53 protein-coding genes and 1 pseudogene are annotated in these 48,812 nt (G+C 69.7%); 24 read left to right on the forward strand and 30 right to left on the reverse strand.

Annotation, left to right across the window (positions count from 1 at the left end):
* Positions 1–335 precede the first annotated feature (335 nt).
* Complete coding sequence (locus AC0685_RS40260; RefSeq protein ID WP_478230302.1) at positions 336–1,313, forward strand: hypothetical protein; 978 nt, start codon at positions 336–338, stop codon at positions 1,311–1,313.
* A 65-nt stretch (positions 1,314–1,378) separates the two neighbouring features.
* On the opposite strand, the gene AC0685_RS40265 is transcribed toward AC0685_RS40260, so the two are convergent.
* A complete protein-coding gene (locus AC0685_RS40265; RefSeq protein WP_478230303.1) occupies positions 1,379–2,200 on the reverse strand; it encodes a S1 family peptidase in 822 nt (273 codons plus the stop codon).
* A 199-nt stretch (positions 2,201–2,399) separates the two neighbouring features.
* Here AC0685_RS40265 and AC0685_RS40270 point away from each other — a divergent pair, with 199 nt between their 5' ends.
* Positions 2,400–2,804: a ChaB family protein gene (locus AC0685_RS40270; protein WP_478230304.1), complete on the forward strand. Its 405-nt coding sequence runs from the start codon at positions 2,400–2,402 to the stop codon at positions 2,802–2,804.
* A gap of 293 nt (positions 2,805–3,097) precedes the next feature.
* On the opposite strand, the gene AC0685_RS40275 is transcribed toward AC0685_RS40270, so the two are convergent.
* The 3 genes from AC0685_RS40275 to AC0685_RS40285 form a co-directional block, all read right to left on the reverse strand.
* Positions 3,098–4,246 (reverse strand): family 43 glycosylhydrolase, encoded by a 1,149-nt coding sequence (locus AC0685_RS40275; protein ID WP_478230305.1) that lies wholly within the window; start codon positions 4,244–4,246, stop codon positions 3,098–3,100.
* Entirely contained in the window at positions 4,243–5,046 is an 804-nt protein-coding gene (locus tag AC0685_RS40280; protein ID WP_478230306.1) for an endonuclease/exonuclease/phosphatase family protein, read from the reverse strand. The genes AC0685_RS40275 and AC0685_RS40280 overlap by 4 nt, the downstream gene beginning before the upstream one ends.
* A gap of 106 nt (positions 5,047–5,152) precedes the next feature.
* On the reverse strand, positions 5,153–5,506 hold the full coding sequence (locus AC0685_RS40285; RefSeq protein WP_478230307.1) for a VOC family protein: 354 nt from the start codon (positions 5,504–5,506) through the stop codon (positions 5,153–5,155).
* Positions 5,507–5,623: 117 nt separating this feature from the next.
* On the opposite strand from AC0685_RS40285, the gene AC0685_RS40290 reads away from it, so the two are divergent.
* The 3 genes from AC0685_RS40290 to AC0685_RS40300 are packed head-to-tail and all read left to right on the forward strand — an operon-like array spanning position 5,624 to position 7,282.
* Positions 5,624–5,992 (forward strand): hypothetical protein, encoded by a 369-nt coding sequence (locus tag AC0685_RS40290; protein ID WP_478230308.1) that lies wholly within the window; start codon positions 5,624–5,626, stop codon positions 5,990–5,992.
* A gap of 55 nt (positions 5,993–6,047) precedes the next feature.
* Positions 6,048–6,719 (forward strand): DsbA family protein, encoded by a 672-nt coding sequence (locus tag AC0685_RS40295; protein WP_478230309.1) that lies wholly within the window; start codon positions 6,048–6,050, stop codon positions 6,717–6,719.
* A complete protein-coding gene (locus AC0685_RS40300; RefSeq protein ID WP_478230310.1) occupies positions 6,716–7,282 on the forward strand; it encodes a vitamin K epoxide reductase family protein in 567 nt (188 codons plus the stop codon). The genes AC0685_RS40295 and AC0685_RS40300 overlap by 4 nt, the downstream gene beginning before the upstream one ends.
* Here AC0685_RS40300 and AC0685_RS40305 read toward each other — a convergent pair.
* On the reverse strand, positions 7,261–7,497 hold the full coding sequence (locus AC0685_RS40305) for a hypothetical protein (protein ID WP_478230311.1): 237 nt from the start codon (positions 7,495–7,497) through the stop codon (positions 7,261–7,263). The two genes, AC0685_RS40300 and AC0685_RS40305, sit on opposite strands and share 22 nt — an antisense overlap.
* A gap of 74 nt (positions 7,498–7,571) precedes the next feature.
* Here AC0685_RS40305 and AC0685_RS40310 point away from each other — a divergent pair, with 74 nt between their 5' ends.
* On the forward strand, positions 7,572–7,694 hold the full coding sequence (locus AC0685_RS40310; protein ID WP_478230312.1) for a hypothetical protein: 123 nt from the start codon (positions 7,572–7,574) through the stop codon (positions 7,692–7,694).
* Between the two features lie 319 nt (positions 7,695–8,013).
* A complete protein-coding gene (locus tag AC0685_RS40315; RefSeq protein WP_478230313.1) occupies positions 8,014–9,108 on the forward strand; it encodes a S1 family peptidase in 1,095 nt (364 codons plus the stop codon).
* On the opposite strand, the gene AC0685_RS40320 is transcribed toward AC0685_RS40315, so the two are convergent.
* The 5 genes from AC0685_RS40320 to AC0685_RS40340 all read right to left on the reverse strand — a co-directional run bounded on the left by AC0685_RS40320 (position 9,081) and on the right by AC0685_RS40340 (position 12,344).
* Positions 9,081–9,497, reverse strand: coding sequence for a hypothetical protein (locus AC0685_RS40320; RefSeq protein ID WP_478230314.1), 417 nt, complete (start codon positions 9,495–9,497; stop codon positions 9,081–9,083). The genes AC0685_RS40315 and AC0685_RS40320 overlap by 28 nt on opposite strands.
* A 169-nt stretch (positions 9,498–9,666) precedes the next feature.
* Positions 9,667–10,779 carry a VanZ family protein gene (locus AC0685_RS40325; RefSeq protein WP_478230315.1) on the reverse strand — a complete coding sequence of 371 codons (1,113 nt, stop codon included), beginning with the start codon at positions 10,777–10,779 and terminating at the stop codon, positions 9,667–9,669.
* Positions 10,772–11,077: a hypothetical protein gene (locus AC0685_RS40330; RefSeq protein WP_478230316.1), complete on the reverse strand. Its 306-nt coding sequence runs from the start codon at positions 11,075–11,077 to the stop codon at positions 10,772–10,774. Before AC0685_RS40330 ends, AC0685_RS40325 begins: the two co-directional genes overlap by 8 nt.
* 95 nt (positions 11,078–11,172) lie before the next feature.
* A complete protein-coding gene (locus AC0685_RS40335; RefSeq protein WP_240598862.1) occupies positions 11,173–11,337 on the reverse strand; it encodes a hypothetical protein in 165 nt (54 codons plus the stop codon).
* A gap of 80 nt (positions 11,338–11,417) precedes the next feature.
* On the reverse strand, positions 11,418–12,344 hold the full coding sequence (locus AC0685_RS40340; protein ID WP_340682234.1) for a MurR/RpiR family transcriptional regulator: 927 nt from the start codon (positions 12,342–12,344) through the stop codon (positions 11,418–11,420).
* 135 nt (positions 12,345–12,479) lie between these two features.
* Between AC0685_RS40340 and AC0685_RS40345 the strand changes: the two genes are divergently transcribed.
* From AC0685_RS40345 to AC0685_RS40355, 3 genes are read left to right on the forward strand one after another with little or no spacing between them, the layout of a single operon-like run.
* Entirely contained in the window at positions 12,480–13,871 is a 1,392-nt protein-coding gene (locus AC0685_RS40345) for an MFS transporter (protein WP_478230317.1), read from the forward strand.
* Positions 13,868–14,308 carry a GAF domain-containing protein gene (locus AC0685_RS40350; RefSeq protein WP_478230318.1) on the forward strand — a complete coding sequence of 147 codons (441 nt, stop codon included), beginning with the start codon at positions 13,868–13,870 and terminating at the stop codon, positions 14,306–14,308. Before AC0685_RS40345 ends, AC0685_RS40350 begins: the two co-directional genes overlap by 4 nt.
* On the forward strand, positions 14,305–15,519 hold the full coding sequence (locus tag AC0685_RS40355; RefSeq protein ID WP_478230319.1) for a metal-dependent hydrolase family protein: 1,215 nt from the start codon (positions 14,305–14,307) through the stop codon (positions 15,517–15,519). Before AC0685_RS40350 ends, AC0685_RS40355 begins: the two co-directional genes overlap by 4 nt.
* A 145-nt stretch (positions 15,520–15,664) precedes the next feature.
* Here AC0685_RS40355 and AC0685_RS40360 read toward each other — a convergent pair whose 3' ends face one another.
* The 8 genes from AC0685_RS40360 to AC0685_RS40395 form a co-directional block, all read right to left on the reverse strand.
* Positions 15,665–17,035, reverse strand: coding sequence for an aldehyde dehydrogenase (NADP(+)) (locus AC0685_RS40360; RefSeq protein ID WP_478230320.1), 1,371 nt, complete (start codon positions 17,033–17,035; stop codon positions 15,665–15,667).
* A complete protein-coding gene (locus tag AC0685_RS40365) occupies positions 17,032–17,229 on the reverse strand; it encodes a hypothetical protein (RefSeq protein ID WP_478230321.1) in 198 nt (65 codons plus the stop codon). Before AC0685_RS40365 ends, AC0685_RS40360 begins: the two co-directional genes overlap by 4 nt.
* Before the next feature lie 152 nt (positions 17,230–17,381).
* Positions 17,382–18,383, reverse strand: coding sequence for a proline racemase family protein (locus AC0685_RS40370; RefSeq protein ID WP_478230322.1), 1,002 nt, complete (start codon positions 18,381–18,383; stop codon positions 17,382–17,384).
* Positions 18,384–19,295, reverse strand: a complete 912-nt coding sequence (locus tag AC0685_RS40375) for a dihydrodipicolinate synthase family protein (protein WP_478230323.1) — start codon at positions 19,293–19,295, stop codon at positions 18,384–18,386.
* The gene (locus tag AC0685_RS40380; RefSeq protein ID WP_478230324.1) at positions 19,292–20,653 is read right to left on the reverse strand and encodes an FAD/NAD(P)-dependent oxidoreductase; all 1,362 of its coding nucleotides are present in this window, start codon (positions 20,651–20,653) and stop codon (positions 19,292–19,294) included. Before AC0685_RS40380 ends, AC0685_RS40375 begins: the two co-directional genes overlap by 4 nt.
* Complete coding sequence (locus AC0685_RS40385) at positions 20,650–20,958, reverse strand: (2Fe-2S)-binding protein (RefSeq protein WP_478230325.1); 309 nt, start codon at positions 20,956–20,958, stop codon at positions 20,650–20,652. The genes AC0685_RS40380 and AC0685_RS40385 overlap by 4 nt, the downstream gene beginning before the upstream one ends.
* Positions 20,955–22,118, reverse strand: a complete 1,164-nt coding sequence (locus tag AC0685_RS40390; RefSeq protein ID WP_478230326.1) for an NAD(P)/FAD-dependent oxidoreductase — start codon at positions 22,116–22,118, stop codon at positions 20,955–20,957. The genes AC0685_RS40385 and AC0685_RS40390 overlap by 4 nt, the downstream gene beginning before the upstream one ends.
* A gap of 78 nt (positions 22,119–22,196) precedes the next feature.
* The gene (locus AC0685_RS40395; RefSeq protein WP_478230327.1) at positions 22,197–22,796 is read right to left on the reverse strand and encodes a helix-turn-helix domain-containing protein; all 600 of its coding nucleotides are present in this window, start codon (positions 22,794–22,796) and stop codon (positions 22,197–22,199) included.
* 236 nt (positions 22,797–23,032) lie between these two features.
* Here AC0685_RS40395 and AC0685_RS40400 point away from each other — a divergent pair, with 236 nt between their 5' ends.
* Positions 23,033–24,166: a metalloprotease gene (locus AC0685_RS40400; protein ID WP_478230328.1), complete on the forward strand. Its 1,134-nt coding sequence runs from the start codon at positions 23,033–23,035 to the stop codon at positions 24,164–24,166.
* Positions 24,167–24,556: 390 nt separating this feature from the next.
* On the opposite strand, the gene AC0685_RS40405 is transcribed toward AC0685_RS40400, so the two are convergent.
* Positions 24,557–25,972: an aminopeptidase P family protein gene (locus tag AC0685_RS40405; protein ID WP_478230329.1), complete on the reverse strand. Its 1,416-nt coding sequence runs from the start codon at positions 25,970–25,972 to the stop codon at positions 24,557–24,559.
* A gap of 91 nt (positions 25,973–26,063) precedes the next feature.
* Between AC0685_RS40405 and AC0685_RS40410 the strand changes: the two genes are divergently transcribed.
* Together AC0685_RS40410 and AC0685_RS40415 are read left to right on the forward strand one after the other, a co-directional pair.
* Entirely contained in the window at positions 26,064–27,050 is a 987-nt protein-coding gene (locus AC0685_RS40410) for a LysR family transcriptional regulator (RefSeq protein ID WP_478230330.1), read from the forward strand.
* Positions 27,051–27,221: 171 nt separating this feature from the next.
* Positions 27,222–27,434 (forward strand): hypothetical protein, encoded by a 213-nt coding sequence (locus AC0685_RS40415; protein ID WP_478230331.1) that lies wholly within the window; start codon positions 27,222–27,224, stop codon positions 27,432–27,434.
* Between the two features lie 71 nt (positions 27,435–27,505).
* Here AC0685_RS40415 and AC0685_RS40420 read toward each other — a convergent pair whose 3' ends face one another.
* Positions 27,506–27,664 (reverse strand): hypothetical protein, encoded by a 159-nt coding sequence (locus AC0685_RS40420; protein ID WP_478230332.1) that lies wholly within the window; start codon positions 27,662–27,664, stop codon positions 27,506–27,508.
* A gap of 370 nt (positions 27,665–28,034) precedes the next feature.
* Here AC0685_RS40420 and AC0685_RS40425 point away from each other — a divergent pair, with 370 nt between their 5' ends.
* Positions 28,035–28,475 carry an STAS domain-containing protein gene (locus tag AC0685_RS40425; RefSeq protein ID WP_478230333.1) on the forward strand — a complete coding sequence of 147 codons (441 nt, stop codon included), beginning with the start codon at positions 28,035–28,037 and terminating at the stop codon, positions 28,473–28,475.
* Positions 28,476–28,487: 12 nt separating this feature from the next.
* Here the strand turns inward: AC0685_RS40425 and AC0685_RS40430 are convergent, their stop codons facing one another.
* A complete protein-coding gene (locus AC0685_RS40430) occupies positions 28,488–28,838 on the reverse strand; it encodes an STAS domain-containing protein (RefSeq protein ID WP_340682250.1) in 351 nt (116 codons plus the stop codon).
* A 151-nt stretch (positions 28,839–28,989) separates the two neighbouring features.
* On the opposite strand from AC0685_RS40430, the gene AC0685_RS40435 reads away from it, so the two are divergent.
* Positions 28,990–29,406, forward strand: coding sequence for an ATP-binding protein (locus tag AC0685_RS40435; protein WP_340682251.1), 417 nt, complete (start codon positions 28,990–28,992; stop codon positions 29,404–29,406).
* 38 nt (positions 29,407–29,444) lie between these two features.
* On the opposite strand, the gene AC0685_RS40440 is transcribed toward AC0685_RS40435, so the two are convergent.
* From AC0685_RS40440 to AC0685_RS40455, 4 genes are all read right to left on the reverse strand, one after another.
* The gene (locus tag AC0685_RS40440; RefSeq protein WP_478230334.1) at positions 29,445–30,149 is read right to left on the reverse strand and encodes an ABC transporter ATP-binding protein; all 705 of its coding nucleotides are present in this window, start codon (positions 30,147–30,149) and stop codon (positions 29,445–29,447) included.
* Between the two features lie 129 nt (positions 30,150–30,278).
* Positions 30,279–30,854: a dihydrofolate reductase family protein gene (locus AC0685_RS40445; RefSeq protein WP_478230335.1), complete on the reverse strand. Its 576-nt coding sequence runs from the start codon at positions 30,852–30,854 to the stop codon at positions 30,279–30,281.
* Between the two features lie 86 nt (positions 30,855–30,940).
* Positions 30,941–31,612 (reverse strand): response regulator, encoded by a 672-nt coding sequence (locus tag AC0685_RS40450; RefSeq protein WP_478230336.1) that lies wholly within the window; start codon positions 31,610–31,612, stop codon positions 30,941–30,943.
* Positions 31,613–32,797 (reverse strand): sensor histidine kinase, encoded by a 1,185-nt coding sequence (locus AC0685_RS40455; protein WP_478230337.1) that lies wholly within the window; start codon positions 32,795–32,797, stop codon positions 31,613–31,615.
* 158 nt (positions 32,798–32,955) lie between these two features.
* Between AC0685_RS40455 and AC0685_RS40460 the strand changes: the two genes are divergently transcribed.
* Complete coding sequence (locus AC0685_RS40460; protein ID WP_478230338.1) at positions 32,956–33,189, forward strand: hypothetical protein; 234 nt, start codon at positions 32,956–32,958, stop codon at positions 33,187–33,189.
* A gap of 89 nt (positions 33,190–33,278) precedes the next feature.
* A complete protein-coding gene (locus AC0685_RS40465) occupies positions 33,279–35,591 on the forward strand; it encodes a LuxR C-terminal-related transcriptional regulator (RefSeq protein ID WP_478230339.1) in 2,313 nt (770 codons plus the stop codon).
* Positions 35,592–35,594: 3 nt separating this feature from the next.
* On the opposite strand, the gene AC0685_RS40470 is transcribed toward AC0685_RS40465, so the two are convergent.
* The 3 genes and pseudogenes from AC0685_RS40470 to AC0685_RS40480 form a co-directional block, all read right to left on the reverse strand.
* Positions 35,595–36,716, reverse strand: a complete 1,122-nt coding sequence (locus AC0685_RS40470) for a helix-turn-helix domain-containing protein (RefSeq protein ID WP_478230340.1) — start codon at positions 36,714–36,716, stop codon at positions 35,595–35,597.
* Between the two features lie 181 nt (positions 36,717–36,897).
* Positions 36,898–38,576, reverse strand: a pseudogene (gene ilvD, locus AC0685_RS40475) (dihydroxy-acid dehydratase).
* 63 nt (positions 38,577–38,639) lie between these two features.
* Positions 38,640–39,920, reverse strand: coding sequence for a hemolysin family protein (locus AC0685_RS40480; protein WP_478230341.1), 1,281 nt, complete (start codon positions 39,918–39,920; stop codon positions 38,640–38,642).
* 130 nt (positions 39,921–40,050) lie between these two features.
* On the opposite strand from AC0685_RS40480, the gene AC0685_RS40485 reads away from it, so the two are divergent.
* A complete protein-coding gene (locus tag AC0685_RS40485) occupies positions 40,051–41,385 on the forward strand; it encodes a cytochrome P450 (RefSeq protein WP_478230342.1) in 1,335 nt (444 codons plus the stop codon).
* A 14-nt stretch (positions 41,386–41,399) separates the two neighbouring features.
* Here the strand turns inward: AC0685_RS40485 and AC0685_RS40490 are convergent, their stop codons facing one another.
* The gene (locus tag AC0685_RS40490) at positions 41,400–42,572 is read right to left on the reverse strand and encodes an MFS transporter (RefSeq protein ID WP_478230343.1); all 1,173 of its coding nucleotides are present in this window, start codon (positions 42,570–42,572) and stop codon (positions 41,400–41,402) included.
* 72 nt (positions 42,573–42,644) lie between these two features.
* Positions 42,645–43,097 (reverse strand): carboxymuconolactone decarboxylase family protein, encoded by a 453-nt coding sequence (locus tag AC0685_RS40495; protein ID WP_478230344.1) that lies wholly within the window; start codon positions 43,095–43,097, stop codon positions 42,645–42,647.
* A 58-nt stretch (positions 43,098–43,155) separates the two neighbouring features.
* On the opposite strand from AC0685_RS40495, the gene pdxR reads away from it, so the two are divergent.
* The 6 genes from pdxR to AC0685_RS40525 all read left to right on the forward strand — a co-directional run bounded on the left by pdxR (position 43,156) and on the right by AC0685_RS40525 (position 48,652).
* Complete coding sequence (gene pdxR / locus AC0685_RS40500; protein ID WP_478230345.1) at positions 43,156–44,571, forward strand: MocR-like pyridoxine biosynthesis transcription factor PdxR; 1,416 nt, start codon at positions 43,156–43,158, stop codon at positions 44,569–44,571.
* Between the two features lie 143 nt (positions 44,572–44,714).
* Positions 44,715–45,197: a hypothetical protein gene (locus AC0685_RS40505; RefSeq protein ID WP_478230346.1), complete on the forward strand. Its 483-nt coding sequence runs from the start codon at positions 44,715–44,717 to the stop codon at positions 45,195–45,197.
* Positions 45,198–45,259: 62 nt separating this feature from the next.
* Positions 45,260–46,258: an AraC-like ligand-binding domain-containing protein gene (locus tag AC0685_RS40510; RefSeq protein ID WP_478230347.1), complete on the forward strand. Its 999-nt coding sequence runs from the start codon at positions 45,260–45,262 to the stop codon at positions 46,256–46,258.
* 40 nt (positions 46,259–46,298) lie between these two features.
* Positions 46,299–47,066: a MoaF C-terminal domain-containing protein gene (locus AC0685_RS40515; protein ID WP_192744583.1), complete on the forward strand. Its 768-nt coding sequence runs from the start codon at positions 46,299–46,301 to the stop codon at positions 47,064–47,066.
* Between the two features lie 9 nt (positions 47,067–47,075).
* A complete protein-coding gene (locus AC0685_RS40520) occupies positions 47,076–47,477 on the forward strand; it encodes a nuclear transport factor 2 family protein (protein ID WP_478230348.1) in 402 nt (133 codons plus the stop codon).
* Positions 47,474–48,652 (forward strand): ABC transporter substrate-binding protein, encoded by a 1,179-nt coding sequence (locus AC0685_RS40525; protein ID WP_478230349.1) that lies wholly within the window; start codon positions 47,474–47,476, stop codon positions 48,650–48,652. Before AC0685_RS40520 ends, AC0685_RS40525 begins: the two co-directional genes overlap by 4 nt.
* Positions 48,653–48,812 lie beyond the last annotated feature (160 nt).

A 48,812-nucleotide genomic window follows, 5' to 3' on the forward strand; every position in this document is an offset into this window, starting at 1 on the left:
CGCGCGACCGATCGTCTGGATCAGCGACGTGCCACTGCGGAGGAAGCCCTCCTTGTCCGCGTCGAGGATCGCGACCAGCGACACCTCAGGCAGGTTTTCGTCCCCTCATGGTGCGGCTTGGTTCAGCGGCCCCATTTCGTCAGGGCGTGGGCGTCAGTGTCACCGGCGAGACGGACCGGGCACACACCCTTTTCGCCAAGGCGCAAAGGGTGTTGTTGTCCTGCCGCATCAGCACCTCGCGATCATGCGCGCGTGGCGAAGGCACGCAGGGAACCGCGAGCGCTTCCCGCGAGTCCCAGTTGAGAACTGGACGTACAACGACTACAAGGGGATGAATGAAGACCCTGCTCAAGAAGGCGACGATCACTGCCGCGGCGAGCGTGCTGATGCTCGGCCTCACCACGGTGGGCACCGCCTCCGCTGAGGCCGCGGCCATCACCTGCGACACGAAGTCCAGCGGCAAGGACGGCCCCTTCTACCACGGGGAATCGGCCTCCTACGCCTACGACAACCGGTTCAGCAAGAGTCACCCTGTGCCCGCGCTGGCGACCAACATCCCCCAGGGCACGGCGACCTGGTCGAACTGGGACGGGTCGAACGACCTGATCCTGGTCACCTCGTACGAGTCGGGCCACCGCAGCGCGATCATCATCGGGATCGACGCCAAGACCGGCAAGCAGGTCGGCCAGGCGCTGCTCGCTTACTCGCACGTCGGCGGGATCGCCGTATTCGAGAAGCAGGGTTGGGCATTCGTGTCGGGCAAGGGCGACACGATTCGCAAGTACTCGCTGGCGAAGCTGAAGAACGCGATCAAGAAGTCGCTGCCCATTGAGCAGGAAGGCAAGGCGCAGACCGTCTACGCCGCCTCATTCCTTACCAGCCACGGCCCGAGCAACACCCTGTGGGCGGGCAAGTTCGAAGACTCCAAGCGCGGACTGATGCACTCGTACACCGTCGGCGCCGACGGCAAGCTGGGCTACCGGCCGGGGTCGTGGGAGGTGCCGACGAAGACGCAGGGCCTCATCGTCACCAAGGACCTGTTCATCTACAGCACTTCGCACGGCAGGAACAACCGCAGCAACCTCTACGTGGTCCGGCGCGGCGCCGGCGACAAAGACCTGGACACGGCCAAGAAGCACTGCTTCCGCGCGCCGAGCATGTCCGAGGGGCTGACGGTCTACGGCAGCAACGTCTACCTGGCGTTCGAGTCCGGCGCGCACTACTACAGCAAGGCCGCGGACAAGCCGAGGAACATCATCTCGAACCTGCACAAGGCGCAGCTGTCGTCTTTGGAGGCACTCGCGCCCCGGTGAAGCGCCGGCAAGCGGGCGAGGACGGTCAGGTCACCGTCCTCGCCCGCTGCCGAAGCGCAGGAGCGTCAGCGGTGTCCGTGGATGGTGCGGTGGATCCAGCCCTTGTAGGCGGGCACGCTGGTGTAGAGGCCGGGTCCGTTGGCGCAGGGCACGTCGTTGTCACCAGGTCCCGAGGTGACGCCGATCAGCTCCCACCGGCCCCACTTCCCGCGCTGGATCTGCGGGCCACCGGAGTCCCCCATGCACGCCATCGCACCGGGCTTGCGGCTGATCGTGCAGAGCCGGGTCGAGTCCGCGTAGCCGGGCGAGCATTCCGACACCGCTCCCCGGCGAGTGTCGAGCTGCTGGAGTCGTTCGGGGAATACCACTTTGGTGATGTCGGCGGTGTCGACCGTGGTGCCGAAGCCCATCAAGCGGGTCGGTGTGCCGGGGCGGCCGGGGCGGCCGGCGATGCGGATGGGCCGTTCGGAGACGGGCCGGTCCAGGCGCACGAGCGCGATGTCGTTCTTGTTCGGCTGGCCCGGCTGGTAGCCGGGGTGGCGCACCATGCGGTCGATCGTGCGGACGGTGCCGCCGGAGGTCCGTCGCTCGCTGCCGATGCGCACCGTCCCCTCCGGCTGAGCCGGGTTGTTCCCCGGGTCGACACAGTGCGCCGCGGTCACCACCCATCGCGGGTGGATCAGCACGGCCCCGCAGACACCTTTGGCGTTGTTCAGCTCGGGCACGACCTCCGGGATCGACGCCATGAACTCGTAGCGCTCGGTGGAGTCCTTCCCGTTCACCACGGCATCGGCACTGCCGGGTAGGGCGATCGCGCAGAAAGCTCCCACCAGCGCGACACTGGCGGCACGAATCAGGTGGCTGCGCACGGAACCCGCTCTCGTCATACGTTTCCTTCGTTCGGATGCTCGGATCGATCGCGTCCAGCATCGCGGTCCACCTCGTCCTGGGCCATCGGGTCAGCCCGCTGACTTGTCGTGGTGACTGCTGGACACCGCGTGGTAGGGCTCGCCCTACTCACCGTTGGTTTCGGCCGGGACGGGATCGGTTATCCGAGAGCGTGATCCGTGAGGAAGGAGGTCCGTCATGCCAGGACGGGAAGACCTGCCCAGCACGCTCTTGCGTTCGCCGCGCGAGGCCCAGGACACCTGGGTGGCCGCGCATGATTCGGCGCTCGAAACCTACGGGCCCGGCCGCCGCGCCAGCCAGACCGCGTTCGCCGCCGTGAAGCACTCCTTCGAAAAAGTCGGTGACCATTGGGAGCCGAAGGAGCGCCGCGGGCCGTCCGATGAGCAGGCCGCGGGCGGTGCCGGGCAGCGTACGAAGAGCACCCACGGAGGCGTCGACGCGCGAGCCGGAAAGGAACACCTGTATCAGCGGGCCCGCGAGCTCGGGATTCGCGGGCGTTCCCGCATGTCGAAGAGCGAACTGGTCAAGGCGCTCGAGAAAGCCAGCCGCCGCGAGACCGCTCGCGCCCGGCAGAGCCGGTAACGACCGGCACCGAGGTCGTCACGGGGAGAGGCCGGCTCGTCGTAGGAGCCGGCCTCCTTCCCTTGTGAAGACTCACTCCCGGCCGAGCACGATCGTGGGCTCAAGCTCTAGGGCCGTTTCCTCCAGGGCATCGTTCTCGCCGCGTGGTTCCGGCACGGCCACCCGTTCGGCCGATGACTCGGGATCTTCGTATGCGTGTGTCATGGTTCTCAACTCCGTTGGTGTCGCATCCGGCTGGTGGAGGCCGGCACGAGGCGATTACCCGGTGATCCGGAGATCAATCATCCGGCGGGTCACCACCGCACGCTGAATTCGGCCGCTGCCCCACTGCCGGTTTTCACCAACCGAGCGATCCGGCTCCGCCGTTCCGGCGAAGGATCCTCATGCGGAAGCAAGCTCGCGTCGGTGATGTAGTTCCACGAAGCCCACCACGAACCATCGGGCGCCTGGAACGCGTTGAACGCACCAGGACCCCGCTTGTTGCCCGGCAGGTTCTTCTTGCGGTACTTGTCCGGCAGACCGGGCCGGAATCGCGGCTCACCGTCCGGGTCCGGCTGATAGGAGAAATACGCCCGTTGCTCGGCCATCGGGGTGCACCGGTTGTCGGTCAGCGCGGTTCCGCAGTAGGCGACACCGGTCGCATAGCGGTTCGCGTACCAGTTGTTCCCCGAGTAGAAGAGGTACCAGTCACCGTCGATGCGGACGGCGTTGGGATTCTCGATCGTGAGGACGTCGTCGGACGGACTGTTGTGGTGCGTCCACTCGAGATTCGCGTTGTCAATGAGCTTCTTCGCGTCGGCTTCGGCTATCCGCCGCACGTGGCGAGGCCGGTCGAAGTCCAGTTTCGCCGCTCCCAGAGCGGTGACGCGGTCCTGCGTCCACGCGCCGTTGCGCAAGGTCAGCCAGACCTCGCCTTGTCCCCTGCTCACGTCGGCGTCGATCGCCCACCCGCGATCCGGGCAGAACAGCGGATCGGCGTTGGCGACGAAGCCTCCCGTGGCCCGCAACGAGGTGGCGTAGCCGACGCAGTGTTTCGCCTGGCCGGCGGGCTCGGGGCCGGGAAGCGCCGCGCTGTAGAACACGTAGTAGACGACACGGCCGTCCTCCTGGTGCGCGAACAACGCCGGTGTCCACAGTGGAGAGTCGGGTCTCGCCCAGTATCCCGCGGGGAACGTGACGCCGTCCCAGGCGTCGCCATCGACGGCGCCTCGGCGCTGGAACGATCCGCCACCGAACTCGACTTCGGTGTACGGCAACTTCTTGCCGGGAATGCTCGCGCCGACCGCGACATAGGTGTTCGTCTCCGGCACCCGCATCAGATCCGCCGCTGGGAACCGGAAGTCCAGCGACTCGTCGCGCGGCCCGGTTTCGGCTGTCGCGGACGGCACGGCCGTCAGCAGGCCGACGCCGCATACGAGGGCGATCAGGGCGCGTCGCGTCATCGGGTCACCGTCACCCGAACGCGCACCGGACGGTGGTCACTTCCGTAGCCGCCGAGGGCGTCCACCGCGGACCCGGTCGAGTCCTTCTTCGCCCACACGTGGTCGATGGACCTGGTGCCATGGCTCGGAGCGCTGTAGGAATCGGCCACTCGCCGCAGCCCCACCATCAGGTCCGAACCCGGTTCGGCATTGAAGTCACCCATGACGACGGGCTCGGCCGCACGCGAGGAGAACCAGTCCGCGGTAGTGCGGACCTGCAGATTGTGCAGTTCACGATTGAGGGCGAACCGCTGCGCGGACGGGGTCAGGTGCACGACGCCCACGACCCACTCGAAGCCCGCGCCTCCCACCCGTACCCAGTTGACGTACTTCGGTGGCACCCAGCAGCCACAGTCGCCGGGCTCCGCGGGGCCGGTACCGGGTGTGGACGGGTCCACTTTGGACGCGGGTGAGATCTCGTGCGCGCCGTGGCCGGTGACGGTCATATTGCCGCGCACGAGGATGGCGTTGTGCTTGATCGCGCGGCGGTCCGACTCGTAGATGGCGACGTATCCCGTCGCGGCCGCGGCCTCCTTCACCACCGCCTCGCGGTCGGCGACCTCCTGCAGCCCGATGACGGCGGGGCGTTCGGTCTCGATCAGACGGACGAGGTCGGCCTTGAGACCGCCCGCGTCACCCACGTTGTAGGTGACGACCTTGATCGTGCGTTCGGTCGCCGCCTCGGCGCCGGGCACCGCGACGAGCGTGGCGAACGGCACCAGCAGTGCCAGCGCGAGGGTCTTGCGCCTCGAATGCTTCATGGGATTCCCTCCAGTGTCGATGACGGAGGGAATCGGACCATCGGCGGCGCGCCACGGGCAACGCTCCGCGCGATCCCGTCATCTTCCGGAAAGAATTGGCTGCGGCCTACTCCTGCGAAGGGTTCTCCCAGACGAAGGTGACCTTGTTGCCCGACGGATCCGCGATCTCCGTCAGCTTGACGAAGCCGAAGTCCTGGATCGGGCCGCACCCCACGCCGCGCCCCGCGAGGTCGCCGACGGTCTCGTCGATGTCCTCGACGACGAGGACCACGGTGCTCCTGCCCGCGGCTTCCGGGTCGTGGGCGACCTGGAGCCCGGCGTTCCCGGTGATCTGCCATTCCGCGACGCCTTCCATGGGTTCGGTGTCGGGCCGCCGCCCGATCCACTGCTCGTACCAGGCGACGGCGGCGGCATGGTCGGAAACCGGCAGGACCGCGTAGACATCCTTGAACCTCGGCAAGGGGGCGTCCTTCCACTCGGGATCGCCGACCACTGTAGGCCGGTTTGTCCGAGTTCGCCCCGGCTTTACAAGGTCACCTTTACCCTGCACCGCGTGACCGGCAGACGGACTGTGAGGATGACAGCGCGGCTTTTCGCCGTGCTGGCCGCGCTCACCGCTGTCGCCCTCTTGCAGGGTTCCTTGTGCAGTGACGGAGCGGCGGCGGCCGGCTCGCCCTGTGCTCCCCTGTTCGCCGCCGAAGCCACCCACACCACGACCCCGGCCGACGAATGCGAGCCGGCCGCATCCCTGCTGAGCCCGGCGGACCAGCCCCTTCCGGACAACCACCTCGACGACGTCGCGGGCGTCGGTGTGGCGCTGCTTGCCGTGCTCGTCCTGCTCGTCCGGCATCACCGCCCCGGCGGGACGGGCATACCGCCGTCCTCCCCGGCAAGGCGTTCGACGACCACACCACCACTCGTCCAGCTCTGCGTTTCCCGTACCTGATCCGGCACGCCCACGCCGCTTTCAGTTGCCGGAACCGAGCCAAGGACACAACAGAATGACCAAGAACACCAAGGTTTCCCTGACGGTCGTGGCCGTCGTCGTCGCGGTCGTGGCCGCGTTGCTCGTCGTGACCAATCTGGGTGAGGACCCCCCGAGCGGGCAGGCGATCGACGCTCCCCCGGTGGTACCCGCGTCGATCCTCGTCCGGCCGGACAGCCATCGGCTCTCCGACCCGCCGGGCAGCAAGGTGACCGTCGTGGAGTTCCTCGACCTCGAATGCGAGGCGTGCGGCGCCGCGTTTCCCGGCGTCGAACGCCTCCGAGCCGAGTACGGCGACCGTGTCACCTTCGTGATGCGCTACTTCCCCATCCCGAACCATCAGAACGCCGAACTCGCCGCGCAGGCCGTGGAGGCGGCGGGTGGACAGGGCAAGCTCGAACCGATGTACCGCCTGATGTTCGAGAAGCAGCCGGAGTGGGGTGACCAGCAGGTCTCCCACCGCGAGACCTTCCTCGGGTTCGCCCGCGAACTGGGTCTCGACCTGCAGGCCTTCGAAACCGCGCTCGACGACCCGGTCACCCTCGGCCGGGTGCTCGCCGACCGCACCGACGGCGCGAACATCGGCGTCGAGGGCACGCCGACGTTCTTCGTCAACGGCGTCAAGTTCTCGGGTTCACCGTCCTATCAGGGCCTCAAGGCCGTCATCGACCGGGAACTGGCGAAATGACGCCGTTCGCCGTCCGGGTGACACCGTGGGTGCTGCTGGTCGGCGGCGCGATCGGGCTGCTGGCGTCGTTCGTGCTCACCGTCGAGAAGATCGCGCTGCTCAAGGACTTCTCCTACATCCCGACCTGCAGTGTCAACCCGGTGCTCAGCTGCGGGTCGATCATGAAGACGCCGCAGGCCGAGCTGTTCGGGTTCCCCAATCCGTTGCTGGGGATCGCCGGGTTCGGCGTGGTCGTGACGACCGGGGTCGCGTTGCTCGGCGGAGCAAAGCTCCCTCGCTGGTACTGGCTGGGCCTGCAAGCCGGCGCGGCCCTCGGTGTCGTCTTCGTGCACTGGCTGATGCTGCAGAGCCTGTACGTCATCGGCGCGCTGTGCCCGTACTGCATGGTCGTCTGGGCGGTCACCATCGCCGTCTTCTGGTACACGACCCTGCACAACCTCCACAAAGGACCGGAGGTGAAGGCGGCGATCCGGTACCACAGTGTGGTCCTCGTGGTCTGGTACGCCGCCATCACCGTCGCGGTCCTGCAGGCCTTCTGGAGTTACTGGACGACGCTCGTCTGAAGGCGGCTCCGGTCGAGACCACGCAATCCCCAGGCACAGAGCGCGCCGATCACCGTCAGGGCCAGCCACGGGAATTCCGGGTAGCCTGCCCGGCGCGCGAGGTCGAAGACAGTGCCGGTGAAGAGGTTGCCGAGGAGGATGCCCACGCCGACGACCATGTTGTAGAAGCCGTAGTGCGTGGCGACCAGCCGGTCGCCACGCACTACGGTGTCCATTTCGAACGGGAAGCCCAGCTCGCCGCCAACGACGCGACCTTGGCGCTGGACCCGCCGGGCACGGACCGGAGACCGTGCGTTCGGCGCGCCTCCCGGAACGGGTGCGAGCCGTCGCGGGCGGAGCGCTGGCGTTGTTCGCCGCGCCCGTGCTCACGGTCGGCCTGATGTTCACGGCGGGCCTCGTTTCCTGCTGGTGAAAGAAACGCGTTCGTCACCGATGCGGGCGAACGGGTTCAGCGTGGACACCATCAGGTGATCTGCGATTTCCTGCCTGGGAAGCCCCTTTCCCGAACGGGCGTATGAACGTCGCTGAGCGTCGTTCGCCGGTCAGCGGATCGGGGACGGCAAATCGTGCAATCCCCACTCACACGAGTGAGGAGCCGCCATTCCGCTGAGCCGGAAAGGCGAATTCCCAGCGCTACTCAAATGGCGGCATTCGGCCGGTGTCCCCCTGTCGTAACGTCGATCAAGGAACGCTTCTCCCGCAACGAATTCCGTGAACCCATGGAGGTTTTCGTGATCCGACGTCCTCTGCGCACCCTGACCGTCCTGATCGGCGCGGCGGCAGCCGTCACCGCCTTCGCGGCACCGGCTTCCGCCGCGACATCGGTGCTGAACGAAGCGGCGGGCACGGCCACGGTGGCCGCCGCCCAGCAGGATCTCGGCACCTCGCTCGGCGCCGCGTTCGCCGGGTCCTGGCTGGACGCCACGACCGGTGAACTGATCGTCGGTACCACCGACGCGAGCCGGTCTTCCCGAATCCGCGCCGCGGGCGCGATCCCGAAGGTACTGCGGCACAGCGCCGCCGAACTGCGGCAGATCCAGTCCACATTGGACAGCAGAACCGCGGGCCTGCCCCGCTCGGTCGCCGGCTGGTACGTCGACGTGCCGTCGAACGACGTCGTGGTCAGTGTGGTGGGCGGCGATCCCGCCGGACTGGCGTGGGCCACCTCCGCCGGGGTCCCGGTCCGGGTGGAACACGTGAAGAGCGCGCCGCGGCCGTTGTGGAGCGTGGTCGGCGGGCAAGGCCTGTACTTCAGCGGCGGTGCCTGTTCGGTCGGGTTCACCGCGTACGACGACGACGATCATTACGTGATCACCGCGGGCCACTGCACCGAACTCGGCGGCACCGTGCGCGGCGCCGGGGGCACGATCGGCAAGGTCGCGAGGTCTTCCTTCCCCGGCAACGACTACGGGACGGTCAAGGTGACACACTCCGACGTCTCGACCCCGCCGCGGGTCGACCGGTACGAGGACGGGTCCGACGTGCGGATCGAGGGCGCCGACGTGGTCGGCGTCGGCGGCCGGGTCTGCCGGTCCGGGATCACCACCCACTGGCACTGCGGGCGGGTCGAAGCGCTGGACCAGACGGTGAACTACGGCAACGGGAACATCGTGCGGGGCCTCACCCAGACCGACGCCTGCGCCGAACCGGGCGACTCCGGTGGCTCGTTCGTCAGCCGCCCCTCGTCGGGCTCCGGCACGAAACTCGTGCAGGCGCAGGGCATGACCTCGGGCGGTTCCGGTGACTGCGCCGAGGGCGGCACCACGTTCTTCCAGCCCGTCAAGGAGGTGCTCGACCGCTACGACCTGACGCTCGAAAAGGACTGATCTCCCGTGGCGAGGGGCGGCCGTCCCTTGATCAGGACGGCGAGTTCACCCGCCTCGACGACCAGGGTCTCGATCTCGGCCCAGCGGCGGCGGACTCGCTCGTGATCGGGCACCAACGTGCCGGAAACCATGCCCAGGAACAGGTTAGCGTCCGTTCCGACCTCCGCCAGCCGCAGGAAGGGACGGCGGTCTTCTTCGGTTCCCGCCCCGTGCTCCGCGGCCCACTCACGGGCTCGCATCCCGGCGTCGTGGCAGGCGTCGACGAGGAGGGTCCGGATCTCCTCCGGCCGGTTCCCCGGGCTCGCGGGCGGTTTCCCCATCAGCGGGAAGATGTTCCAGGCCACCGACAGCAGGCAGTCGGCCACTTCGTCCATCGACTCCACGTCCACCGGGCGAGTGTTCCGGCCCGTGCGTCCTGCCAGGCGCAATGACGCGCACGACGGGCAGGGTCGACCCGATCGGGTGGAACTCACCGGCCGGGCCTGGCCGGAGGGTTGCGAAAGTGGCTTTCGCAACCCAGCCCCCTCCAAAACCCAAGGCCCGAATCCACGGAAGCACCTAAGACTCCTTACCGCTCATGAGGCTCGGTTCGGCCGGCTCGTCGAGTTCGCGCACGTCGGTCATCCGCAGACCGGCGATCAGCCCGGACAGTCCCTGGTGACCTTCGGGCCGGAAGGCGAGGATTCCGCTGGCGAAGAACAACAGGTTCGCCAGCGGCTCGAACCCGCCGTTGGCCACCGACGCCAAGGTGAGCAGCGTGAAATAGCCGCCGGAGCCGGCCAGGAACCGCACGACCATCCGCCACAGCGCGGGCTTCCCGCCGTCCGGGCCGGCGGGGCGCAGCAACACGACCCGCTGGCCGAAGCTGGCACCGTTGCCCACGACCGGGATGACGAACAGCAGGAGCAGCGCGGGCAGGAAGGTGCCGATCAGCGCGGTGACCACGGTGTTCGGTTCACCCACGAGCAGGGTCGTCACGATTCCGACCGTGGTGCCGAGCAGGACGACCGACACGACGTCGACGGCCATCCCGAGGAGGCGGCGGCGCGCGGTGACCGGCCGCGGCGTTCCCGGCGGCGCGGACGGCTCGTTGCCCGGCAGCAGCCGCAACAGCGGGGCGAGGCCGAAGCCGACGGCGGCACCGAGGGTGTTGGTCAGCAGGTCGTCGACGTCGGCCAGCCGGTACGGGCACTCGAACAGGAACCAGACCCCGGTCAGCTGGGTGCACTCGATGAACAACGAGACCGCGAAGCCGATCGCGACGGTGGCCGCGAAGCCGCGCCGGAAGAGGTGCCGTACGAACATCCCCAGCGGCACGAACAAGGCGACATTGAACACCGCCTGCTGGACGGCGGGATTGCGCAGGAACGCCCGCAGGCCGGCCCCGGTCTGTTCGCGACGGATGTCGGCGACGAACTGGAACGGGCGCAGTTGCAGGTGACTGGACGCGTGCTCGGCACACCACGCCGCCGTCGTCTCCGGGATGGGGAGCAACGTGTACGTCCACAGGGACATGGCGTAGACCAGGAACCCGAACACCAGCAGGACCCGCCAGAGCCCGAGCTCCCCGCGGCGCCGGTAACTCGCGGCGATGTACGGGACGGCCAGGAGGCCCGCGAGCACGAAACCCGCGAACACCGCGATGACCGCGGAGATGGTCGGATCAGTCACTCGCGGAAGCTAACAACGCGCGCCCCGGCGCACCCGTCACACCACCTGGCCGGGTGACGGAGTCGGCCGGGGCGAGGGTGCGCTGATGCGCGAGCGCGGCGATGGCGAAGGTCAGATGGACGACGACCCAGTTGCGGTCTTCGCGATGGACCCGCTGCAGCAGGTCGAGAGAAGCGTCGCCCGGCGTACGTCCCTGACGGCAGGCGTCGATGAACGCCTGGGTCAGTTCGTCGACGTTCCTCCGGAACTCCGCGAAGGTGTCGGAGGGCTGGGCGTTGGTGCAGAAATCCACGGTCACGTCACAGAGCGTTCCATAGCGCGACACAAAGTTACGAATTGGCGCAGCCCGAATCACTCACGCGAGGTAGGCCTCGCGCGAATCTGTGCTCTGCGTCACGCCGAAGCGAGCCCGGCGGGCATCCGGCGTTCCCGTTCGGCCGCCTTCGCCCGGCGGGTGACCGGGAAGCGCTGATCGAGTTCGACCAGCAGCGGGGTCGCCGCCATCAGTGCCAGAAGGGCGAGCCCGGCGTATGCGCCCAGAGTCGCGATGATCGTCATTTCGGCCTCCTCGGTCCCCGTGCCGCCTGTTCCGGCGGCCTGGAACCAGGATCGCCTCCCCGCCGGGGGCGGCGGATCGGTCATCCGGCGGAGACGCCTCGACCGGTCGGCCTTTTCGGCACTGTCCGATCGGCCGATCCCGGGCGACGGTGCAGCAGGTCGAACCGCGACCACATGGCCTCGGCCGCCTCGATGGACTCGCCGGTGCGGACGGGATCGACGGCGGCGAGTTGCGCGACGATCGCCTGCACCAGGCTCATCCCCGCGGTCAGCGACGGGAAGAAGGTCACGCCCTCGGCGGGCACCATCAGCACCTGTTCGACCGCGGCCGCCAGCGCGGGACTGGCCGCGTCGGTGATGGCGAAGGCACGCGCTCCCCTGGCCTTGGCCTCGTTCGCGGCGAGCACCGTGCTCTCGTACAGCCGCCAGAAGCTGATCGCGATGAGGACGTCTTCGGAAGTCAGTTTCGCCGTGGCGTTGGCGAGTTCGGCGTCGCCCGCCGTGATCGCGTGGACGTCGTATCCGGCGAGCCGGGCGTTGTGCGCGAACGCGATCCCGACCGCGGCGTAGCTGCCGTCGGCGATCACGACCGTGCGGCGCGCCCCGGCGACGGCCTCCGCGACGTTGCGGATCTCGTCCTCGGCGACGCGCCGGTTGAGCAGAGCGAGGCTGTCGAGGTCGCGGCGCAGCGACGCCGAACCCGGCGAGTCGACGTCCCGGTGTTCCTCGGCCACCTGCGGCGCGCTCAGCGACGACATGTACCGCGCCCGCAACTCCTGTTGCAGTGCCGGCCAGCCGGCGAAACCCAGCGCCTGCGCCGTACGGGTGACGGTGGCGACGTTGACCCCGGCGAGCTGGGCGAGCTCGGCCGTCGAGCCGAACGACGCCCGGCGCGGTTGCGAGACCAGCACTTCGAGCACGGCGGCCGCCTTCGGCCGCAGGCCGCGCTCCGGTGCGCGGTCCCGAAGCCACGCCTCGAAACCGTCGTCGGTTCCCGTCCCTGTCACGCGCACCCTCCCTCGACGGCGTCACGGTAACGCATCGTGCCCGGCGAACCACTTGCAACAACCATTGCAGTTTTGCCGAAACGCAGTATACGTTGTCCGCACTCCTCGTCGCCCGAACCACGGAAGGCGTTCCCCATGACGCTTCTGGCACGACTGGACCGGCTCCCGCTCAGCCGTCCCCATTACAAACTCCTGCTCATCGGCGGGCTCGGTTACACCTTCGACGGAATGGACTCCGCCGTCGTCGCCTTCCTCCTTCCGAGCGCGAAAGCCGCCTGGGGCCTCGACAACGGCCAGCTCGGGTTGATCGGTTCGGCGACGCCGTTCGGCTTCCTCTTCGGCGCGATCGCCGCCGGGCTGCTGGGCGACCGCATCGGCCGCAAGAAGGTCATGATGTACGCGCTGGCCTTCTACGCGGTGTTCTCGGTGGTCGCCGCCTTCTCCCCCAACTACGAGGTCTTCCTGGGCGCCCGGGTGCTGGCCGGGGCAGGCGCGGGAGCCGAAAGCGCCATCATCGCGCCGTTCCTGTCGGAGTTCGTCCCCGCCAAACGCCGCGGCTGGTTCGTCGGCGCGCTGGCCGGGTTCTTCTCGTTCGGGTTCGTCGCCGCCGCGCTGATCGGGCGGTTCGTCGTCCCGACGGTGCCGGAGGGCTGGCGGGTCGCGCAGCTGATCACCGCGCTGCCGATCGTCATGCTGCTGTGGTGGCGCCGTTCGCTGCCGGAATCACCGAGGTTCCTGGTCGCGAACGGGCGTCATGCCGAGGCCGAGAAGATCGTCTCGAAGCTGGAGCGGGACGTCGAAAAGGCGACGGGGCAAGCACTTCCCGCCGTCGCGGAGGCCGAGGCCCAGCCCGCGACGGAGACCCCCAAGGTCAATCTCCTCAGCGCGCTGAAGTTCTTGTGGAGCCCGGCGATGGCGCGCCGCACCGCGGTGATCTGGACCGTGTGGTTCGTGATCACGTTCTCCTACTACGGCTTCTTCTCCTGGATCCCGACACTGCTCGTCGAGCGCGGCATCACGGTGACCAAGAGCTTCGAGTTCTCGATCATCATCTACCTGGCGCAGATCCCCGGATACTTCTCCGCCGCGTGGCTGTCGGAACGGCTCGACCGCAAGCACACCATCGCGTTGTACCTCGCGGGCTCCGCGGTGAGCGCGTTCTGGCTGAGCCAGATGGACGCGCCGTGGTCGATCACCCTCGCCGGGGCGGTGCTGTCGTTCTTCCTCAACGGCACCTACGCCGGCGTCTACTCCTACACCCCCGAGGTGTTCCCGACCTGGATCCGCGCCAGCGGGACCGGGCTGTCCAGCGCGTTCGGCCGGGTGGGCAGCATCCTCGCCCCGACGATCATCGGCCTGTCCGCGGCGAGCCTCGGCTTCGCCGGCGTCTTCGGCCTCACCACCGCCGTCCTGGCGGCCGGGGTGGTGTGCGTGGTCGTGTTCGGCCTGTCCACCGCCGGCCGTTCCCTGGAAGAACTGACCGAACACGGCGCGCCCGTGAAGACCGCCAAGGAGATGACCAAGTGACCGTGTCACTGTCCACTGTGGAGGACAAGACCCGAGCCACGATCGGCGTACGGCTGTTCACCGTACTGGCGTGGGTGCCCGAACGGCGGGCACTGCGACGGGTGCACAGCAGCCACCCCGTCGAGTACCCGATCGGCGGCGAGAAGACCGTCGAGGTAGCGGCCGGGTGGCTGGATCGGTGCATCACGGGACAGGAGCCCTACTTCGGACCGGACAGCGCGGCGGTGCGGGAGATCTTCGCCGACCACGAACTCATCGACCGGCTCGGCTGCGGCGCGGTGATCAACGTGCCGGTGGTGGACGGCGGCCGCACGCTCGGCGTCCTCAACCTCCTCGACGCAGAAGGCAGCTACGACGACGATTCCGTCGCGGCGGCCCGTTCACTGGCACCGTTGGCGGTCCCGGCCCTGCGCGAACTCCTGGAGGAGAACCGATGAACGGATCGCTGCTGCTGCGCGACGCCCGCCTGCTCGACCCGGTCAAGGGCGAGTACACCGAGGGAGACCTCCGGTGCGCCGACGGCCGGATCGTCGAGATCGGTGACGGGCTCACCGCGGACGACGCGCGGACCGAGGACCTGCGCGGTGCGTTCGTGCTGCCCGGACTGATCGACGCCCACGTGCACGTCACCGCGTCGACCGCGGATCTGGGGTCGCTGCCCGCGTCGTCACCGTCGTACGTGGCCGCGCACAGTGCCCGCACCATGAGCCGCATGCTGGACCGGGGCTTCACGACGGTCCGTGACGCCTCCGGCGCCGACTACGGCCTCGCCGACGCGCAGGCCGAGGGCCTGTTCCGCGGCCCGCGCCTGCTGTTCTGCGGACGCGCGCTGAGCCAGACCGGCGGGCACGGCGACAGCCGGACGCGCGGCGCCAACGCCAGCGACGATCACCCGTGCTGCGCCGGCCTCGGCCGGGTCGCCGACGGGGTCGACGCGGTCCGCGCCGCGGCGCGCGACGAGCTGCGCAAGGGGGCGCACCACATCAAGGTGATGGCCTCCGGCGGTGTCGCCTCCCCCACCGACCGGATCGACTCGACGCAGTACTCCGCCGAGGAGCTGCGCGCCATCGTCGAAGAGGCGGAGGCGGCCAACCGTTACGTCGCCGCGCACGCCTATACCGCCCGCGCGGTGAACCGCGCGCTGGAACTGGGCGTGCGGTCGATCGAGCACGGCAACCTGATCGACGACCTCAGTGTCGAACTGTTCCTCCGGCACGACGCGTATCTCGTGCCCACCCTGGTCACCTACTGGGCACTGAAGGAGGAAGGGCGCGAGCACGGGCTGCCGGAATCCAGCTGGCGCAAGGTCGACGAGGTGCTCGGCGCGGGCATGGCCGCCCTCGAGCGGGCGGCCAGGGGCGGCGTGAAACTCGTGTACGGCAGCGACCTCCTCGGCGGGATGCACCGGCACCAGAACCACGAGTTCCGGCTGCGCGGCGAGGTCCAGTCCGCGCTGGAGGTGGTCCGCTCCGCGACGTCGACGGCGGCCGACCTGCTGAACCTGACCGGCGAGATCGGCACGCTGGCTCCAGGCGCGCACGCGGACCTGCTCGTCGTCGACCGGGATCCGCTGGAGGACATCGGCGTCCTGGCCGAGCCGGAGAAATTCCGGCACGTCGTGCAGGGCGGGACCGTCGTCTCCCCCTGACTCGTGAGTGGAGTGGCCGGTTCCCTTTGAGGGGTAAGGCGAGGTGGCGGGTTGCGAAAGCCGGCCCAGGCGGTAGTGAAGGCCTCCTTACCTACTCTGAAGGTAGGGAAGGAGGCCTTCGCTACCCCCGGCGCCCACTCACGAGTCACGAGAAGCGCTGCGGGACGTCCCACGGGTTGTCGTCCCGCAGCGGTTCCGGCAGGAGGTGCGACGGCCAGTCCTGATAGGACACCGGCCGGAGGAAGCGTTCCACCGCCGCCGTCCCGACGGACGTCGAGGCCGGTGACGTCGTCGCCGGGAACGGTCCGCCGTGCTGCATCGCCGAGGTCACCGCGACCCCGGTCGGCCAGCCGCCCCACAGGATCCGCCCGCTGCGGTCGGCCAGTACCGGGCGCAGTGCCTCGACGTCGGGGGCCTCTTCGGGGAGGGCGTGCACGGTCGTCGTGAGCTGACCGGGCAGAGCCGCCAGCACCGGCTGGACGTCGGAAAGTCGCGAGTATCGCACCACCACGCCCAGCGGGCCGAAGCACTCTTCAGCCGCTTCCGGTACGAAGTCCTCCAGCGCGACTTCGAGCAGTCGGGCGCCTGGTCCCCGGACGACCTCACGCATCCCGGGGATGGCGGCCAGCCGTGCCGCGCCGGTAGGGAAACCCGACGCGATGCGGTCGTTCAGGAACGGCGCGGCCGGGACCTCGCGCAACCGTTCGGCGACGAGATCCCCGAACGGGCTTTCCGACGGCACGAACACCAGACCGGGATTCGTGCAGAACTGGCCGTTGCCCAGCGTCAGCGAACCGGCGTAGCCCGCCGCCAGTTCCTCCGCCCGCGAGCGTGCCGCGCCGGGCAGGACGATCACCGGGTTGACGCTGCCGAGTTCGCCGTGGAACGGGATCGGGACCGGCCGCTCGGCCGCGATCCGCGCCAGCGCGAGCCCACCCGACACCGACCCGGTGAACGCGGCGGCCGCGATCGCCGGATGACGCAGTGCCTCCACGCCCGCGGCTTCTCCTTCGACAAGGCCCAGGAGCGCACCCCGGCGGCCGAGGGCTTCCACGACGACCGAAGCCGTCCTGCGGGACAACTCCGGATGGCCGGGGTGGCCCTTGACCACCACCGGGCATCCGGCCACCCACGCCGACGCGGTGTCCCCGCCCGCCACGCTGAACGCGAACGGGAAGTTGCTCGCGGCGAACACCAGGACCGGACCGACAGCGGTGCGATACCGGCGCAGCTCCGGCCGGGGTCCTGGCGGCCACGACGGGTCGGCTCGGTCGATCCGGACGTCGTAGTACGAGCCGCTTTCGGCCGCGAGCAGTCGCAGCTGGAACGTCGTGCGGGCCAGCTCGCCGGTCAGCCGTTTCGTCCCCAGCCGGGTCTCGGCGTCGGCTATCTCGATCAAGGACGGACCGGCCTCGTCCAGGGCGTCGGCCACGCCGGTGAGCACCGCCGTGCGCGTCTTCGGGTCGGTCGCGGCCCATTCAGCGGCGATCTCCGCCGCCCTCTCGATCTGCTTCATGCTTCCTTCCTCTCCGGGTTCTCCACCGAGTTCCGGAATCCGAACACGGCGTACACCACCAGTCCGAGCACCATCCAGGCCGAGGTCAGCGCGTCCAGGTTCGCGATCAGCGGCACGGACGGGACCCACGGAGTGCGCAACGACCGCGGCAGATCCGGCCTGGTGCGCCGCAGCACCACCACCGCGATCGACACGACAAAGCCACTTTCGCGACACGGGGGCCGCAGCTACGGCTTCCGAACCGTCTCGATGTCGCCAGGGACCACGCCGCCGGGTGGTGAAGGGCCCCTTCGCTACTCTCAGGGTAGGCAAGGAGGCCTTCACGGACCGGCGCGCGCCGCCAACCTCAGAGGACGAAGCCCGCGGGGAACGGGTCGTCCGGGTCGAGCAGATAGGTGGCGTTGCCGGTGATCCAGGCACGGCCGGAGAACTCCGGCACCACGGCGGGAACGCCGCCGACGGTGGTCTCGGCGACGAGTTCCCCGGTGAAGGTGGTGCCGATGAACGAGCTGTTCTCGAACGGCGTGTGCAGCGGCAGTTCGCCGCGAGCGTGAAGCTGGGCCATCCGCGCCGAAGTGCCGGTGCCGCAAGGCGACCGGTCGAACCAGCCCGGGTGGATCGCCATCGCGTTCCGCGAAGCGCGAGCATCCGACCCCGGCGCGAGGAACTGGACGTGCTTGCAGCCGCCGATCAGCGGATCGGCGGGATGCTTCGGCGGACGCTGGTCATTGATCGCCGCCATGATGTCCAGCCCGGCGGCGAGGATCCGGTCCTTCGCCGCCCGGTCGAACGGGATGTCCAGTTGGGACAGTTCGAGGATGGCATAGAAGTTGCCGCCGTAGGCGAGGTCGTAACGCACCTCGCCGAGGCCGGGCACTTCGACCACGGCGTCTCGCTCGGCGAGGAAGGACGCGATGTTGCGGAGCTTGACGCGGACCGTGCGGCCGTCCCGGACTTCGACCTCGGCGTGCACGAGCCCGGCCGGGGTGTCCAGCCGTACCACGGTCTTCGGTTCGGTCACCTCGACCATGCCGGTCTCCACCAGCACGGTCGCCACGCCGATCGTGCCGTGCCCGCACATCGGCAGGCAGCCGGACACCTCGATGTACACCACGCCCCAGTCTGCGTCCGGCCTGGCGGGCGGCTGCAGGATCGCGCCGCTCATCGCCGAGTGACCGCGCGGCTCGTTCATCAGGAACTGCCGCAGGTGGTCCAGGTGCTCCATGAAGTACCGGCGGCGTTCGGCCATCGTGTCGCCGGGGATGACGCCGACCCCACCGGTCACCACCCGGGTCGGCATGCCCTCGGTATGCGAGTCGACGGCGGTGATCGACCGGATCGACCGCACCTACTCCACCCCCAGCGAGGCGAGCGCGCGGCGCATGTCGGCGGTGACCTGCTCGCGGTGTTCCTCGGTCAGCGGCCCCCGCGGCGGACGGCACGGCCCACCGTAACGGCCGACGAGGTCCATTCCGAGTTTGATGGCCTGGACGAACTCGGTGCGCGAGTCCCAGCGGAAGGCGGCCACCAGCGGCTCGTAAAGCGCCCTGGCCTCTTCGAGTTTTCCGGACCGCGCCAGGTCGAACAGGCGCACCGACTCGGCGGGGAACACGTTGGGGAACCCGGCGAACCAGCCTGTCGCGCCCATCAGCAGGCTTTCCAGCACGACGTCGTCGGCGCCGCTGATCACGTCCAGTCCCGGTGCCCGCTCGCGGATCTCCAGCACCCGCCGGACGTCGCCGGAGAACTCCTTGACCGCGACCACGTTGTCGATCCGCGCGATCTCGGCGAGCAGGGCGGGCGTGAGGTCGACCTTGGTGTCGATGGGGTTGTTGTAGACCATCACCGGCAGCCCGACCGACGCCACCGCTTCGAAATGCGCGAGCACCTCGCCGCGGTTCGCGCGGTACATCGTGGGCGGCAGGCACAGCAGGCCGTCGGCACCGTCCTCGGCGGCGACCTCGGCCCAGTACTTGGCCTGGTGCGCTCCGGGGCCGTGCACGCCGACGACGACGATCCCGTCCTCACCGACGGTTTCGATCGCGGTGCGGGCGACGCGACGGCGTTCCTCGTCGGTCAGCGACGAGTATTCGCCGAGCGAGCCGTTCGGGCCGACGCCCCGGCAGCCGTTGTCGACCAGCCACCGGCAGTGCGCGGCGTAGGCGTCGTAGTCCACGGCCAGCCCGGCGGGGGCCGACGCGTCCGCCCGGTACGGGAGGGCGGTCGCGACGACGACGCCGCCGAGGTCGGGGGTGCTCATTCAGGTTCTCCTTCGGTTCGGGCGGCGAGTTCGCCCAGCCGGATCGGCTGGACGATCGGGCGGTGGTGCCGTTCGATGCCACCGCGGAGTTCGGACACGGTCGGACCACAGATGCGGCCCTGGCATGGGCCGAGGCCGGCCCGGGTGCCGAGTTTCAGTGCGTGCGGGCCGGAGCAGACCGTGTCTTCGGCCGCGCGCGTCAGTTCGCCGTACGTCGTTTCCTCACAGCGGCAGACGATCGTGTCTTCGCGCAGCCAGCTTCGCCAGGCCGCACCGATCGGGTGAGCCGTGGCGAGGCGTTCGGCGAACGCGAGGGCCCGGTCGCGGGCGCGGATCAGCTCCGGCGACGGCTCGCCCCCGGCGGCGACGCACCCGGCCACCGCTCCCTCGGCCGCGGCGGTGACCGCGCCGCCGATCCCGGTGATCTCTCCCGCGGCGAAGACATCGTCCACTGTGGTCCGTTGCGCGGCGTCGACCCGCACGAACCCGTCAACCAGGGCACAGCCGGCGGCGACGGCCAGTTCCGGCTGCGGGACGAAGCCGTGGCCGACGCAGACCGCGTCGACCGCGTAGGTCCGCTCGGTGCCGGGGACGATCGACCAGTCGGCGCGGACCCGCGCGGTCACGACCTCGCGGACGCGGTCCACGCCGCGAGCCTCGATCACGGCCCGCCCCAGCCGGTACGGGACCCGGTGCCGGGCCAGCGTCGCGGCGTATCGAGCCAACTCGCCGGCCTTCCCGGCGTGGGCGGCCAGGCGCCACGGACGGGACGCCCATCCTTTCCGGACGGTCGAGAACGGGTTCGCCTCCAGCACCGCGACCACCTCGGCCCCGACGCCCAGCAACGATTCCGCGACCGGCAGCAGGAACGGCCCGGCCCCGGCGACGAGGACCCGCTCGCCGATCGCGACCCGCTCCCCCTTCGCCAACGCCTGTGCCGCGCCCGCGGTGTACACGCCGGGCAGTTCCCAGCCGGGGAACGGCAGGGTGCGGTCGTGCGCGCCGGTCGCCAGGATCAGCGCGTCCGGGACGAGGGTCAGCCGCCGCCGTCCACCTCCGTCGGACTGTCCCCGCAGGACGTGCACCGTCTTCTCCGCGCGGTCGAACGCCCAGACGGTGGAGCCGGGCCACCAGTGACATCGCGGATGCGCGAGTACCCGGCGGCGCCGGTCGAATTCCGCCCGCCCGTGCTGGACCCGCTCCGGGTACCGCGCCGCGTACGCCTCGGGGAGCATCCGGTGGTACTGGCCGCCGGGAGTGTCCGCCTGGTCCAGCACCGTGACCTGGGCACCGGCCCGCAGCGCGTGCTCGGCCGCCGCGAGCCCGGCGGGCCCGGCGCCGACGATCACCACGTTCACGCGTTCTCCTCCCGGGACTGGGTGCGGATTTCGTCCCCGTCGGCCGCCGGGCGGCGGCACGCGCGGACGTCGGGCACGTCGTTCACCGTGAGCAGGCAGTCGAAACACGCGCCGATACCGCAGAACACACCGCGCGGAGCCCCGGAACGCGTTCTCCGCCAGGAGGTCCATCCCGCGGCGAGCAGCATCCCCGCCACGCTCTGGCCCGCGATCCCGGTCACGGGTTCGCCGTCGACGGTGATCCGGATCGGCCGGTCGGTCCGGCCCACCGGGTCGCGGTCGCGCGGCAGGAGCCACCCGCTCATGCCGCCACCACGGCCGGACGGTCCACAGTGAACTCCTCGACCGGCATCGCCGGCTCCGCTCCGGTGAGCAGTTCGCGCAGCAACCGCGCGGTGCCGACGCTCAGCCCGATCCCGGCGCCCTCGTGCCCGGTGGCGTGCCAGAGATTCCCCAGCCGCGGATCCTCGCCGAGCACCGGGAGGTGATCATCGACGTAGGGCCGGAATCCGCCGTACGCGCGCATGATCGCGACGTCGGCGAGCGCCGGGAACAGGCGCAGTGCCTTGACCGCGATGGCACTCAGCACGTCCGGGCGGATCGCGTCGTCGAAATCCACCCGGCGGCGTGACGAGCCGATCAGCACGGTGCCGCCCCAGGTCGACTCGACGACGGCGGAGGTCTGCAACTCACTCGAATCGGCACCGACCGCGCCGACGTAATCGGCGTCGTAGACCTTGTGCCGGACGACGCCGGGCATCGGAGTGGTCACCAGTACCTCGCCCCGGCGAGGGCGGACCGCGATCGCGGCGCCGAGACGCGCCGACACCTGACCGGCCCAGGGGCCCGCGGCGTTCACGACGACGTCCGCCTCGACGACCTCACCGGGCACGCGCACGCCGGTGATCCGTCCGTTGTGGACGGTCGCGCCGACGACCTCGGTGTCGGAGCGCAGCCGCGCGCCGTGGCGCAGCGCGGAGCCCAGCAGGGCCAGCGCCGCTCCAGCGGGCTGGACTTGCGCGTCCTCCGGGTAGTGGAACGCTGCGGCCACCTCACGGGTCAGAGCGGGCTCCGCTTCGGCGAGTTCCTTGGGGGACAACGGTTCCGCGCGAACGCCGGTCTGCGACGCGGCGAAGGCGGTGAGAGCGTGGGCTCCGTCGTCCGTGGTGGCGACGACGATGCCGCCCTTGGGGTCGTATTCGATCGCCGAAGCTGCGCGCACGTCCTCGTCGGCGATCTCGGCGACCACCTGGGGCCACAACGCGGTCGAAAGCTTCGCGAGGTCGAGTTCCGGGCCGGGACCCTTGTCGGAGACGAGGATGTTGCCCTCGCCGTGCGAAGTGGTTCCCCCGGCGGGACGGCCGCGATCCACGACCACGACGTCGAAGCCCGCCCGGCTCAGCTCACGGGCGCACGCGGCGCCGACGATGCCCGCGCCGAGAACGACCACGCGCGTTCGGTTCATCGACCCTCCAGTGTTCGGTAAAGCGAACGATCGGAGAGTAGGTTCCGCCCCGGACGGGTGTCAATACTTCGGGCGCGGTCAGCCCTTCAGCACCGGATGCGGCCTTCCGTCGAGCCGCTCGTCGGCGCGATACTGCAGCAGCAGGACCGAATGCACCGGCCCCGCCGAAGCGGTGTAGCAATGCGGCTCGCGGGCGTCGAAGGCGACGTAGTCCCCCGGGCCGACCTCGACGGTCCGGCCCGCCACCTCGACCAGCAGCGATCCGGTCTGCACGATGGTGTGCTCGACCCCGACGTGCCCCTGCGAACGCTGTGGCGCGTCCCCGCGCACCACCTGGTCGTACACCTCGAAGACGCCGTCACCGGTCTCGATCCGCCGCAGCGGCCGGAGATCCACTCCCTCACCGCTGAGCACCTCGACGTCGGCACCGCGCACCACGGTGAGCGCGCCGCCCGCCCGATGGTCGAGCAGGTCGGAGATCGCCACTTCCAGCACCCTGGACAGGCTGAAGACGGTCTCGATGGTCGGATTGCCGCCGCCGGACTCCAATTGCGACAGCGTCGCCTTGCCGATGCCTGACCGCCGCGAGAGCTCCGACAGCGAGATGCCCCTCGCCGCCCTGGCCGCGCGCAGGTTGACCGCCAGCATGTCCCGGATCGAGGGCGTCTCGTCCTCCACCGCTGCTCCCTGTCGTTCGTCAAACCGTACGACCGGATGGGCGAATCGTTCGCTTTGCCGATCGAGTTCGCGGACATCATGACACGCCCCGTGGCGGGGAGGGCATAGCCGCGGCCGATGGGACGGCGCGATGGTGGGCGGCGCCGGCCGCGATGAAACTCCTTCACCAACCGGTGTGTCACCGTCGACACAGGGTCACGGGCGCACCGTCGTTTCCCTCCAGCGAGGAGATTCCCGTGCAGCTGATCCGCAGATCCGCCAGCCGACGACTTCGAGCGTTCGGCGCGGTGCTCATCACGACACTCGGGCTGACCGCGGCCGTGTCCACCGCGCCGGCGACGGCGGCCACGAACGCCTGTCTCACCGGCACGCTCGCCTTCGACCATCTCGACGCCGAAGCGGGTACCAGCAAGCCCCTGCGCACGCAGGTTGCCCGGAACGCGAACTGGGAACTGTGGGGCCGCACCGGTTCCGGCACGACGACCCGGCTCGTGGCGGGTATCACCGGCGCGTCCGACGGCCGGTTCACCGCCTGCCACACCGCGTCACTCACCGAGGCGTACGTGCGGTTCCGGTCGAGCAGCACCTCGATGTGGCGGGTCGTCAAGGCGGCGAACAACACCACCGACTACACGTTCGACTCGGCACACCGCACGAACGTGTCCGGCACCCAGGACCTCGGCACGGTGAAGGTGCCGTCGACGCTGCAACGGGCGTGGAAGGTCGTGGACACCCTCAACGTCTTGTACTGGAAACGCGCCAACCCGGCTTCGTCGTGCTGGACGGCCCGGCAGTCCGACGGGCGCTGCGACCGGATCACCTTCATCTGGGATCCGAAGGTCGCCGAGGGCGGCTACTGGGACTATCCGAACACGAACTACATCTTCCTCGGCGCGACGATGCCCGACTCGAAGCACCTCATCCTCCACGAGGCCGGGCATTGGCTGCAGTGGCAGCTCTACGGTCGTGATTTCCCCGTGGTCGACGGCTGCAACCCGCACTACATCGAGAAACACAGCTCGGAATCGTGCGCGTGGACCGAAGGCTTCGCCGACGCCGTCGCGGCCTACGCGCTCGGCGACTACCGCTACGTCTACGACAACGGCACCTCGTACAGCTTCGAAAACGACGCTTCGACGCCTGGCTGGGACGACGGCGACACCGTGCAGGGCAGGGTCGGCTCGTCGCTGCTGGACCTGTGGGCGCCGGACGGGCCGGACGGCGGGAACTGGAACCGCACGATCGCGCTGATGACCCGCCACTTCAGCCAGGACTTCCGTGAGTACTTCACCGAAGACCGGCCCGCGGCGGGTCTGTCCACGACCGGCGCCGCCGAGCGGATCCTCGCCGGGCACACCATCCGGTACTGACGGTAGGTGAGGGGCAAGTCAAAGGTGGCGTGACCGAGCCTCTGCGGTGAAGGACCCTTCGCTGGGTCAAGGCAGAGAAGGCGGCCTTCGCGGCGTGGTTCCGGACTGGCCACGAGAGCCGGCCGTGCGTTGAGTGTCCACAAGGGACACATTTGAGCGGCGAAAAGTCTGATTAGTAGCTATATGTGCGGTTTTCGAGAGGAGTCGTGAGTGGCAATGATGGTTAGAACGCACATTGCCACTCACGACCCTCGCGCAAAGTACCCAAAACGGATACTACTGCCCGACCGGCGTCCCTTGTGGATGGTCAAGAGCTTGCCGGCCTCCCTGGCGCCCTACTTCACCACTGACTCGGCTCACGCCACCTTTGCCTTACCCCTCGTCCGTCCTTCAGCCCCTGGCTGCCTGGACCCAGGCGGTGATCTCGTCGGCGGTGGAAGGGAAACCGCCGGAGAGCAGGTCGCACCCCGATCCGGTGACCACGACGTCGTCCTCGATCCGGACGCCGAGGCCGCGCAGCTCCGGCGGCACGGTGCGGTCGCCGGCGTGGAAGTACAGACCGGGCTCCACCGCCAGCGCCATCCCCTCGGCGAGCGTGCCCTCGCGGTACGTGGACGGATGGGCGGCGGCGCAGTCGTGGACGTCCAGCCCGAGGAAATGGCCGGTACCGCAGACGATGTACCGGCGGTGCTGCTGCCCGTCCGGCGACAGCGCTTCGTCCACCGACACCGGGAGCAGGCCCCAATCGTGCAACCCCTCCGCGAGCACGCGCAGAGCCGTCGCCTGGAACGCGCCGTAGTCCTGGCCGGGTCGGACCTCGCCCAACGCCGCGACATGCGCCTTGTGCACCAGGTCGTAGACGTCGCGCTGCGCCACGGTGAACTCCCCGCCGACCGGGAAGGTCCGGGTGATGTCCGCCGTGTACAAGGAATCCACCTCGACGCCGGCGTCGAGCAGCAGGAGACTGTCCTCGGTGACCTGCCCGTCGCAGCGCGTCCAGTGCAATATCGGCGCGTGCGGCCCGGCCGCCACGATGGAGGTGTAGCCGGGTCCGGTCCCCTCGGTGCGGGCACGGCGGTCGAAGGTGCCCTGAAGCCAGCGTTCCCCGCCCCCGCGGACCGCCTCGGGAAGCGCGGCCAGCACGTCGGCGAACCCGAGGGCCGTGGCGTCGACGGCGGCGCGCAACTGGCCGATCTCCCAGTCGTCCTTGATCCGGCGGAGCTCCGCGAGGACGGTCCGGAGCCGTTCGCTGTGGCCGAAGCCGTACGCGTCGAGCGCGGGATCGACCCCGGCGCCGACCAGGAAGCTCGGGTTCCGTCCGCGCAAGCCGTGCGGGAGGTCCTCCAGCGGACGGCACTCGATGCCGAGCGCACGCTCGTACGCGGCCGGTCCGGCGGCGGAGCCGACCCACAGCGGGCTGGTGTCGGCGTCGCCCACGAAGTCGGGCTCGTGCGCCTCGGCCGGTCGCGGGACGTACAGCGTGGCGTGGTGGCTGTCCCCTGCCGGGGTCATCACGAGGATCGCGCCCTCACGCCGGCACCCGGTGAGCCAGACGAAGTCGCTGTCGGCGCGGAAGCCGTGGAAGGTGTCGTTGGACCGCACCACGGCACGGCCCGCCGCGAGCGCGATCCGCTGACCGGGCAGTTCCGCCGACAGCCTGCCGCGATGGGCCGCGGCCGCCTCGGCGGTACCCGCCGGCACCTCGACGACGTCGTCGGCCGGCTCCCAGCCGTCGCTGATCCAGTTCCGGAACCCCTTGGCGGCCAGCAGCGCGCGCAGATCCGGCCGGGTTCGGTCGCCGGTCATCGGCTCCCCCTTTCAGGTAATCACGGTTCTGGCCGCACCTTCGCACCGCGAACGGCCGGGCCGTAATGACCGGCGGCGATAGACTCCGCCTATGGCCCTGGAGATCCGGCACCTGCGGGCGATCTGCGCCATCGCCGAAGCGGGCAGCCTCTCGCAGGCGGCCGCCGCACTGGGCATGTCCCAGCCGTCGCTGACCTCACTGCTCCAGCGGCTCGAACGGCAGATCGGCGCGCCGCTGTTCGTCCGCAGCCACACCGGCGTGACCCCGACCCAGGTCGGCGAGCAGACGTTGCGCCGGGCGTTGACCCTGCTCGTGGAGTTCGACCGGTTCGAGAGCGATCTCCTCGGCGCGCTCGGCGACGGTCCGGTCCGGCTCGGATCGTCCCAAATGGACTGTCTGCCCACCTTCGTCGAACGGCTGGACGACGCGCTGCCGGGGCTGGACGTGACCGTCCACGTGGAACCCTCCAGCGCGGTGCTGGCTCAGGCCCTGGCCCGCGCGACGCTCGACATCGCCGTCATCGCCATGTCCGACGACCAGGAAGTGCCGCTGGCGAAACACCTCGGGCACCGGGTGCTGTTCTCGTGGGTGCCCGTGTTCATCGGGCTTCCCGCCCAGCACCGGCTCGCCGGCGGGCTCGAAGTGGACCTCGCCGAGCTCGCCGACGAAGCGTGGATCGGGCCGCCCGGCCCCGAGGACGGCTCGCTGACGTCGCTGCGCGCGGCGACGCATCGCGCCGGGTTCACGCCGCGGATCCGGTTCGAATGCCCCAACGGCGGCGGACGGCACCTGATCGCCGCCGGGCAGGCGGTGCAACTCGTCGAACCCACCGCGCCCGAACTGCCCGGCATGGTCGTCCGACCGCTGAAGGGCGACCCCATGCGGATGCGGCTCGTGCTTGCGTGGCGCAAGGAACGGCTGACGTGGGACCAGGCGGAAAACGTGTACCGCGCGGTGATGACGTCGTACACGCGGCACGCCATGGCATCGACCCCGTTCCGGACCTGGTGGGAGCGGCGGCGGAGTTCCCGGTCTTGGGACGGGCTGGTGGACTTCTTCCGCGTGGACGGTGCGTGAGCGGGTCACGGGACCAGGCGAGAGAGTGTTGCGAAGGTCACTTCGCAACGCGTGCCGGAGGATCCCGCCCTGGCTGAGCCCGCCACCAGGAAACGGCCGCTTTCGAACAGCCTGTAACCCGATCCCGCCTCGCCGCGATTGACCCCGTATCGAGCGAACGGAGACGGGGGGATGATGCCGCAACGGCTGTGGCTGGGTCTGGCGGTCGTCTACGCGTGCACCGCCGTGGTCCAGCTCTACCTTCTCGCCAGCACCGGCGCCGTCTGGGCCGGGACACTCACCGCCGCCGGCTTCGCGGCGGCACTTCTGTGTGTTCTCGCCGCCTGGAAGTCCTCGAAACGAGAACGGGGCGACACCAGGGAAATCGATTCGCACCGCCCCTGACGGCCGGATACGGACAGCCCACGTCTCGCCGAAAACCGTTGCGGTGTCGTGGAGTTCGTCGACGGCGCGGGTCAGCGCACGGTGCCGCTCGGACCAGACAGGATGCCGGGAGTCGCCGTCCGCTCATGGCCGCGCTCGACCTGATGGGACGCCGATGGACCTGCGGTGATCTGGGAACTCCGCCAGGGCGACGTCGGCTTCCGCGAGCCGCGGCGCCGCTGCGAACTCATGTCTTCGAGCGTGCTCGCCACCCGCCTCGGCGAGACCGGCGGGGAAGGCTACCGCCTGACACCTTTGGGCGAACGGCTCCTCGACGCGTCGCACCCGCTCGAAAATGGGGTCTCGCCTGGGAAAACGCACTTCGCGAGTGACCATGCACGGCCATGTATCCCGCCGTTCACCCCAGACGGCCTTGCCAGGTGCGGTGAACGGCGTACGGTGAGAAGCACGTGAGGTTGAGTCCACCAGCCCGCACGAACGACCCGCATGTCCGCGGCCCAGCACCTTGTCACAGGGCGACGCGGCGGCGAGTTGACTTGCGCAGCCGTTGTGCAGGCTTACCCGTTGTCGTCTCGTCCCGGCTATCCGGGAGACAGCATCATGACCGAACGTATTCCTTTCACGCGGAGCAGCCGCGACGGCCCCGCCTTCAGCGCCGCTGCCCGGCCCGCCGTTCCGCCGCCGCGTCCTTCGGCCGAGAACCTGTTGCGGGTAAAGCGGATCCGGTGGAACGAAGACCTGCTCGTAGTCGCCGCGGCCGGGGAGATCGATCTCGCCACCGCGGGACGGCTGGAGCGCGCGCTTCGGGGCAGGCTCCCGGCCGCGACGGTGCTCGACCTCACCGAGGTCGGCTTCCTCGGCGTCGCCGGGTTACGGATCATCGAATCCGCCGCGGCCCGCGCCCGCTCCGAACACCGCACGACCGGGGTGGTCACGGACGCCCGGCCGGTACTGCGCCTGCTGCACCTGTTCGGCGTCGACAGCCATATCCCCGTGTACCGGCACCTCGACCACGCACTCCTCGAAGTGCCGAACCGCTGAGCCGCCTGCCGCTCAGGATCCGGCGAGCGGCAGGAGCGTGGAGAGTCCAGTCTTCGAGGCCAGCCGCCGGATCGTGGGCGACGGCAGGAAACTCAGGTCGACCCCCTGGGTACTGCACCGGTCGTTGATCCTGACCAGGGTCGCCAAACCGGTGGAATCGCAGAACTCCACACCTTCGAGATCGACGACGAGCCTGCCCGGCGCGGGCTCCAGCGCGTTCTCGAACGTCTCCTTGAGATCTTCGGAGGTCGTCAGATCGATCTCCCCCGCCACCGCGATGACGACCTCGGCGCCATCCGGCCTGGCGACGGTCACCGAGAACGGAACTTCCAGGTTTTCGCCGTCTCCGCTCGTCACCGTCATCCACCCCTCGCGATCGGTACCCGAATACTCCGAACATATCGGATGACAGCGCCCGCTCGCGCGACACTCGTGTCCCGATCCCCGGCGGTGCCTTAGCCTTGTCGATGGATCAGGCGGTCGTGGACCGCGGCGGACGACGAGGAGAAGCTTCGTGATACCGATCGACGAGCCGGTGCGCGACGGCACCGACGAGCTGGTCCTCGAGGTCGCCGCCGTCGCCGCCCAGGCAGCCGCGCTACGGGACGTCCTGGCGAAATGGGCACTCGAACGGGGTCTTCCCCGGGAACTGGCCGAAGATCTCAAGCTCACCGCCTACGAAGCGATGACGAACGTCGTCAAGCACGCTTACCCCGACGGCACCGACGACAACGTCATGAAGGTGACCGCCGCCCACGGCGACGGTCACCTCAGGATCAGCGTCGCCGACGAGGGCCGCTGGCGCGACGGAGGCCGCCCGGACGGCGGACGCGGCCTGCCGATCATCCGCGCCTTCGCGCCGGAGGCGACGGTGACGAGCACGCCGACCGGGACCATCGTCCGGCTCGCCTGGCCTTGCCCTTCCGCCTGACACGGGTGTCAGGCGGAAGGGCAAGGTGACGAGCGTCTTCACGAACGTCGCACCGCGTGCGCGGCCCAGCGCCCGTTGATGCGGTGGACCTCGACGTCCCGTTCGTAACAGGCGGAGAGCCCTTCGCCGGTGAGGACCTCGTCGATCGGCCCCGCGCCGGTGACCTTGCCGCGGCGCACCATCAGCGCGTGCGTGACCGTCGCGAGCTCCGGCTGGGCCAAAGTCAGGTTTTCCAGCGCCATCAGGAGATCCTCGCGGCCGGGCAGGTCGAGACCGGCGAACGGCTCGTCCAGCAGGAGCAGCAGCGGGTCGGCCATGAGGGCCCTGGCGAGCCGGACCCGGGCGCGTTCGCCCTGCGAGCAGACGCGCACCGGCCGGTCGCGCAGTTCGGTGCAGCCGACCAGTTCGAGCAGTTTCGACGCCCTGTCCCGGACCGCGTCGTCGTAGCGATCCCACAGCGGCAGCACGCTTCCGCTGAACCCGGTGAGCACCACGGTGTGCGCGTCGTGGTTCTCCGCGTCCGGCAGCCGCTGGTTCGCGCCGACGAAGCCGATATGCGTCCGCACGTCACGCAGGTCGACCGCGCCCATGCGATGGCCGAGCACGACGGCCGTCCCCGCGCTGGGGAACCGCTGGGTCGCGGCCACCGAAAGAATGGTCGACTTCCCGGCCCCGTTGCGGCCGAGGACGACCCAGCGCCGGCCGTAGTCCACCCGCCAGTCGACGTCCGACACCAGCGGCACGCGACCCACGTGGACCTCGACCCCCGGACAGCTCCACCGCCGGTCCGTCGAGGTTCGGCTGCACGAAGACGGGCTTGTTCACGCGGTTCATGATCGCAGGACACGTGCCAGGCGCCCGCCTGGGTCCGATCATCGGATGACGTCGTAGACCAGCTTCTGGACGCCGTTGCCGTAGGCCTCGCTCTCGACGAGCTTGAGGTTCTGCTTGTCCTTGTCGGTGTCGCCGAACATCTTCTTGCCCGCGCCGAGCAGGACCGGGAACAGCAGCAGGTGGTAGCGGTCGATCAGCCCGGCGTCGGTGAGGTTCCGGTTCAGTTCCGCGCTGCCGTGGATGATGATCGGCCCGCCCTCGGTCTCCTTGAGCTTCGCGACGTCGTCGAGCGAACGCAGGATCGTGGTCTCGCCCCAGTTGTCGACGAGGTCCTCGTCCCGCAGGGTGGTCGAGACGACGTACTTCGGCATCGCGTTGTACTCGGCGAACTCCTCGGTCATGCCTGGCCACACCGGCGCGAACGCCTGGTAACTGACCCGGCCCATCATCATCGCGGTCGCCTCGCCCTGCTCACGCCCCTTGAGCTCGTAGGCGGCTTCGTCGAACTCGATACCGTCGAAGGTCCAGCCGGAGTTGCGGTAGCCCGGCTCCCCGCCGGGCCCTTCGACGACGCCGTCGAGCGAGACGAACGCGGTGGCGATCAGGGTGCGCATCTGGTTTCTCCTTGGGTTGTTTCAACCTGCTTCCGACACTGCGTCGACCGGGGAACGCCGGATTCGACACCGCGCCAGAAAAATTTTCAGCCGTCCGCGTCGCGCACGAGCAAGGCGATCTGCACCCGGTTCTCGACGCCGAGTTTCGCGAGCATGCTGCTCGTGTGCGCCTTCACCGTGGCGACGGTGATGTCCAGTCTCCGCGCGACATCGGTGTTGGACAGGCCCTCGGCGATGGCGTTCGCGGTCTCGCGTTCGCGGTCGGTCAGCGTCGCCAGCAACCCGCGGGCGGTTTCCCGGGACGCCCGGCGCGCGTCGGACGAGTGCGGCCCGGTGGCCGCGGCGATCAGCCGGGACGTCGCGGCGGGCGAGAGCGCGGGTTCGCCGGTCGCGACCGTCCGGATCGCCGCGAGCATCCGGGGCGGCGGCGTGTCCTTGAGGAGGAACCCGAGCGCGCCGACGCGCAGCGCGCCCAGCACCATTTCGTCGGAGTCGAACGTCGTGAGCACCAGGACGCGGGGCGGTTCCGGGAGCCGGAGAATCTCCTCGGTCGCGCTGAGGCCGTCGCGCCCGGGCATCCGGACGTCCATCAGGACGACGTCGGGCCGCTGCTCCCCCACCACGGTCACCGCCGCGTCGCCGTCGGCGGCCTCGCCGACCACGACGAGGTCGGGTTCGCCGTCGACGATGAGCCGCAGCGCCATCCGCACCAGGTGTTCGTCGTCGACGAGCACGACCCGCACCCGCTCGTTGCCCATTCACTCGCTCCCTTCGCGGACCGGCCACGGCAACCGCGCGGCGAGGACGAACCCGCCGCCAGGTTCCGCGTGGTGGTCCAGCTCGCCGCCTGCCAGTCCGACCCGCTCGGAGAGGCCGAGCAGCCCGAAACCCGAGGCGGGCGGCCCCGCGACCGCCCGCGCCGCGCCGGAATCCCGGATCGTCGCCCGCACGCCGTCCCCCGCTTCCCCCTCGACGGTGACGGCCACTCTCGCACCCGGCGCGTGTTTGCCCGCGTTGGTCAGGCCTTCCTGGACGACCCGGTAGACGGTCCTCGCGATCGCGTCGGGCGGCTCGCCCGAGATCGTGGTCGTCAAGGTGACGTCCAGTCCCAGCGCCCGCGCGTCCGCGACCAGCGCCGACAGGTCGGCGAGCGAAGGCTGCGGGGGCTCCACCTCATCCGGGCTGGCCCGTAGCACGCCGAGGACGTCCCGCAGCTCTTCCAGCGCCTGATGGGAGCCGTCGGCGATCCCGCGGGCCAGTTCCGCGACCTGGTCGGCGGGCAGATCCGGACGATGCCCGAGCACCCCGGCCTGCATCGCGACCAGCGAGACGCGGTGCGCAAGGACGTCGTGCATCTCGCGGGCGATCCGGTGCCGCTCCATGATCCGCGCCTCGGCCGCCCGCGCGGCCTGCTCCCGCTCCACGCTTTCGACCCGTTCGCGCAGGGAGCGGACCTCCTCCCGGCGCGCTCCGATCGCGGCGCCCACGGCCACCACGATGCCCACCATCAAGGTGGGGAGGCTGATCACCAGCCACAGCGGTCCGGGCACCTCGCGCTGCGGGTACAGGTCGGCGGTCAGCACCGCCGTGATCACCGACAACACCGCCGCGACCGCCGTTTCGGCCGGTCGCCGCCGGGCGGCCAGCGAGCAGAGCGCCAGCAACGACGCGCCGCCCGCCAATACCGAGACCGTCGACGCGAGGATGACCGCGATCGTGATCACGACCGGGAAGCGGCGGCGCCACAGCAGGGCGGTCAGGCAGGCGAGCGCGATCAGCGGATCACCGGTGATCATCCAGTCGACCCTCGACCCCGTCGCGCCCACCGGAACTTGCGACGCCGTGACGAGCCAGAGCAGCACGCCCAGTCCGGCCGCGGCGAGCAGGCGCCAGGCCTGTCCCCACGGACTGAGGGGCGGCTGGGCGCCGGCGTCGATGATCACGGGCCCATCATGGTCGACCCGCTCGCGGCGGCGCAGCCGGACACAGGACGACCCGGGGCTCGACTTTGGTCGGACGCGAAGTGCGACGCGCTGCCGATGTGCGCCCGGCCCCGCGGCGGCGATGCTGGGTCCCGACCGTGAACCAGGAGGTAGGAAGCATGACCAAGGGCGGCTATCTGGGGCTGCAGATCGTCGGGATGGTGGCCATCGCCGTCTTCGCGCAGGCCGCCATCCGCAGCCTGTTCGATCATTCCGCGACCCAGTTGTGGGGCGCGTTCGACTGGGTACCCGGTGACTGGAGCGGCAGGTTGATCGTGTTCCTGCTGCTCGTGGCCGCGGGAACGGTACTGGCGGGCTGGGCCCATGATCGCGGGAAGCAAGCTTCCCGCTAGGAGGACGCCGGTCCGCTAGTATCCGCAGCCGGGCGATTTCCGTCTACATCGGACGGAACTCGCGAGTCTGGTCGATGGCGGGAGAATGCATGGCGGACGGAGTTGGCTCACTCGCGGGGTGGTCTGCCGATCCCACCGAAGTGACCAGCTACGTGGGCCGCGATGCCGAAACCGGTGAAGCGCGGCGCCTGCTGGAGGCGTCGTCGCTGGTCACGCTGACCGGGCCGGGCGGCGTGGGCAAGACGCGGCTGGCGTGGCGGGTCGCCGCGGCCCACCGCGAGGCGACCGCCGACGAGGTCGCGTTCGTGTCGCTGGCCGAGCTGCGGGAACCGGCGTTGCTCGTGCCGACCGTGGCGAACGTCCTCGGCTTCGGCGACCGCTCGGCGAAACCGGCCATCGAGGTGGTCGTCGAGGCGCTTCAGGCGAGCCGGTTGCTGCTGGTGCTGGACAACTGTGAGCATCTGGTCGACAGCTGCGCCTGGTTCGCCGACACCGTCGTCCGGGCCTGCCCCCAGGTGACCGTGCTGGCCACGAGCAGGCAGTCCCTCGGCGTGGCGGGCGAACGTGTCCTGCCGGTGCCGCCGCTGGCGATCCCGGAACAGGGCGAGTCCTTCGAGCGCGTGATGAACGACGAATCCGTGCGGCTGTTCGTGGACCGCGCGACCGCGGTCGCGCCGTCGTTCCGGCTCACCGAAGAGGACACCGAACCGCTGATCCGGCTGTGCCGCAGGCTCGACGGGCTGCCGCTGGCCATCGAGCTGGCCGCCGTCCGCGCGCGGGCGCTGTCCGTGCGTCAGCTGGCCGACCGCCTCGACCGGCAGTTCTCCGTGCTCACGAAGGACCGGCGAGGGCGGCCGGAGCGGCACGAAACCATGCGGGCCCTGATCGACTGGAGCCACGACCTGTGCACCGGGCCCGAACGGCTGCTGTGGGCGCGTGCGTCGGTGTTCTCCGGCAGCTTCGACCTCGACGCCGCCGAACAGGTCTGTTCCGGCGGCGAACTGCCGCGCGAACGGGTCCTCGAAGTCGTCGACGGGCTGCTCGACAAGTCCATCCTGCTGCGCGAGGAATACCCCGGCGGCGTGCGGTACCGCATGCTGGAATCGGTGCGCGAGTACGGCGTCGACAGGCTCACAGAGACGGGCGGGACGGTGGAGTTCCGGAAACGGCACCGGGACTGGTTCGCCGAGCTCGCCGGCCGGTACGCCACCGAATGGCTGGAGACCGATCAGCTCGGCTGGATCGGACGGCTGCGGCGCGAACACGCGAACCTTCGCGTCGCCCTCGACTACTGCACCGGCGACCCCGAAGACGCGATCATCGGGCTGCGGATGCTGCGCGACGTCAAGGAGTTCTGGATCGTCCGCGGCCTGAACACCGAAGGCCGGATCTGGGTCCGCCGTCTCGACGAAGCCGCGGCGCCCGGTGTTCCCGAGCGGGCACACGTGCTGTGGCTCTCCGGTTTCCTCGCCCTGGTGCAGGGAGACCTGCCCGCTCATCGGTGCATGCTGGAGAGGGCGGCCGCCGAAGCCGAGACCAGCGGCGACGAGCTCGCCGCCGCGTACGTGCTCCACGTCCGCGCCTACGCCGCGCTGATCGGCAACGACATGGCCGAGGCGTCACGCCTGTTCGGCACGGCCATCGACCTGTTCCGCGCCCACGGCGACGAAGGCGCGGACCTCTGGGCGAGCTACAACCACGGGCTGGCCATCTGGCTGAACGGCGACATCGACCGCGGCCGGGCGGTGCTCGCGGAAGCCGTCGAGCGCTGCGAGCGGCGGGGCGAGGTCTTCTGGCGGGGCTGGGCACTGTGGTCGCGTGCCGCCGCCGAGTACCTCCAGGGTGACCTCGCGGTGGCGAGCCGCTGCTGCGAGCAGGTCCTGCGCCTGCACGCCCGGGTGGACGACCGCGTCGTCGTCGGGTTCACGCTCACCGTGCTGGCCGGCTGCGCCGCCCGCACCGGACGGCCCAACCGGGCCGCGATCCTGCAGGGTGCCGCGATGGACGTCTGGCGCACGGTGGGCGCCTGGCCGACGCGGTACGAGGCGTTCACCGAGCCGTTGCAGGCCGACACCGAGGCCGTGACGGCCGCGCTGGGCTGGGAAGTCGCGATCAAGGAGTTCACCGACGGCGCCGCGATGCCCATCGCCGACGCCATCGGGTACGCCCTCGAAGAACGGTCCCCCGAACTGCGGAGGCAGGCCGCAGGGGTGCTCACGAAACGCGAGACCGAGATCGCGCACGTGATCGCCGAGGGGCTGACGAACCAGGAGATCGCCGACCGGCTCGGCATCGCCCGGCGGACGGTGGACACCCATATCGACCACATCCTCACCAAACTCGGCTACTCCAACCGCGTCCAGGTCGCCACGTGGGTGACCCGGTCCGCGGAATCCGCCTGACGCTCAGGCCACCCTCATCGGAGTCGCCTGCCGACCCGGTTCGGGCGTGAGCAGCTCAGCGCGCAAGGCGATCCTCAGGTCCAGCCGCGCCTCCGGGTCGTCGAGCCGGGCGCCGAACAGGACGCGGAGGCGGCGCAGGCGGTTGCGGACGGTCTGCGGGTGGACGCCGAGGTTGTCCGCGATCTCGGGTGCCCCGCCGCGGGCCGACAGCATGGCGTCGAGGGTTTCGGCGAGTTTGGCGCGCTCGTTCGCGGGCAGGCCGTCGATCGGGGCGAGGCTGCGCGTGACGAGCGCGGTGGTCAGCACCTCGTCGGCGAAAAGCCAGTGCGTGGTCAGGTGGTCCGACCAGCGCACGAGCGGGCCGTCCTCGATCACCTCACGCCGGACCAGCTCGAGGGTCCGGCGCGCCCACCGCAGGGACACCGCGGCTTCGGCGGGCGCGACCGCGGGCCCGACCGCCGCCCGCGTCCCCGCCGGCACGCCACCGATCTCGACGTCGTCCGGCACGAGCAGGTGCGGGTACTCGCTGGTGAGGTCGGCCAGCACCTCCGGGCCGAACGAGGCGCGGACCGCGCCGGGCTCCGCGGCGACGGCCACCACCCGGGCGGGCGGCACCCAGCCCGCCTCCGCCGCGAGGCCCGCCCATTTCGACGGCGGGCGGCCGCTCAAGATCTCCTTCAGCAGGTCTTGCCGCAGTTCGGCGACCGAAGGAGTGCGCGCCGCGCGGTAGGCGGCGGTGGACAGCCGGATCAGGACGTCCGCGCAGCGGAGCAGGGCCTCCACCCCGGTGTCCATCAGGGCCGACCCGGCCCCGGGCTGCCGCGACAGCGAGGCCAGCGCGGGCAGGGCGCACCGGCCCGCGGAGTGGTAGGCGCGGGAGAGCCGGTCCAGGTCCTTGCCCGCCGCGTACTCGGCGACGCCGACCTGGCGGAAGGCGTCCGCACCGGCCGCGATGCCCAGGTTCATCCCGTCGTGTTCCAGTACCGAGGCGACGAACTCCGTGGCGCGCGCGTCGAACAGCGGCGCGTGCTCCGGCAGCGAATGCCGGATCCCGTCGACGACCACGCGGGCGATCACGAGGGCGGCGGTGCGGGCTGGGGCATGGGACGCGGTCAGGGTCATCATCGACCTCCGGAGCAGCGGGAATCGTCGGGCCGCCGAGTCTGCTACTCCGGAGTAGCGGGGCACATCGGGTGAATTACGTACTCGCGTCTCTCCGGCCTACGCATCACCCGTTCGTGAAGCGCGTGAAGGCCCCCTTCCCTCGGCTCAGCCGAGGGAAGGGGGCCTTCACGCGCAGTGGCTCCTACTCGCAAACGGCTCCGTGCGCGGCACTGCGGACGACCTTGGCGTACTTGCCGAGCACTCCGCGGGTGTACGCCGGCGGCTTGGGGGCCCAGCCTTCCTTCCGCGCCTCGAGGTCGTCGATCTCGACTTCGAGTGTCCGGTTCGCGACGTCGAGGGTGATCGGGTCGCCGTCCCGTACGAACGCGATCGGCCCGGCGTCGACGGCTTCCGGGGCGATGTGGCCGACGCACAGCCCGGTCGTGCCGCCGCTGAACCGGCCGTCGGTGATGAGCAGGACGTCCTTCCCGAGTCCGGCGCCCTTGATCGCGCCGGTGATGGCGAGCATCTCCCGCATCCCCGGCCCGCCCTTGGGCCCTTCGTACCGGATGACGACGACGTCCCCGGCGACGATCCGGCCTTCCGCGAGCGCGTCGAGAGCGGCTCGCTCGCCGTCGAACACCCGCGCGGTGCCGGTGAACGTCGATTCGTCGAAGCCCGCCGACTTCACGACCGCGCCTTCGGGTGCCAGCGATCCCTTGAGGATGGTCAGCCCGCCGGTCTTGTGGATCGGCCGGTCGAGCGGGCGGATGATCTCGCCGTCGACCCCGGCGGGGGCGATGCCTTCGAGGTTCTCGGCCATGGTCCTGCCCGTCACGGTGAGCACGTCGCCGTGCATGAGCCCGGCGTCGAGCAGCGCCTTCATCACCACGGGGATGCCGCCGACCTTGTCGACGTCGTTCATCACGTACTTCCCGAACGGCTTGAGGTCGCCGAGGTGCGGGACCTTGTCCCCGATCCGGTTGAAGTCGTCGATGCGCAGGTCGACCTCCGCCTCGCGCGCGATCGCGAGCAGGTGGAGGACGGCGTTGGTCGAACCGCCCAGCGCCATCACGACGGCGATGGCGTTCTCGAACGCTTCCATGGTCATGATCTGGCGCGCGGTGATGCCCAGGCGGAGCATCCCGACGACGGCCTCCCCCGACCGGTGGGCGAACCCGTCACGACGCCTGTCGACGGCGGGCGGAGCGGCCGACCCTGGCAGCGACATGCCGAGCGCCTCGGCGACCGACGCCATCGTGTTGGCGGTGTACATCCCGCCGCAGGCACCTTCGCCGGGACAGATCGCGCGTTCGATCCTGTCCACTTCGGCGCGGCTGATCTTCCCCGCCAGGCAAGCGCCGACAGCTTCGAACGCGTCGATGATCGTGACGTCCTGGCCGTCCACCTGGCCGGGCATGATCGAGCCCGCGTAAAGGAAAACGGAAGCGAGATCGAGCCGCGCCGCCGCCATGAGCATGCCCGGCAGGGATTTGTCGCAGCCCGCCAGCAGCACGGAGCCGTCCAGCCGCTCGGCCATCATCACGTCTCGACCGAATCCGCGATCACCTCGCGGGACACCAGCGAGAAGTGCATGCCCTCGTGGCCCATGGAAATGCCGTCGGACACCGAGATCGTGCCGAACTCCAGCGGATAGCCGCCTGCCGCGTGCACGCCGTTCTTGACCGCCTTGGCCAGCCGGTCGAGCGACAGGTTGCACGGCGTGATCTCGTTCCACGAGGACGCCACGCCGATCTGCGGTTTGGCGAAGTCGTCGTCGCCCATCCCGACCGCGCGGAGCATGCCGCGGGCCGCCGCACGCTCCAGGCCGTCGGTCACGTCGCGCGAACGAGGTTTCAAATCCGGCTGGTCTTGCGGCATCGGGACACCTTTCTTCGTGGCGGGACACCGGGCACGCTGCCAACCCGGCGCGCCCGGCGCAACTCACCGCTCCGTGTTCGCTCCACGGTGCAGCGCCACCCGCGTGATCGCGTGATGCTCCACGCCGAGCACCTCGACGGTCCAGCCGGACACCGTCACCCGGTCGCCCGGCTTCTCCGGGATCCGGCCGAGGATCACGAGGATCAGTCCCGCGATCGTCGCGTACTCCCCCGGCGGGGCGTCGCGCAGCTCGACGCCGACGTCGACGAGGTCGTGCACCGGGAAGGTGCCGGGCAGGACCAGGGAACCGTCCGTACCGTCGCGGACGGCCAGCACGTCGCGGTCGGTCTCGTCGTAGATCTCGCCGACGATCTCCTCCAGCAGGTCCTCCAGTGTGACCATGCCCGCGACGGCGCCGTGTTCGTCGACGACGAGCGCCATCTGCTCCCGCTCGGCCTTGAACCTCCGCAGCGCGTCCGAGACCCGCAGCGAATCGGGGAACACGACCGCCGGCCGGACGGCCTCGGCGAGGTCTTCGTGCTCGCCGAGCAGATCACGCAGCCGCACGACACCGACGACGTCGTCCAGGTGGCCGCCGCGGGCGACCGGTGCCCGGGAATGGCCGGACTCGGCCAGCTGCCTCCGCGCCGACTCGATGTCCTGCTCGGCCGCGAGCGTCAGCACCGCCCGGCGAGGGACGAGCACCTCCCGCAGCCGTCGCTCGTGGATCTCCAAGGCGCCGTTGATGATCATGCGCTGCTCGGTGTTCAGGCCGCGTTGCGCCGAGACCAGTTCCCTCAGTTCCTCGGGCGACATCTGATCCGGATCGGCTTCCCCCCGGCCGCCCAGCACCCGCACGACGAAGTTCGTCGACACGCTCAGCGCCCACACCACAGGTCTCGAGATCGCCGACAACAGATTCAGCGGACGCGCCACCAGCAACGCCCACCGCAACGCGTTCCGCATGGCGAGCCGTTTCGGCGCCAGTTCCCCGAGTACCAGGGTCAGGAAGGTGAGGACCATCGTCACCAGCGCGACGGCCACCACCCCGGCCGCGTCGCCGAGGAAATCCAGCAACGGCACCAGGGGTTGCGCGAGCGACACCGCCGCCGTCGCCGAAGCGAGGAAACCGGCGAGCGTGATGCCGATCTGGATCGTCGCCAGGAAACGGTTCGGGTCGCGCGCCAGCCGCACCAGCGTGCGGCCGGCCGCGCGACCGTCACGCTCCAACGCCCGCAACTGCCCCTCGCGCAACGAGATCAGCGCCATCTCACTGCCCGCGAACACCGCGTTGAGCACCACCAGCACCGCGACCAGCGCGATGTCGAACCCGTAGCCGCCCACAAGCACTCCCCGGCCCGCCCGAAGTGCAGAACATTACCGAGCGGACAGCGCGTCCGCAGAGATCGGAGCCGCTGGCTACTGACACGTCGTTCCGATACCTTCGAAGGGAACCCGCACGGACGGAGTCCTGATGTTCGCACTCAAGACCGCTCCCGCACGGACCTTCCGGCACAAGGCGGAGGCGATCGCCAAACCGGTCACCCGCTGGGGCATCGGTCACGCCATCCCCCGGGTCGCCCTGCGGGCCGCGGCACGCCGGGGCGACCTCCAGGGCAGGCTGTCCGTCGAGGCGAGCGGCGGAGCGGATCTGAACGGGCTGTTCGACGAAATCCGCTCGCACGGCGCCATCGCCACCACCCGGGTCGGCCATGTCAGCACCCGGCATTCGGCGTGCAAAGAGGTGCTGACCAGCGACGCGTTCAAGACCGTGCGGTTCGTCCCGGACAACCCGCTGCTCAACAAGCTGGTCGCGTGGTCGGCGTCCGGCCTCATCCATCCGATCGAGCCGCCGTCGCTGCTCGCCAGCGAACCGCCCGACCACACGCGCTACCGGAAGCTGGTCACCCGCGTCTTCACCGCCCGTGCGGTCGAGCAGCTGCGCGAGCGCACCCAGGCGATCACCGACGAACTGCTCGACGGCCTCGATCCGGCGAACCCCGTCGATCTCATCGAGCACTACTGCGGGCTCTTGCCGGTCACCGTGATCAGCCAGATCCTCGGCGTCCCCCCGGAGGAACGCGACAAGGTGCTCGCGCTGGGCGGCGCGGCGGCCCCGAGCCTCGACCTCGGCCTGCCGTGGCGGACCTTCCGCACGGTGGAGGCGACGCTGGCCGAGTTCGACTCATGGCTCACCGCGCATCTGGAGAAACTGCGGAAGAACCCCGGCGACAACCTGCTCAGCAAGCTGATCGCCGCGCGCGAGGACGGGGTGGGCCTGACCGAGCGGGAACTCAAGGCCACCGCCGGACTGGTCCTGGCGGCCGGCTTCGAAACGACCGTCAACCTCCTCGGCAACGGCATCGCCCTGCTCACCCGGCACCCGGGCGAACTCGCGAAACTGCGGGCGGATCCGGACCTGTGGAGCAACGCCGTCGACGAGATCCTCCGCTACGACCCGCCGGTTCTGCTGACCGGCAGGCTGTCCGCGCGGGACACCGAGATCGGCGGTGCCCGCATCGAGCGCGGCGCGATCGTCACCACCGTGCTCGCGGGCGCCAACCGGGACCCGGAGATCTTCGACGACCCCGCCACCTTCGACGTCGAGCGGGCGAACGCGCGGGATCACGTGTCGTTCGGCGCGGGGCGGCACTACTGTCTCGGCGCTTCGCTGGCGAGGATGGAAGGCGAGATCGGGCTGCGATCGATCTTCGAGCGCTTCCCGGACCTGCGGCTGCTCGACGGTGCGCGACGGCGGGAGACCCGGATCCTGCGCGGCTTCGAAACGCTCCCCGCCGCGCTCGCGTAAGCGGATCGTTTCGTTCACCCTCTCCGCCGCCCCACCACCGGGACCGCCAGCAGCACCAGTGCTCCGCCGATCCACAGCACACTGACGGTGGCGATGGCGTCGACGGCCAAGCCACCGAAGAGCGCGCCGAGGGCGATGGACAGATTGAACGCCGACACGTACAGCGAGGAAGCCGCCTCGGTCGCATCCGGCGCGGCGGCGAGGATCCAGGTCTGGAAGGTGACGGGGACGGCGCCGTAGCCCAGCCCCCAGAGGACGAGGATCGCGGCGGCCGAGAAGGTGTCGTTGTCGGTCACGGCGAACACGGCCATGGCCGTCGCGAGAACCACGCCGATCCCGCACACGGTCTGCCGCAGGTACCGGTCGATCAGCGCGCCGGCGAGGAAGTTCCCGCAGATGCCCGCGACTCCGAAGATCAGCAGCACCACACCGATCATGCCGTCCGCGACGCCGTCTTCCTGCAGGATCGGCCGCACGAAGGTGTAGGCGACGAAGTGACCGGTGATGACCAGGAAGGTCATCGCGATACCAGCGCGGACCGCGGCGTGCGAACGGAACACCCGCGGCAGATCCGCGAAGGCGATCGTCTGGTCCGGCTCCACCTTCGGCATCAGGAAGACCATGCAGGCCAAGGAAATCAGACCGAGGATGCCCACGGCCGCGAAGGCCGTCCGCCAGCCGCCGAGGTCGCCGATCAGCGTGCCGGCGGGCACGCCCAGCACGGACGCCGTCTCGACACCGCCGAAGATGACGGCGGTGGCGCGCGCGACGTGGTGTTTCGGCACCAGGCGCAGCGCGATACCGCCGGCGAGGGCCCAGAAACCGCCGACGCTGATCCCGATCAGGAAGCGGGCGACGAGAACGAGCGCGAAGCCGGTGGCGAACGCGGAAGCCAGGTTGGCCGCGCCCACGAGACCGACCAGCACCGCCAGCACCAGCCGCCGATCGGTCTTGCCGATGGCCACGGTCACCAATGGCGCCGAAATCGCGGCGACCAGACCGGGCACGGTGACCATCAGCCCCGCCGTTCCCGGGGAGATGTCCAAGGCCGAACCGATCGGCGTGAGCAGGCCGACGGGCAGCAGTTCGGAGGTCATCAGGGCGAAGATGCCCAGTGTCACGGCCAGGACGGCGAGCCAGCCCTTGACCGGTGAGTGGCTCCTGGGCAGGGTTTCGGCGGCGGTCACGAGTGAGCCTTTCGAGAGCAGGGGCGATGGCCGCGCGCGAGCGGCCATCGCCCTTGGTGTGCGGGGAGAGGTTTATTCGGTGCCTGGTGTCTTGCGAGTGGTCACGTTCATCCGGTTCCAGGCGTTGACCGTGAAGATCAGCGCGATGAGCTGGGCGAGCTCCGCGTCCTCGAAGTGCAGAGCCGCCTGGTCGTACACCGCGTCCGAAACCCCTTGTGGCAGCAAGGTCACGGCTTCGGTGAGGGCGAGCGCCGCACGCTCCTTCGCGGTGTAGAGGCTGGACTCTTCCCAAGCGTTCAGCTGGTTGACGCGCTCTTCGGTTTCGCCAGCCTTGCGCGCGTCGTTGGTGTGGTAGTCGATGCAGTACGCGCACCTGTTGATCTGGGACGCGCGAATCTGCACGAGTTCGAGGAGGACCGGATCCAGACCGGCGCGGGCCGCGGCGTCCAGAGCCAGCACGGCTTTGAAGACCCGCGGGGCCACGCGGGAGAAATCCATCCGCTCGGGAATGTGAACTGTGGTCATGCCAAGGACACTAGAAGCGCAAGTGACCCACGGTATGGTGCATTCTCGTGGAGATTTCATGGGTCAATTACCGTCGGCTCGCGGCGTCGTGATGGACCGGGGCAGCGATCTGCATCTGGAGCTCGCCGGCAGTGGGAGCGTGCGGTTCCGGCTGATGCGAGCCTTGCGTGAAGCGATCCGGTCCGAACGGCTCGCGCCCGGCACCCGGCTGCCGCCCTATCGCGCCCTCGCCGCCGACCTGGGCATCGCTCGCAACACCGTCGCCGACGCGTACGCGGAGCTGGCCGAAGAAGGCTGGCTCATCGCCCGCCAAGGTTCGGGCACGCGCGTCGCGCATCGCGCCACGCCGCTGGAACCCGGCCGATCACGGGGTCCGGCGCGCCCGGCCTCACGGCGCGTGGTCCACGACCTGATGCCCAGTTCCCCGGACGCCTCCGCCTTCCCACGTTCGGCCTGGGCGGCTTCGGCCCGGCGGGCGCTCGCGACCGCTCCCAACGAAGCCTTCGGCGCCGGCGATCCCCGCGGCAGGCCGGAGTTGCGGACGGCTCTGGTGGAGTACCTGGCGCGGACCAGGGGCGTACGCACGGAACCGGACCGGATCGTGGTCTGCTCCGGATTCGCGCACGGGCTGAGCCTGGTGCGCCGGGTCCTGCGCGGCCCTGTCGCCGTGGAGTCGTACGGACTCGAGTTCCACCGCTCGCTGCTCGAAGAGGCCGGGCTGAAAACGGTGCCGTTGACGGTGGACGCCCACGGAGCACGCGTCGAGGAGCTCGACGGCACCGGCGCGGACGCCGTCCTGCTGACCCCCGCCCACCAGTACCCGATGGGAGGTGCCCTGCTTCCGGAGCGCCGAGCCGCGGTCATCGACTGGGCACGCGCGACCGGCGGCCTGCTCCTCGAGGACGACTACGACGGCGAGTTCCGCTACGACCGCGAGCCGGTCGGCGCCGTACAAGGTCTCGACCCCGATCACGTCGTCTATTTCGGTTCGGCGAGCAAGAGCCTCTCCCCCGCGCTCCGGCTCGGCTGGCTGGCCGTACCCGGCTGGTTGGCGGACGAGGTCGCCGCCGCCAAGGGACCGCGGGAGATCTGGTCGGGCGTCGTCGATCAGCTCACCCTCGCCGACTTCCTCACCAGCGGCGCCTACGACCGGCATCTGCGCCGGATGAGGAAGGTCTATCGGCACCGTCGCGACCTGCTCACGACCACACTCGCCGACCGCGCCCCGCACATCACGGTCAGTGGAATCGCCGCGGGGCTGCACGCCGTGCTCGAACTGCCCGCGGGTACCGAGGAAGCCGCGCTGCGCGCCGCACGGCGTCAGGGGCTCGCTCTCGACGGCCTCGCCGCGTATCCGCATCCGGACAGCGCGATGCCCCGGCGCGAGGGCTTGGTCATCGGGTACGGCACCCCACCCGAACACGCCTTCGGTGCCGCGCTGGACGCCCTCTGCCTTGCCTTGCCTGACCGGTGAAGACCACCGTATGTCCACAAAGGACGAACAAATCCCTTCGCGGGTGATTGGCCGACCACGGGTCCGTCTCGGCGCGGACCCGCTTCGGCAAGCGGGCATTTTTACCGGACCACCGACGGAAACCGGCCAGTAACCTCACGCCCGTGGAGACGGACCGCGAGGGCAAGGAAGCACCGGAGCTGCCTGCCTTCACCGTCATCGGGTGCCTCCTGGGCTTCTTCATGACCATCCTGGTCCTGATCGGCCCGGGCCTGCTCTGGATCAGCAGCTACTTCGAACCCGGCGACGACGACCGCCTGGTGGTCATCGCCATGGGCGTCGTGTTCACGCTCGGCGGTCTGGGCACCGTCGGCTCGCACCTCAGGCAGAACGCCAAGGCTCGCGAGGCCCACCGCGGGCTCGACCGGTCCGGGGTCCGCGCGAACGCCGAAGTCGTTTCCAGGAAACGGATCTGGGTCGGCGAAGTGAGCACACCCGCGGACGACGTCGACCTCGTCGTCACCGGCCCGGGAGTGACTCCGTTCAGTGCGCGCGTCCTCACCGAAGACGTCGGCCGCTACGAAACGGGCACGGTGGTACCCGTCGACGTGGACCCGAGGACCCTCCTGTTCCGCCTCGCCGACTGACCTCGCCGCGATCATTGCCCGGCAGCATCGTATCGCTTATCGTATATGAAATTCACCCCCCGATGCTGCGAGGTGACCCCGTGACCACCGCCACCGCCGACCCGACCACCACCACGGTCGCGCGAGATTTCACCGATTTCCGCACGGTGGTGTCGCAGTCCTTCGTGCCGCTGCACGTGACGAGCGAGCACCGGGACCACTTCCGCGGTCGCATCCGCTCGTGCGGCGCGGACGACGTCCAGCTGACCGAGGTGACCGCGTCCGCGCACGTGGTCGAACGGACGCCCGAGCTCATCGCCAGGGCGGACAGGCACTACTACAAGCTGAGCCTGATCCTGTCCGGCACCGGGCTCCTGGTCCAGGACAACCGCGAGGCGATGCTGCGCCCCGGGGACGTGGCGTTGTACGACACGCACCGGCCGTACACCTTGGCGTTCGAGGAGGATTTCCGCACGCTCGTGGTGATGTTCCCGCAGCGGCTCATCGATCTCCCCCGTGACCTGGTCGGCCAGCTGACCGCGGTACCCATGTCGGGCAAGCGGGGCATGGGCAACGTGGTGGTGCCCTTCCTCGCGCAACTCGGCAGCAACCTCGACCAGCTCGGCGGGCCGGCCGGCGTCCGGCTCGCGCATACGGCGGTCGATCTGCTCGCCACGCTGTTCGCCAGCGAACTGGACCTCGCCCGCGCGACCGCCGGGCCGCACCACGAGCTGATGCGCCGCGTACTCGCCTACATCGACTCGAATCTCTCCTCCACCGACCTCGGCCCGGCGCAGATCGCGGCCGAGCACTACATCTCCACCCGGCATCTGCACGGCCTCTTCCACGAACAGGGCACGACCGTCTCGGGCTGGATCCGCACCCGGCGGCTCGAACACTGCCGCCGCGAATTGCTCGACCCCGTGCACCTTTCCCGGCCCGTCGCGGCCATCGCGGCGAAGTGGGGTTTCGTCGACGCGCCGCATTTCAGCCGGGTGTTCAAGACGGAATTCGGCTGCTCGCCGAGCGAACTGCGCCGAGGCTTGACCGTGAGCGACCGGTTGTTGCCGCCCAGCGCGTGACAGCTGGCCTCGCCGGTGCGGTCGCCTCGACGATGACCGCATGCCCGAAGCACCCGAGGAACAGTGGCGCACCTATGACGAGTTCGCCGCCGGAATAGCCACCTACCGCCTGCCGAACGCGGACCTGTCGGGACGCGAGCTCACCGTCACCCTCGACGACGGAAAGACGCTCGCGCTGCGATTCGAGGACGCTGAAACCGTCACCTGCAACGGCATCAAGGATCCGTACGACGCGGTCGCCGTCCGGGAAGACGTTTTCTTCGTCAATCTCCCACACACCAGCGTGGAAGGTGAGGCGCTCACCGTCGTCTTTTCCACGACGACGCATCGCGCGCTCGCCGTGCGCTCGGTCATCGGCGCCGAGGACGTCGAAGGCGTTCCCCGTGTCTCGCAGACGTTCTGGTCCGGCACGACCGACGCGGGCACACCGACCGGCGAGGTACCGGGTCCGTCGCGCGACCTGATCGGCAAGCGCAACATCTACCGCTACAGCCCCGAACACCTCTACGAGCATGTGTACGTGTCCTCGCAACGCTACGCCTGGCAATGCCTCGAAGGTGTGCAGCGCGGTCACGGGGACATGGACCTGTCGACGGTGTGGAAGTTCCAGGACGGGCTCTACCTGTTCTGTTTCCGCGAATTCCGCATCGCCGTGGCCAGCGTGTGGTTGCACGATCTCGGCTACGCGCTGAAGACCACCGGCGTCTTCCTCGGCCTGACCGGCGACGGCCGGTCGGAACATTCCCGCGCGGGCGGGCACATCTACCCACTCGGCGCCGTCGCCTATCCCGACGCGCAACCGGTCTAAGGAGCCTCAGTGTCCAATCTAGACATCATCGCCGCGCACTACGCCGCGAGCGACCGGGGCGATCTGGCGGGCATGCTGGCCCCGCTCGATCCCGGGACCACTTGGACGGAGGCAGCCGGTTTCCCCTACGCCGGCACCTACACCGGCCCCGAAGAAGTCCGGGACAACGTCTTCGGCGCGATCGCGAAGGACTGGGACGGCTACACCTTCACCCTCGGCGACCTTTTCGACGCCGGTGACACGGTGATCGGCATCGGGACCTACGAGGGCAAGCACCGCGGGACCGGTCGCTCGTTCACCGCCCGCGTCGCGCACGTGTGGAAGTTCGCCGACGGCAAGGTCACTTCGTTCGAGCAGATCGTCGACTCGGTCCCCGTGGCCGACGCTATGAACGCTTCGGAGAACCGGTGAAACCCGCGCGGCGCCTCGTCGCCCTCGCCGCGGCCGTCCTGCTCGCCACAGCAGGCTGCGCCGGTTCCGACAGCGGTTCGAGCGGGCCGATCGTTGTCGGTTCGGTCAACGCGCTGAGCGGCGCGGCCACGTTCCCCGAGGCCTCCCAGGCGGCCAAGGCGGTCTTCGACGCGGCCAACGCGAGCGGCGGCGTGAACGGCAGACAGATCCAGTACAAGGCCCTCGACGACAAGGGTGACCCGGCGGCGGCGGCCGCCGCGGCCCGCGAGGTCGTCGGCCGGGACGAGGCGGTGGCGCTCGTCGGCTCGTCCAGCCTCATCGAGTGCGAGATCAACAACAAGTACTACGAACAGCAGAAGATCCTGTCCATGCAGGGTATCGGCGTGGACCCGGCCTGTTTCTCCAGCCCGAACATCGCCCCGGTCAACGTCGGCCCGTACCACGACATGACGCTGACCCTGCTCTACGGCTCGGAAACCCTGAAGCTGAACGACATCTGCGCGCTGCTGGAGATCGCGGGCAACACGCTGCCGTCGTACCAGGCGGCGATCGACGAGTGGTCGGCCATCACCGGCAAGAAGCTCAAGTACCTCGACGCGACCGTGCCCTACGGCGGTTCCGACTACACCTCGTACATCGTCAAGGCGCGCAACGCAGGGTGCAAGGCGATCACGGTGAACCCGGTCGAGCCGGATTCCATCGGGCAGCTCAAGGCCGCCGCGGCGCAGGGCTGGAACGACGTCACGTGGCTGCTGCTCACCAGCGTCTACAGCGAGAACTACGCCAAGGCCATCACCAACGCCGGCGCCGGAGTGTACGTGCCCGCGGAGTTCTACCCGTTCACCGACGCGACCAGCCCGCAGAACAAGGACTGGCGCGAACTGATGACCAAGAACAACATCCCGCTGACCTCGTTCAGCCAGGGCGGCTACCTGGCGGCGAAGTACTTCCTCGACGTCATCCGCGGGATCCAAGGTGACATCACCCGCGAATCGGTGACCAAGGCACTGCGCGAGATGAAGCCGATCACCGATCCGATGGTCGGCACCCCGTACGTCTTCGGACCGGGGCAGACCCACCACGACAACACCGCGGGCTGGCCGATCAAGCTCGCCTCCGGCACCAACAAATGGGAGCTCGTCGCCGACGACTGGCTGCGGATCCCCAAGAAGTAACGGGAGGCGGGTGCGTGGTGGGTCACCTGGGTCGTGGGGGGGGGTTTTGGGTTTTCCCCCCAAACCCCCCCCCCACCCCCCCCCCCCCCCCCCCCCCCCCCCCCCCCCCCCCCCCAACAAAAAAACCCTTGCAGGGGGAGCGTTCAGGCTTTGTCCCTGT

It is taken from the genome of Amycolatopsis sp. NPDC043889, assembly GCF_056435645.1.

Coding starts and splice junctions, on each gene's coding strand:
- AC0685_RS40485 (WP_478230342.1), top strand. CDS start 40,051: ATGTTCGCACTCAAGACCGCTCCCGCACGGACCTTCCGGCACAAGGCG.
- AC0685_RS40420 (WP_478230332.1), bottom strand. CDS start 27,664: ATGAGTTCGCAGCGGCGCCGCGGCTCGCGGAAGCCGACGTCGCCCTGG.
- AC0685_RS40295 (WP_478230309.1), top strand. CDS start 6,048: ATGACCAAGAACACCAAGGTTTCCCTGACGGTCGTGGCCGTCGTCGTC.
- AC0685_RS40260 (WP_478230302.1), top strand. CDS start 336: ATGAAGACCCTGCTCAAGAAGGCGACGATCACTGCCGCGGCGAGCGTG.
- pdxR (WP_478230345.1), top strand. CDS start 43,156: ATGGGTCAATTACCGTCGGCTCGCGGCGTCGTGATGGACCGGGGCAGC.
- AC0685_RS40415 (WP_478230331.1), top strand. CDS start 27,222: ATGATGCCGCAACGGCTGTGGCTGGGTCTGGCGGTCGTCTACGCGTGC.
- AC0685_RS40450 (WP_478230336.1), bottom strand. CDS start 31,612: ATGGGCAACGAGCGGGTGCGGGTCGTGCTCGTCGACGACGAACACCTG.
- AC0685_RS40335 (WP_240598862.1), bottom strand. CDS start 11,337: ATGACGATCATCGCGACTCTGGGCGCATACGCCGGGCTCGCCCTTCTG.
- AC0685_RS40515 (WP_192744583.1), top strand. CDS start 46,299: ATGCCCGAAGCACCCGAGGAACAGTGGCGCACCTATGACGAGTTCGCC.
- AC0685_RS40405 (WP_478230329.1), bottom strand. CDS start 25,972: ATGACCGGCGACCGAACCCGGCCGGATCTGCGCGCGCTGCTGGCCGCC.
- AC0685_RS40495 (WP_478230344.1), bottom strand. CDS start 43,097: ATGACCACAGTTCACATTCCCGAGCGGATGGATTTCTCCCGCGTGGCC.
- AC0685_RS40280 (WP_478230306.1), bottom strand. CDS start 5,046: ATGAAGCATTCGAGGCGCAAGACCCTCGCGCTGGCACTGCTGGTGCCG.
- AC0685_RS40390 (WP_478230326.1), bottom strand. CDS start 22,118: ATGAACCGAACGCGCGTGGTCGTTCTCGGCGCGGGCATCGTCGGCGCC.
- AC0685_RS40375 (WP_478230323.1), bottom strand. CDS start 19,295: ATGAGCACCCCCGACCTCGGCGGCGTCGTCGTCGCGACCGCCCTCCCG.
- AC0685_RS40430 (WP_340682250.1), bottom strand. CDS start 28,838: ATGACGGTGACGAGCGGAGACGGCGAAAACCTGGAAGTTCCGTTCTCG.
- AC0685_RS40385 (WP_478230325.1), bottom strand. CDS start 20,958: ATGAGCGGGTGGCTCCTGCCGCGCGACCGCGACCCGGTGGGCCGGACC.
- AC0685_RS40265 (WP_478230303.1), bottom strand. CDS start 2,200: ATGACGAGAGCGGGTTCCGTGCGCAGCCACCTGATTCGTGCCGCCAGT.
- AC0685_RS40445 (WP_478230335.1), bottom strand. CDS start 30,854: ATGCGCACCCTGATCGCCACCGCGTTCGTCTCGCTCGACGGCGTCGTC.
- AC0685_RS40270 (WP_478230304.1), top strand. CDS start 2,400: ATGCCAGGACGGGAAGACCTGCCCAGCACGCTCTTGCGTTCGCCGCGC.
- AC0685_RS40510 (WP_478230347.1), top strand. CDS start 45,260: ATGCTGCGAGGTGACCCCGTGACCACCGCCACCGCCGACCCGACCACC.
- AC0685_RS40470 (WP_478230340.1), bottom strand. CDS start 36,716: ATGATGACCCTGACCGCGTCCCATGCCCCAGCCCGCACCGCCGCCCTC.
- AC0685_RS40300 (WP_478230310.1), top strand. CDS start 6,716: ATGACGCCGTTCGCCGTCCGGGTGACACCGTGGGTGCTGCTGGTCGGC.
- AC0685_RS40410 (WP_478230330.1), top strand. CDS start 26,064: ATGGCCCTGGAGATCCGGCACCTGCGGGCGATCTGCGCCATCGCCGAA.
- AC0685_RS40425 (WP_478230333.1), top strand. CDS start 28,035: ATGACCGAACGTATTCCTTTCACGCGGAGCAGCCGCGACGGCCCCGCC.
- AC0685_RS40460 (WP_478230338.1), top strand. CDS start 32,956: ATGACCAAGGGCGGCTATCTGGGGCTGCAGATCGTCGGGATGGTGGCC.
- AC0685_RS40355 (WP_478230319.1), top strand. CDS start 14,305: ATGAACGGATCGCTGCTGCTGCGCGACGCCCGCCTGCTCGACCCGGTC.
- AC0685_RS40345 (WP_478230317.1), top strand. CDS start 12,480: ATGACGCTTCTGGCACGACTGGACCGGCTCCCGCTCAGCCGTCCCCAT.
- AC0685_RS40290 (WP_478230308.1), top strand. CDS start 5,624: ATGACAGCGCGGCTTTTCGCCGTGCTGGCCGCGCTCACCGCTGTCGCC.
- AC0685_RS40305 (WP_478230311.1), bottom strand. CDS start 7,497: ATGGACACCGTAGTGCGTGGCGACCGGCTGGTCGCCACGCACTACGGC.
- AC0685_RS40275 (WP_478230305.1), bottom strand. CDS start 4,246: ATGACGCGACGCGCCCTGATCGCCCTCGTATGCGGCGTCGGCCTGCTG.
- AC0685_RS40360 (WP_478230320.1), bottom strand. CDS start 17,035: ATGAAGCAGATCGAGAGGGCGGCGGAGATCGCCGCTGAATGGGCCGCG.
- AC0685_RS40465 (WP_478230339.1), top strand. CDS start 33,279: ATGGCGGACGGAGTTGGCTCACTCGCGGGGTGGTCTGCCGATCCCACC.